The 57,671-nt window shown below is 34.4% G+C and carries 49 protein-coding genes and 1 other annotated feature (1 of these 50 running past the window's edge); of the genes, 15 read left to right on the forward strand and 34 right to left on the reverse strand.

Features of this window, described 5'->3' with window-relative positions; all coding sequences use genetic code 11:
* Nucleotides 1-409 (reverse strand): hypothetical protein (locus HZF24_RS10940; protein ID WP_179238360.1); only part of this gene is annotated, 409 nt, incomplete at its 3' end.
* Between the two features lie 248 nt (nucleotides 410-657).
* Here HZF24_RS10940 and HZF24_RS10945 point away from each other — a divergent pair.
* From HZF24_RS10945 to HZF24_RS10955, 3 genes are read left to right on the forward strand one after another with little or no spacing between them, the layout of a single operon-like run.
* Complete coding sequence (locus tag HZF24_RS10945; protein WP_246346080.1) at nucleotides 658-945, forward strand: ArsR/SmtB family transcription factor; 288 nt, start codon at nucleotides 658-660, stop codon at nucleotides 943-945.
* A 27-nt stretch (nucleotides 946-972) separates the two neighbouring features.
* Nucleotides 973-1,977 (forward strand): permease, encoded by a 1,005-nt coding sequence (locus HZF24_RS10950; protein WP_179238361.1) that lies wholly within the window; start codon nucleotides 973-975, stop codon nucleotides 1,975-1,977.
* 30 nt (nucleotides 1,978-2,007) lie between these two features.
* A complete protein-coding gene (locus HZF24_RS10955) occupies nucleotides 2,008-2,241 on the forward strand; it encodes a thioredoxin family protein (protein WP_179238362.1) in 234 nt (77 codons plus the stop codon).
* A gap of 130 nt (nucleotides 2,242-2,371) precedes the next feature.
* Here HZF24_RS10955 and HZF24_RS10960 read toward each other — a convergent pair whose 3' ends face one another.
* On the reverse strand, nucleotides 2,372-2,905 hold the full coding sequence (locus tag HZF24_RS10960; protein WP_179238363.1) for a GNAT family N-acetyltransferase: 534 nt from the start codon (nucleotides 2,903-2,905) through the stop codon (nucleotides 2,372-2,374).
* 119 nt (nucleotides 2,906-3,024) lie between these two features.
* A complete protein-coding gene (fusA, locus tag HZF24_RS10965) occupies nucleotides 3,025-5,091 on the reverse strand; it encodes an elongation factor G (RefSeq protein ID WP_179238364.1) in 2,067 nt (688 codons plus the stop codon).
* Nucleotides 5,092-5,405: 314 nt separating this feature from the next.
* Here fusA and HZF24_RS10970 point away from each other — a divergent pair, with 314 nt between their 5' ends.
* The gene (locus HZF24_RS10970; protein ID WP_179238365.1) at nucleotides 5,406-9,431 is read left to right on the forward strand and encodes a DUF445 family protein; all 4,026 of its coding nucleotides are present in this window, start codon (nucleotides 5,406-5,408) and stop codon (nucleotides 9,429-9,431) included.
* 150 nt (nucleotides 9,432-9,581) lie between these two features.
* Here the strand turns inward: HZF24_RS10970 and HZF24_RS10975 are convergent, their stop codons facing one another.
* The 11 genes from HZF24_RS10975 to HZF24_RS11025 all read right to left on the reverse strand — a co-directional run bounded on the left by HZF24_RS10975 (nucleotide 9,582) and on the right by HZF24_RS11025 (nucleotide 22,734).
* Nucleotides 9,582-10,940 carry a sodium-dependent transporter gene (locus tag HZF24_RS10975; RefSeq protein WP_179238366.1) on the reverse strand — a complete coding sequence of 453 codons (1,359 nt, stop codon included), beginning with the start codon at nucleotides 10,938-10,940 and terminating at the stop codon, nucleotides 9,582-9,584.
* 370 nt (nucleotides 10,941-11,310) lie between these two features.
* Entirely contained in the window at nucleotides 11,311-12,501 is a 1,191-nt protein-coding gene (locus HZF24_RS10980; protein ID WP_179238367.1) for a TolC family protein, read from the reverse strand.
* A 16-nt stretch (nucleotides 12,502-12,517) separates the two neighbouring features.
* A complete protein-coding gene (locus HZF24_RS10985; RefSeq protein WP_179238368.1) occupies nucleotides 12,518-13,111 on the reverse strand; it encodes a TetR/AcrR family transcriptional regulator in 594 nt (197 codons plus the stop codon).
* Nucleotides 13,111-16,188: an efflux RND transporter permease subunit gene (locus HZF24_RS10990; RefSeq protein WP_179238369.1), complete on the reverse strand. Its 3,078-nt coding sequence runs from the start codon at nucleotides 16,186-16,188 to the stop codon at nucleotides 13,111-13,113. The genes HZF24_RS10985 and HZF24_RS10990 overlap by 1 nt, the downstream gene beginning before the upstream one ends.
* 2 nt (nucleotides 16,189-16,190) lie before the next feature.
* Nucleotides 16,191-17,291: an efflux RND transporter periplasmic adaptor subunit gene (locus HZF24_RS10995; RefSeq protein WP_179238370.1), complete on the reverse strand. Its 1,101-nt coding sequence runs from the start codon at nucleotides 17,289-17,291 to the stop codon at nucleotides 16,191-16,193.
* 164 nt (nucleotides 17,292-17,455) lie between these two features.
* A complete protein-coding gene (locus HZF24_RS11000; RefSeq protein ID WP_179238371.1) occupies nucleotides 17,456-18,001 on the reverse strand; it encodes a permease in 546 nt (181 codons plus the stop codon).
* Nucleotides 18,001-18,480 (reverse strand): permease, encoded by a 480-nt coding sequence (locus tag HZF24_RS11005; protein WP_179238372.1) that lies wholly within the window; start codon nucleotides 18,478-18,480, stop codon nucleotides 18,001-18,003. The genes HZF24_RS11000 and HZF24_RS11005 overlap by 1 nt, the downstream gene beginning before the upstream one ends.
* A gap of 12 nt (nucleotides 18,481-18,492) precedes the next feature.
* Nucleotides 18,493-19,611 (reverse strand): ABC transporter permease, encoded by a 1,119-nt coding sequence (locus HZF24_RS11010; RefSeq protein WP_179238373.1) that lies wholly within the window; start codon nucleotides 19,609-19,611, stop codon nucleotides 18,493-18,495.
* 20 nt (nucleotides 19,612-19,631) lie between these two features.
* Complete coding sequence (locus HZF24_RS11015; RefSeq protein ID WP_179238374.1) at nucleotides 19,632-20,561, reverse strand: ABC transporter ATP-binding protein; 930 nt, start codon at nucleotides 20,559-20,561, stop codon at nucleotides 19,632-19,634.
* A 7-nt stretch (nucleotides 20,562-20,568) separates the two neighbouring features.
* Entirely contained in the window at nucleotides 20,569-21,495 is a 927-nt protein-coding gene (locus HZF24_RS11020) for an ABC transporter ATP-binding protein (RefSeq protein WP_179238375.1), read from the reverse strand.
* A 12-nt stretch (nucleotides 21,496-21,507) separates the two neighbouring features.
* Nucleotides 21,508-22,734 carry an HlyD family secretion protein gene (locus tag HZF24_RS11025; RefSeq protein ID WP_179238376.1) on the reverse strand — a complete coding sequence of 409 codons (1,227 nt, stop codon included), beginning with the start codon at nucleotides 22,732-22,734 and terminating at the stop codon, nucleotides 21,508-21,510.
* A 236-nt stretch (nucleotides 22,735-22,970) separates the two neighbouring features.
* Here HZF24_RS11025 and HZF24_RS11030 point away from each other — a divergent pair, with 236 nt between their 5' ends.
* From HZF24_RS11030 to HZF24_RS11040, 3 genes are all read left to right on the forward strand, one after another.
* A complete protein-coding gene (locus HZF24_RS11030; protein WP_179238377.1) occupies nucleotides 22,971-23,651 on the forward strand; it encodes a Crp/Fnr family transcriptional regulator in 681 nt (226 codons plus the stop codon).
* 247 nt (nucleotides 23,652-23,898) lie between these two features.
* Nucleotides 23,899-24,351 carry a winged helix-turn-helix domain-containing protein gene (locus tag HZF24_RS19365; RefSeq protein ID WP_179238378.1) on the forward strand — a complete coding sequence of 151 codons (453 nt, stop codon included), beginning with the start codon at nucleotides 23,899-23,901 and terminating at the stop codon, nucleotides 24,349-24,351.
* A 29-nt stretch (nucleotides 24,352-24,380) separates the two neighbouring features.
* Nucleotides 24,381-24,962 carry a TetR/AcrR family transcriptional regulator C-terminal domain-containing protein gene (locus tag HZF24_RS11040; RefSeq protein ID WP_179238379.1) on the forward strand — a complete coding sequence of 194 codons (582 nt, stop codon included), beginning with the start codon at nucleotides 24,381-24,383 and terminating at the stop codon, nucleotides 24,960-24,962.
* A 59-nt stretch (nucleotides 24,963-25,021) separates the two neighbouring features.
* Here the strand turns inward: HZF24_RS11040 and HZF24_RS11045 are convergent, their stop codons facing one another.
* Nucleotides 25,022-26,128, reverse strand: coding sequence for a TolC family protein (locus tag HZF24_RS11045; protein WP_179238380.1), 1,107 nt, complete (start codon nucleotides 26,126-26,128; stop codon nucleotides 25,022-25,024).
* An 83-nt stretch (nucleotides 26,129-26,211) separates the two neighbouring features.
* Nucleotides 26,212-29,163, reverse strand: coding sequence for an S-layer homology domain-containing protein (locus HZF24_RS11050; protein ID WP_179238381.1), 2,952 nt, complete (start codon nucleotides 29,161-29,163; stop codon nucleotides 26,212-26,214).
* A gap of 372 nt (nucleotides 29,164-29,535) precedes the next feature.
* On the opposite strand from HZF24_RS11050, the gene HZF24_RS11055 reads away from it, so the two are divergent.
* A complete protein-coding gene (locus tag HZF24_RS11055) occupies nucleotides 29,536-31,389 on the forward strand; it encodes a heavy metal translocating P-type ATPase (protein WP_179238382.1) in 1,854 nt (617 codons plus the stop codon).
* Nucleotides 31,390-31,470: 81 nt separating this feature from the next.
* On the opposite strand, the gene proS is transcribed toward HZF24_RS11055, so the two are convergent.
* The 16 genes from proS to HZF24_RS11135 form a co-directional block, all read right to left on the reverse strand.
* Nucleotides 31,471-32,916, reverse strand: a complete 1,446-nt coding sequence (gene proS, locus HZF24_RS11060) for a proline--tRNA ligase (protein ID WP_179238383.1) — start codon at nucleotides 32,914-32,916, stop codon at nucleotides 31,471-31,473.
* A 96-nt stretch (nucleotides 32,917-33,012) separates the two neighbouring features.
* Nucleotides 33,013-33,176, reverse strand: a binding site (T-box leader).
* Between the two features lie 144 nt (nucleotides 33,177-33,320).
* A complete protein-coding gene (locus HZF24_RS11065) occupies nucleotides 33,321-33,989 on the reverse strand; it encodes an AroM family protein (protein ID WP_179238384.1) in 669 nt (222 codons plus the stop codon).
* Nucleotides 33,990-34,012: 23 nt separating this feature from the next.
* The gene (locus HZF24_RS11070) at nucleotides 34,013-35,347 is read right to left on the reverse strand and encodes an APC family permease (RefSeq protein ID WP_179238385.1); all 1,335 of its coding nucleotides are present in this window, start codon (nucleotides 35,345-35,347) and stop codon (nucleotides 34,013-34,015) included.
* 56 nt (nucleotides 35,348-35,403) lie between these two features.
* Nucleotides 35,404-36,696: a TRAP transporter large permease gene (locus HZF24_RS11075; protein ID WP_179238386.1), complete on the reverse strand. Its 1,293-nt coding sequence runs from the start codon at nucleotides 36,694-36,696 to the stop codon at nucleotides 35,404-35,406.
* A 39-nt stretch (nucleotides 36,697-36,735) separates the two neighbouring features.
* Nucleotides 36,736-37,230: a TRAP transporter small permease gene (locus tag HZF24_RS11080; RefSeq protein ID WP_179238387.1), complete on the reverse strand. Its 495-nt coding sequence runs from the start codon at nucleotides 37,228-37,230 to the stop codon at nucleotides 36,736-36,738.
* A gap of 98 nt (nucleotides 37,231-37,328) precedes the next feature.
* Nucleotides 37,329-38,375: a TRAP transporter substrate-binding protein gene (locus HZF24_RS11085; protein ID WP_179238388.1), complete on the reverse strand. Its 1,047-nt coding sequence runs from the start codon at nucleotides 38,373-38,375 to the stop codon at nucleotides 37,329-37,331.
* 30 nt (nucleotides 38,376-38,405) lie between these two features.
* A complete protein-coding gene (locus HZF24_RS11090) occupies nucleotides 38,406-38,615 on the reverse strand; it encodes a 4Fe-4S dicluster domain-containing protein (RefSeq protein WP_179238389.1) in 210 nt (69 codons plus the stop codon).
* A gap of 18 nt (nucleotides 38,616-38,633) precedes the next feature.
* Entirely contained in the window at nucleotides 38,634-39,185 is a 552-nt protein-coding gene (locus HZF24_RS11095) for a 2-oxoacid:acceptor oxidoreductase family protein (RefSeq protein ID WP_179238390.1), read from the reverse strand.
* A 25-nt stretch (nucleotides 39,186-39,210) separates the two neighbouring features.
* Nucleotides 39,211-40,281 carry a butyrate kinase gene (buk, locus tag HZF24_RS11100; RefSeq protein ID WP_179238391.1) on the reverse strand — a complete coding sequence of 357 codons (1,071 nt, stop codon included), beginning with the start codon at nucleotides 40,279-40,281 and terminating at the stop codon, nucleotides 39,211-39,213.
* The gene (locus HZF24_RS11105) at nucleotides 40,271-41,317 is read right to left on the reverse strand and encodes an acetate and sugar kinases/Hsc70/actin family protein (RefSeq protein ID WP_179238392.1); all 1,047 of its coding nucleotides are present in this window, start codon (nucleotides 41,315-41,317) and stop codon (nucleotides 40,271-40,273) included. The genes buk and HZF24_RS11105 overlap by 11 nt, the downstream gene beginning before the upstream one ends.
* Before the next feature lie 10 nt (nucleotides 41,318-41,327).
* The gene (locus HZF24_RS11110) at nucleotides 41,328-42,254 is read right to left on the reverse strand and encodes a phosphate acyltransferase (protein WP_179238393.1); all 927 of its coding nucleotides are present in this window, start codon (nucleotides 42,252-42,254) and stop codon (nucleotides 41,328-41,330) included.
* A gap of 12 nt (nucleotides 42,255-42,266) precedes the next feature.
* Entirely contained in the window at nucleotides 42,267-43,262 is a 996-nt protein-coding gene (locus HZF24_RS11115) for a C-terminal binding protein (RefSeq protein ID WP_179238394.1), read from the reverse strand.
* A 14-nt stretch (nucleotides 43,263-43,276) separates the two neighbouring features.
* Nucleotides 43,277-44,023, reverse strand: coding sequence for a thiamine pyrophosphate-dependent enzyme (locus HZF24_RS11120; protein ID WP_179238395.1), 747 nt, complete (start codon nucleotides 44,021-44,023; stop codon nucleotides 43,277-43,279).
* On the reverse strand, nucleotides 43,992-45,089 hold the full coding sequence (gene vorB / locus HZF24_RS11125; RefSeq protein WP_407695752.1) for a 3-methyl-2-oxobutanoate dehydrogenase subunit VorB: 1,098 nt from the start codon (nucleotides 45,087-45,089) through the stop codon (nucleotides 43,992-43,994). The genes HZF24_RS11120 and vorB overlap by 32 nt, the downstream gene beginning before the upstream one ends.
* Before the next feature lie 52 nt (nucleotides 45,090-45,141).
* Entirely contained in the window at nucleotides 45,142-46,173 is a 1,032-nt protein-coding gene (locus HZF24_RS11130; protein WP_179238397.1) for a DUF6282 family protein, read from the reverse strand.
* 167 nt (nucleotides 46,174-46,340) lie between these two features.
* Complete coding sequence (locus HZF24_RS11135) at nucleotides 46,341-47,003, reverse strand: GntR family transcriptional regulator (RefSeq protein WP_179238398.1); 663 nt, start codon at nucleotides 47,001-47,003, stop codon at nucleotides 46,341-46,343.
* Between the two features lie 550 nt (nucleotides 47,004-47,553).
* On the opposite strand from HZF24_RS11135, the gene HZF24_RS11140 reads away from it, so the two are divergent.
* The 4 genes from HZF24_RS11140 to HZF24_RS11155 all read left to right on the forward strand — a co-directional run bounded on the left by HZF24_RS11140 (nucleotide 47,554) and on the right by HZF24_RS11155 (nucleotide 53,342).
* Nucleotides 47,554-48,354 (forward strand): MerR family transcriptional regulator, encoded by an 801-nt coding sequence (locus tag HZF24_RS11140; protein WP_179238399.1) that lies wholly within the window; start codon nucleotides 47,554-47,556, stop codon nucleotides 48,352-48,354.
* A 93-nt stretch (nucleotides 48,355-48,447) separates the two neighbouring features.
* A complete protein-coding gene (locus HZF24_RS11145; RefSeq protein ID WP_179238400.1) occupies nucleotides 48,448-50,271 on the forward strand; it encodes an FAD-dependent oxidoreductase in 1,824 nt (607 codons plus the stop codon).
* Between the two features lie 170 nt (nucleotides 50,272-50,441).
* On the forward strand, nucleotides 50,442-51,503 hold the full coding sequence (locus HZF24_RS11150; protein ID WP_179238401.1) for an HD-GYP domain-containing protein: 1,062 nt from the start codon (nucleotides 50,442-50,444) through the stop codon (nucleotides 51,501-51,503).
* A 102-nt stretch (nucleotides 51,504-51,605) separates the two neighbouring features.
* Nucleotides 51,606-53,342 carry a 5'-nucleotidase C-terminal domain-containing protein gene (locus HZF24_RS11155; RefSeq protein WP_179238402.1) on the forward strand — a complete coding sequence of 579 codons (1,737 nt, stop codon included), beginning with the start codon at nucleotides 51,606-51,608 and terminating at the stop codon, nucleotides 53,340-53,342.
* 112 nt (nucleotides 53,343-53,454) lie between these two features.
* On the opposite strand, the gene HZF24_RS11160 is transcribed toward HZF24_RS11155, so the two are convergent.
* A complete protein-coding gene (locus HZF24_RS11160) occupies nucleotides 53,455-54,291 on the reverse strand; it encodes a metallophosphoesterase (protein WP_179238403.1) in 837 nt (278 codons plus the stop codon).
* Nucleotides 54,292-54,408: 117 nt separating this feature from the next.
* On the reverse strand, nucleotides 54,409-54,666 hold the full coding sequence (locus HZF24_RS11165) for a Veg family protein (protein WP_179238404.1): 258 nt from the start codon (nucleotides 54,664-54,666) through the stop codon (nucleotides 54,409-54,411).
* Between the two features lie 297 nt (nucleotides 54,667-54,963).
* Here HZF24_RS11165 and HZF24_RS11170 point away from each other — a divergent pair, with 297 nt between their 5' ends.
* The 3 genes from HZF24_RS11170 to HZF24_RS11180 all read left to right on the forward strand — a co-directional run.
* Nucleotides 54,964-55,899: a magnesium transporter CorA family protein gene (locus HZF24_RS11170; RefSeq protein WP_179238405.1), complete on the forward strand. Its 936-nt coding sequence runs from the start codon at nucleotides 54,964-54,966 to the stop codon at nucleotides 55,897-55,899.
* 354 nt (nucleotides 55,900-56,253) lie between these two features.
* Nucleotides 56,254-57,123 (forward strand): 4-(cytidine 5'-diphospho)-2-C-methyl-D-erythritol kinase, encoded by an 870-nt coding sequence (ispE, locus tag HZF24_RS11175; RefSeq protein WP_179238406.1) that lies wholly within the window; start codon nucleotides 56,254-56,256, stop codon nucleotides 57,121-57,123.
* Between the two features lie 53 nt (nucleotides 57,124-57,176).
* Nucleotides 57,177-57,671, forward strand: the 5' portion of a protein-coding gene (locus HZF24_RS11180; RefSeq protein WP_179238407.1) for a TlpA family protein disulfide reductase. 45 nt of this gene lie beyond the right edge of the window; 495 of the gene's 540 nt are visible here — the first part of the coding sequence; the start codon lies at nucleotides 57,177-57,179; its stop codon lies beyond the right edge, outside the window.

Genomic DNA, 57,671 nt, shown 5'->3' on the forward strand with positions numbered 1-57,671 from the left:
AACCTTTATCATATACATTTTTAGAATTACTGCTTTTAGAACCATCGCGAACAATACCGATATCTTCAAACTTATGAGCATAAGGTTTAACGACATCACTGTCATCAATATGAACTACAGGGTCATCAGGAATCCATTTGCGAATGTTACTAAGGTACGATACTAAAGCTTTTTTAGGAATACCGTTATTAAGATGTCTAGTAAGTCTTTCAACAATATTGACCTTTTTCGAGTCCTCGTGAAGTTGATCTGCGATATCGGTTAGAAGGCAACTATTAGAGGCTAACATGCCATAAGTAATATCGGCAATGAACTTTCTATCCGGTTTTGGAAGTTCTTTAGAAATTTTATTTGAAAAACTTAAAATTTCTCGTTTCAAAATGTAAGTATTTGTAGTAAAATTAGACATAAGGAATCCTTTCTTTTTTGTTTAGTGAGTTATTTCTGGATAATCTAATTTTACTACAAAACGGACAGAGATTCCTTATATTTTTCGCGTTTTTTTAAATCTTGTGATAAGTAATGACGGGTTTTTACCATCCTGTGGATTGTTTTGCGGAAACTCAAGATTAAAACCATATTGACAGTTATCTATGTATTGCGTATAATAAATTAAACATATAGATAATTCTCTATGTAGATAGGAGGTAATTTATTTTGGCAAATTATATTGACTTTGCACTATATATGAAGGCTCTTTCTGATGAAACAAGGGTAAAGATATTGGAAATGATTTCTTATGAGGAATTATGCGCGTGCAAAATTTTGGAGGAATTTAATATAACGCAACCAACACTTTCATATCATATGAGGATATTATGCGAAAGTGGTTTGGTAAACGGCAGAAAAGACGGTATATGGACTAAGTATTCTATAGATAAAATTAATTTTAAAAATCTTCAAAACTTTATTGATAACATAACACGAAATATGAAATCAGAATAATGATTTAATGATTTGAAGGAGAATAAAATGAATATTTTTCAGTGGATAAACAGCCAGTTGCTTAAAATGGATTGGCTTCACAATTTAATTGAGCTTTTAGTAGAAAATGTATTTGGGTTAAGCATTCAGGAACGAATAGGCGGAAGCATTCATTTTTTTATATATGATGTTATAAAAATATTTATACTTTTATCCGTTCTGATTTTTATAATTTCTTACATACAAAGTTACTTTCCTCCTGAAAGAACTAAAAAAATATTAGGAAGATTCAGTGGAATTACAGGAAATATATTAGGTGCATTACTTGGAACTGTTACACCTTTTTGTTCATGTTCATCAATTCCGTTGTTTATCGGTTTTACTAGCGCAGGATTACCTTTAGGTGTAACCTTTTCATTCTTGATATCATCTCCCCTCGTTGATTTGGCTTCGGTTTTATTGCTTGCAAGCATATTCAACTGGAAGATTGCAATTGGTTATGTTGTTGTAGGCCTTATACTTGCGGTAGTCGGCGGAACAATGATTAGCAAGCTTAAGCTTGAAAAATATGTTGAACCATTTGTTTATGGGAACAAATCACTTGACATAGAACAAGAAAGCATGACAAGAAAGGATAGAATTGATTACTCTGCAGAACAAGTTCTGACAATCATAAAAAGAGTATGGCTGTATATATTGATAGGGGTTGGTATTGGAGCTGCAATACATAATTGGATACCGGAAAATGCAATTACTGCAATATTAGGAAAAGATAAATGGTATTCTGTTTTAATAGCCACTGTAGTCGGTATTCCGATGTATGCTGATATATTTGGTACATTGCCTATTGCAGAAGCATTGGTTGCAAAAGGAGTGGGACTCGGAACTTCTCTTTCATTCATGATGGGAGTAACAGCATTATCACTGCCTTCAATTATTATGTTGAAACAGGTTGTTAAATCTAAATTATTAATAACCTTTGTAGGACTAGTAACTGTAGGTATTATTATTATTGGATATGTATTTAATTCATTCAGTTACTTGTTCATATAATATAAATATTTTTATACAAGGAGACAAGCCATGATAATTAAAATTTTAGGTTCGGGGTGTAAAAATTGTACTGCTTTAAAGGAAAATACTGAAGCAGCACTAAAGGAAGCAGGTATTGAAGCTGAAGTAATAAAGGTTCAGGATATGAAAGATATTGTATCTTATGGTGTGATGCAAACACCTGCACTTGTGATTGATGAAAAAGTGGTATCATTCGGAAAAGTATTGAAATCAAAAGATATAATGAAATTTTTGAAAAGGTAAAAAATAATTTCACAATGTAGATTCCTGTAGTAGCTGTACCCCAAAACACCTCTTGATATCATAACCAAGAGGTGTTTTAAGTCAATTTTCGATCTTTAATTCAAAAAATCAGCTTGCTAAGAAACATGTCTCATATAAACTTGACCATTGTATATTCATCAACATAAGTGCCATCAGAATAACGTAATGCATTGGGAATATTACCTACAATTTCAAATCCAAAATTTTGATACATTTTCAAAGCCCTTTCATTATTTTTAATAACATCCAATTCAACTTGTGTTACATTATTATCTTTACACCATTTTAGACATTCTTCCATCATCTTCCCACCGATACCCATATTACAGTATCTTTCTAACAATACAAAAGCAACTCCTGCCCTATGTCTATAACGCTGATATCCTCTTATAAGTCCTGCAGAACATTGACCTACAATTTTACCTTCAACTTCTGCGACAAGCCACATACTATCTGTGCTATTTAAAACTCCCTCAATAATATTTCGTTCTTCTTCAAATGTTGGTTGAAATTCACCAGGGTTTCTTGCTAAAAATAAGGTCTCTTCATCAGCAGTTGATATAACAGAAATAATTTCTTCAGCATCATCAACTTCAGGTCTTCTTATTGTTACTGACTTGCCATTTCTTAAAATATACTCCATAAAAACCTCCAATATCAAATTTTCCTTAGAAATTAATAATATGTCATTAATCTTTATTTATTTTATTATAGAAAAACGCCTCTCAGCGTTATATAACCAAGAGGCGTATACTACAATTATTAATTTTCGTTCTTTGTTTTGTAGTCAGCTATAACCTTTTCGGCCATGTTGAAAGGCATTTCATCGTATCTCAGGAATTCCATTTCAAAACTTCCTCTTGCCTGAGTCATTGATTTTAAATCAATTGCATAGGTATACATTTCAGCCATTGGTGCTTCAGCCAATACTTTTTGAGTACCGTCCTCCTGCTGCTCCATACCGAGGATTTTTCCTCTTCTCTTGTTCATGTCACCCATTATATCTCCCATATATTCGTCAGGAATATATATTTCAACCTTCGCAACAGGCTCCAATATAACCGGTTTAGCTTCCTGCATACCTTTTTTGAAGGCTATGGATGCAGCCATCTTGAAAGATGTTTCGTTAGAGTCAACGTCATGATATGATCCGTCATACAGAGTTGCTTTTATGTTAACAACCTTACAGCCTGCAAGCACTCCCTTGTCTAAGCATTCTTTCAGTCCCTTTTCAACGGCAGGTATGTAGTTTCTCGGAACTGCTCCTCCGACAACCTCATCCACAAACTCAAAGTCCGAATCTGAAGGCTCAAAACGTATGCGAACATCACCGTATTGCCCTGCTCCTCCTGATTGTTTTTTATGTTTACCCTGTACGTCTGACCTGCCTCTGATAGTTTCTCTGTAAGCAACCTTTGGATTTGTCAAATCAACTTCAACCTTGAAGTTATTTTTCAATTTATTTGCAAGAACAGCAAGCTGAATATTTCCGTGACCGCCTATAACCAGCTCCTTTGTTTCCACATTTCTTTCTATTGTAAATGTAGGATCCTCTTCGTTTAGTCTATGCAGACCAACTCCCACTTTTTCATCACTATCCTTTGTTTTGGCGCTTACAGCCATAAAGTAGGACGGTTTCGGGAAATCTATTCCCTTGTATATAATCGGGCTTGCTTTTACTGAAATTGTGTCTCCTGTTTTAAAGTTCATTAATTTAGCTGTGGCTCCTATGTCTCCTGCCACAATCTCCGCAGTCTCTATCTGATCTTTTCCTCTAAGGTAGAATATATTTCCGATTCTTTCAGTCTCTCTGTTAGCATCATTATAAACTTCGGTATCCTTTTTCATAACTCCGGACATTACCTTAAACAGAGTAATCTTGCCGACAAACGGGTCCACAATTGTTTTGAAAACGAAAGCAGACAGCGGCTGAGTGGAGGTTACTTTTCTCTGTGTTGTTTTTCCGTCCACCATCCCCGTTACCTCTCCCGTATCTGCTGAGTTAGGAAGGTATTCGTTGATCATGTGCATCATGCACTTGATTCCCATTGCTTTTGTGGCGCACATTACTATAACAGGAACTACTTCTCCTGCCAATACAGCATTTTTCAGACCTGTACTTACTTCTTCATATGTAAATTCTTCTCCGTTGAAAAATTTGTCCAAAAGCAATTCATCTGTTTCCGCAACGGACTCCATCAGAACGCCTCTCAATTCTTCAACCTTATCAGCAAGCTCTTCCGGTACTTCTATCTTAACATTATCTAATTCTTCTATTAAACGTCCCTGACGGTCAACTATATCCACGTATCCTTTGAAGTTTTCTCCTTCTCCGATAGGCAGCGCGAAAGGAACGACCTTTTTTCCGAATCTTTCTCTTAATTCTTCAAGCAGTACATCAAACTTAACATTTTCTTTATCCATCTTGTTAAGTACGATAATTCTTGGCAGGTTTCTTTGCTCCAGATATCTCCAAACTTTTTCTGTTCCGACTTCAATTCCTGAGCTTGCGTCTACAACTACAACCGCTCCGCTTGCAACTCTCAGTCCTCCGTAAACCTCACCTACGAAATCAAAATAACCAGGAGTGTCAAGAAAATTTATTTTAGTGTTTTCATATTCTATAGGTATAATTGATGTACCGATTGAAACTTGTCTATCTTTTTCTTCTTTATCGAAGTCTGATACTGTATTTCCATCTTCAACTTTTCCCATACGGTTTGTAACTTTTGTAACATATAAAAGCGCTTCTGTTAATGTGGTTTTACCGCAATTGCTATGGCCTACTAATGCAACGTTTCTAATTTTGTCAATGTTATACGTTTTCATTTACTTTATTCCTCCTACTAAATTCAGCTAATTAATAATATTTTACATTAAACATATGTATAAATCAATATAATTTTAATTATGTGACTTTTTTGTCTAATTTATGCAAACAATATGTTTGCATCAGGTTGATGACAAAGTCATCAATCTCAAGTATGCATTATTTGCATTTTATTCTGCAAAGTGATATAACTAAATTAAGATGTCCCTAAGCTATATGTGGCGGGTAAATAGAAAGTGGGGCATACCTCTAAAGATGGAAACTCATTGGAGATAGGCTTTATAGGAATGTCCCCGTCAGAAAGGTAAACATCATGAATAATATTGTGTTAAATTACATAATTCAGGCAGTATTAGGCGGAGCTTCCGGTTACATTACAAACGACTATGCAATCAATATGCTCTTTAAGGAATATACTCCGTTAAAAATAGGCGGCGTCATAAAGAAAACACGAGGAGAATTTATAGAAAGACTAAGCTCCATGGTGGAAAATGACATAATAAACAAGGATAAGCTTCAGGAAATATTGAGTGATGAAAATTTTAAGATCAAATTTGAAAACCTGACAGCTGATTTTTATAATAACTGTATGGACGATGCTGTAGGCAGTGATACTTGGGACAAAATAATAACTGATGATACCGATAAGTTTGTCCGTAATTTAATAATTGAGCACTCTCCCAAAATATTTGAATTGTTAATTAAAAATTTCGATATAAAAGAATTTCTAAATGATAATCAGCTAAACTCCATCAGCGGATTTTTTTATAATGCACTGCTTGAAATATTTGAAAGCAGCGAAAATATTATGGGAAATGTGTTGTTATCCATATATAACGACAATTTAAAATTAACACCTGACAATATAACGGATAAAAAATTATCACAACAAATAGTTTTAAATATTGTAAATTCATTAAAAGATAATATTGTAAAATGTGATGATCTTGAAATTAAAAAATTACTTTATTTAACAGGCATCGAAAAAGCTGTTAAAGAATCTGTGCATATATTGCTTGATAAGCAGGTACATGAAGTTATAAATATAAGCAATGAACTTATAGTTAAAATTGAGGATATGTCTTTATCATATATAAATTCTGATAAGGGATACCGTTTTATATTCAATTTATGCACTTCTCTGTTTGACTACGGAAAATCAATCAACAAAACAACATCTGAACTGTTAGACAGTAACTTTGAAGAAAATTTAAAACATTATTTAATAGAAGCAATACCCGGTATCACCGAAAAAATAGTTGATTGGATCAAAGAAAACAGCAGCTCAATTGATAAATTGTTGGAGGATTCCATTGATGAGGTTATAAAGGAATCTGACGGACTAAAAGCTAAGCTTCTTTCAACTATTAAAAATGCCTATTTGAGTAATTTGAGTAAAAAGTATTCAATAGTAGACAAAATAGTTGCTTATGTAGAAAGCAACACTGAGCCGGAAAAGCTAAGTATTTATCTAAGTGCTAAAATAGTTGATGTAATGAATAATATCACTATCAGAGAATTTATCGAAGAGGCAGAAACTAACGGTTTAACTCCTCATAAATGCACTGAACTAATTATCGTTTATTTAAATAATAACTTTACCAAAATTTTAAACCAATCGGTTCTGTTCATCAAGGATATTAAAATAAGCAGCCTTTTTCCTTTTTCATCATCAAATGGTGAGCTTATTGATAAATCAATATTTGAATTTAAGGAGCTTTGCTCGTCGCAAAATGTACAGGATTTTTTCACAGAAAAATTTTCTTTATATACAGATAATTTTTTATCTGCGAAATTGGAGGATTTATTACCGGAAGAAAAAATTAATAATCTGTCTTTAAATTTAAATAGCTTTATTGTCCATGAGATAAAGCACAATAAGGATATTATAATAAAATGGATTTGCAGACAAATTAATAACATAGCCGATAATTTGGATATAAATCTAAGCAATGAAACAATCTCTTTTTTTAATGAAGAGCTGTATAAAAAATATGAAGTTTATTCAATGAACTTAAGAAATACCGAGCTGTATTTTGCAATAGACAAATTAAAGAGCATTGACAATATTGCTGATAACAGCTCTGACTATTTGCGTTCATACGCAACAAAAAACACTGACACTATTTTAAAGGACTCAATAAAGTTAGTTGTAACCGACAATCTGAACAAGTTAAATGATGACGAGCTTGTTGATTTAGCCAATGATTTTATTGGTAGAGAATTAAAGCCAATTATGTTTTTCGGTGGTGCTTTAGGCTTTATAGCAGGACTTATTTTGGCTGTTTTTCAGAATAAAGCCCTGAATCCGCAGGAAATAAGCTTTGCAAATATGATTTTATATGCCTTTGTAGGTTTTATAACCAATGTCATAGCTATCAATATGATTTTTAAGCCCTACAAGGAAAATAAGCTTATATCTAAAATACCGTTTTTTAGAAATTTTTCCTTAGGATACATTGTTAAAAATCAAAAAACATTTGCGGAAAAAATCTCTTACTTTATTGACAGCAGCCTGTTAAATAAGAAAAGCATCGGTAATCTGTTTGAAAAGCATGAAGAAAACATAAAGAGCAGCTTTATAAAAACTGCCGCAGACAACGATTATAAGGTGTTGAAAGATTTACTTTCTAACAACAAAATTAATATTGTCAGTAAAGTATTCTCGTTCTCCAAAAATAAAATAAGGAATAATTTAAATAGCTTATGCAACTTCCTATATAAAGTCAGCAAAATAAAATCATCTTCTGTAACTGACAATGTAAAATTATTTAAAAATTATTACCATAGCTTTTTAAATACTAAGTATATAAGCAAAGGTATTTATAGCTTTTTTAATTCTAAACGTTATATTAAGCTAAATTTCATCAATGATTTTACATCCGGCTTTATAGATAATTTCAGCGAGAATAATTTTAAAAATAATCTTTACAAATTTGAAGAAAAATATAAAAAATTTAACAATAAGAAAGTAAATGAAATTCTAAGCAGAAATCAGTTGAAATATAGCGAAGAATTTATATCAAAAAAAATTAGTTCCATTATATTATCACAAAATATAAGAGATAAGATGTTTCAAAATGCTTCCTTATTGTTAAATAAATCTATTGACAAAGACAATAATATTGGGGAAATCTTCGACGGAAAGATTAAAAATTATATTGATTCACACCTTCCCGATTTAACAGAAGGTATAATCAATATGTTAAATAAGAGTATACAAAGCAATAAGGCAAGGGTAACCTTAATGGTTCAATCAGAAATCAAAAATCATCTTGGATTCATTGAAAAAGGAATGTATTCGCTCATGGGTGGAGATGAAATAATAGATGAGTTGTTAAAAAAAATAATTACTTCAAAGATTCCGGTATACTTAGAACTTAAAAAACATGAAATAAATAATATTATTTCAATTACAGTGGATGAAAAGCTATATAAAACAAAATTGGAAATATTATTTTCAATAGTAAATAAGCTTAAGATTAAGGAGTTAGTTGATAGCTACGTACTTGATAAATCCGAAAAAATTGAAAATATAATAAAAACCAAGACAAGCAATTTAGTTAATATTTCAGAGAATATAGAGATTGGAAGTATATTGGGTTTGCTTCGTTTTAATAATATACAAACTGCCTATGATGTATACGGAACTGAATTAGATGCTTTCGCATCCATAATCTCTGAAAATATTAAAGAAAACAAGAACGATATAATTAGTTTTTTGACAGAGCTTGTTAAAATTTCACACAATGATATTTTCAAAAATATAAAATATGAAAACATTGAAAATTCAGTAGACAAATTAGTTAATCAACTGAACAAAAATAATAGTATTGAAAAAATTATGGATGAGTTCATTAACTGTTATACAAATAACAATAAAGATAAAATCATTGGGCAAATTTTAAATGAGGATGAGTTTATAGCTTCGTTAAAAAATTATATCATCAGATTTGTTGAAAGCAATGAAAACGAGAAAATATTAAAGAATATATTCATTGAAACGATGGATACCGCTGTTTCAAATAATCTTGATTTTATAAGCCGCAATTCAAAAGATTATTTATTTAATATTTTTATTGACAGTACAATTAACAGTTTAAAACGTAACTTAGATGAAATATTAAAATCTGTTGAATTTGATAAAATTGCCAAAGAAGAAATCGAAAAAATGGAACCGGAAAAAATACATAAAATGTTTAATTCATTCAGTGAAAAATATTTTAGAAGGTTAATGATTTACGGCTTTGGTGGATTTGTTTTTGGTATAAATGTGTATATTGGAATGTCATTGACCGCACTTAAAATAGTGTCGCAATTGATAAGTAAAGATCGTTAGAATATATCGCAATAAAAATACATTAATCAAAAAGCTGCTTCTATCTGCACAGAAACAGCTTTTTGTTGTATTCACAGTATAAGCAACCGACATCAAATCAGAGATTTGGGTCGTCTGCTTATATTTAAAATGCTATGCAATAAATTATTCTTAGGCGAATAAACCCATTATACTTTGAATTAATATATATCCTATTGCAATAGGTGACAAATATTTTATTGAAATTGCCCAAATTTTAGCCATTCCAAATTTTACTGTTCCATTATTAGTTGCTTCTTCAAGGGCTTTATCTACCCCCCATACCCATCCTATAAATATACTTAGTACGAAAGCACTCAGTGGAAGTAATAAATTTTCTGCAATGTATCCAACTGAGTCAAAGAAATTCATTCCATTTATAAAAGTTATTGCTCCAAAAGCACCGTTAGCTAATGAAGAAGGTATACCTATCAGGAAAGCTAATAAGCCTAATCCGATTGTAGCATTTTTTCTTTTGATTTTAAACTCATCACAAACATATGTTACTGCTGCCTCCAATAAAGAAATCGAAGATGATACTGCTGCAAAAAGTACGAATATGAAGAACAATACTCCAAAGAATGAACCCATAGGCATTTTAGCAAAAACACCAGGCAATGTTATAAACAATAAACCAGGTCCTGCTGACGGATTGTATCCAAGAGCGAAAACAGCCGGCAATACTGCAAACGCTGATAATAATGCTGCCGCTGCATCTAATAGCGGAATTTGAACCGCAGATGTAGCTAGGTTTTCATTCTTACCTAAATAACTACCATAAGTTATAATAACTCCCATACCTAGACTCAATGAGAAGAATACCTGAACAAGAGCAGCAACTACTACATCTATACCAAATTTAGACCAGTCCGGTTTTAACATGTATTCAAGCCCTGCCATAGCACCGGGAAGTGTAACGGCTCTGATAACTACTGCTATTAAAATAATAAACAATGCAGGCATCAATATTTTACTTGCCTTTTCAATACCGCCTTGAATTCCCCCCATAACAATACCTAGGGTGATTATAATAAATATAGCATGGTAAATAAGCGGTTCAAAAGGCTGACCTATAAAATTTGAAAATATTCCGCCAAGCGCATCCATGTCTGATGTATTAAAGTTACCCAAAAGACCTGATACAATGTATTTAATAATCCAACCACCTATTACACTATAATAAGTTAGTATTAAATAAGATGCTAATATTCCGAAAAATCCCGCAAATGCCCAATTTTTCCTTATTGCTCTATATGCTCCTACCGGACCTTGCTGAGAATGTCTACCCAAAACAAGCTCTGCAAGCATAATTGTAAATCCTACTAAAACAAGTAAAACAATATAGGTAACAATAAATACAGCACCACCGTATTCACCGGTTAAGTACGGAAATTTCCAAACATTACCCAATCCGACTGCCGATCCTGCGGCAGCCAATATAAATCCTATTCTTGACCCCCATGACCCTCTTTCATTTTTTAATTCTGACATTTTAACCTCCATAATAAATAATCAAGTGAATTATAATAAATTTCACTGTGAATGTCAGTTGCGTAGGCAGATGACCCAAATCTGTAATTTGGTGTCAGTCGCTTATACTAAAAAGTATAAAAACGTTTTTTTATTAACAATAAAAAAATGCAGATAAACTGACATGCACATATATAATTAGCAAGATTCATTCCAACTATTATTATTTATAAAAACATTGACATTTATTAATAAATTTGTGGATTTAATGTTTATTATGCAATTAATTGCATGCAATAGGTTTCATTTTAGAACAATTTTGCAAAAAAACATACAAAAAAAGAAGCCCTAAGGCTTCTCAGGCTATTGACAACTCCTCTTGTGTTATCAGCTATTTAAACGTTCCGATATCTGAGTAATCGAACATCAGCTTATTTATATTGTATGCAGCAAGCATCTGATATCTTCCTATTTCTACCTCCGCTAACTTTGTATCAGCATCTAATACCTCTAATGATGTTGCCATTCCGTTATCATAAAGCAGTTTGTTTATTCTTGCGGCTTCTTTAGCTAATTCAACTGTTTTATCCATATTAGCTAAGCTTCTTTCCGCTTTTATAAGGTTTAAATATGTCTTTCTTACATCAAGCTCAACATCTTTGTATGCCTGCGGTAAATTAAGTTCAGCATCCTTTAATTTTTCCTTGGCCCACTTGTTCTCTCTTAAGTTGGAAGTGTAATACGCTGTGTAAGCATGAGTTTCTATTTTTTGAATTTCTAAATCATTTTCAGCCGTTAGAATTTCAATCCTGTCCTGCTTTGCCTTTTCGATTTTTTCATCTAAGTTTATTTTGTTTGTAGGAACATATGGTAATTCGGTATCCGTCAACACAAATTCCGTATCAAACGGTAACTCTAACATATTCAATAAATTTAATTTAGCAATATTCAAATCATCTATTGCAGAATCCAAATCTGTCTTTGCTTGTTGTATCGCCATTTCCGCACTTAATACTTCAGCTTTTGTTGAAGAACCGTTATTGAATTTCAAATTGACAACTCTTAACTGCTCGTTTGCTTTGTTAAGCTTAGCCTGATTAATTTCAATTGTTTTTTCGGCAACAAGTACATTGTAATACATAGATTTCGTTCCTATTTCAATGCCTTTGATTAATACCTCTCTGCTTTTTTCCAGTTGTGTTATTTGCGTTTCTGCAAATTTTATGTAGTAACCGTTTTTAGCTAATAATGCTTCAACCTGGTTGTTTAATGGGTCCATTCCTGTTATTGATCTTATAGCAGCAATCTCGCTCAATGACATACTCATCAGTTCTTCTGCCTGCTCTTTCGCACTTCTTCCACTTATCCTGGCATCTCGCATCTGCTTGATTCCATCATCTATCTTCCACATTTCCCTGCTGTTTTCAGTTGCTATTCTAACAGCTTCATCCATCGATAATTCTAAAATTTTATTTTCGGCTGAAACATTACCGATTTGTGCTGTATCCTCTGCCGCAACAACATTCGTTAATGTACTAAGCACTAAAATCATAATCAATAATAATGATACTTTTCTTTTCATACGTTCTCCTTTTAATTTATATTTCTTTTTTTACACTGAATCCATTATATAACAAGTTAAATATAATGTCATCATCCTTTAGAGCATAATCCTTTTTTTGCATTTTAAGCTTAAAATATTCGCCCATAGTTCCTACTATGGAACAGGCAATTATGTCAGAGGGTATTTCTTTTATTACAATCCCCTCCTCCTTACCTTGTTCAACTATATTTATGATAATCTTATTCATGTCAGAAACATATTCAAACAAAGTTTTAACAAACTTCTCTGATATAATATTTTTATAAGACATTATATAGTCAACCGGATTTTTTTCAAATTCTTCTTCAAGTCCATTTTGATTTCCTTTAAACAGAGATACTAACTTGTCTTTAAATGAAACATCCAATTCGCTTATTTCTTTTACGTAGTTATGAATCGACTTAACATATTCTACGCAGGCTTCATCAAAAATCTCTTGTTTACTTCTGAAATATTCGTATAGGGTTCCTTTTCCTACGCCCGCCCTTAAAGCTATGTCTTCCATCTTAGTTTTATGGAATCCATTTTCCTTAAACAAAAATCTTGCTGAATCTAACATCTCATTTCGTTTAATATTTTTTTCATCCATTATATTTTCTCCGGCATAACCTTATTTTGTTTTGTAAATTTTCTTTTAAAGAAATCTGCAATATCATCAAATATAGTATACATAACTGGAACTACAACAAGTGTCAGAACAGTCGAAAGTGCCAGCCCGCCTATTACAACCACTCCCATTGACTGAGTCAATTCGGCACCTTCCCCTATACCTAATGCCATCGGCACCAATCCCAATATAGTGGTCAAAGCCGTCATCATAATAGGTCGTATCCTTATAGGTCCTGCCTTCATAATTGCAGATGTCCTGTCTTCTCCTCTGTTCCTTCTGTTGTTAATGTAGTCAACCAATACAATTGCATTATTAACAACTATACCAACCAATATTATTAATCCGATTATGCCTATTACATTTAAATGCAGCCCTGTTATAAACAATCCAATAAATCCTCCCGATAATGCAAGGGGTACAGAAAACATTATTGACAGCGGCTGAAGGAGTGATTCAAACTGAGCAGCTATTATCATATAAACCAATACTATGGCAACCAACAGAACCATTGCTAAATCAGTAAAAGTTTCTACAATTTGTTCTGTTTCTCCGCCAAATGTATAACTGTAACCATAAGGCATTGTATAATCCCTTAGAAGCTTTTCTATCTCTGTAGAAACTGTCTGAACATCTCTTCCTGCCACACTGCCTGTAACCGTAAGAACTCTTGTTTGATTTTCTCTCATTATACTGACAGGCCCTTCTTCAACCTTTATATCAGCTATTTCAGATAATGGAATATTACTGCCCATAGGTGTAGGTATCGGCAGCATTTCCAGCAATGACATGCTTTGTCCGTACATGTTGTCACCTTTAAGCACTACATCTACTTCATTGCCGTCAACCTTAAATTTAGTCACATTAGAGCCGGATAAAGTGTTTTTTACCGCAGCACCTACCTGTGCTGTTGAAAGGCCATATTGAGATGCAATACCCCTGTCTAAAACAATCTGTACCTGAGGAATACCGTCTTCATAGCTTGTAGATACCTCTCTTGTACCTTCAACCTTTTCTATTAAAGCCTTAAAATCACTCCCAATACTCTTAAGCGTTTCTATATCGTCACCTTTAATACTGATGCTTATGGCTCCCCCACTCATACCCATCATCATCATGGATGATTCGGATACACTTATTTCCGCACCGGGTATATCCTTTGCAATTTTTCTTATTTCATCGCTTACCTCTTTAACGTTTCTGTCCCTTTCACTCAGATCACTTAATATTACACTCATAGAGCCGGTGCTTCCGCCTCCTATGCTCATAATTCCCCCGCTGCCGGCAGACGTAAATACAGAAGTAACTTCAGGTATTTCCTGAATTGCTTCATGAACCTCTTTTAATACATTGTCAACCTCTTTCGTTTCGGAACCCGCGGGCAGACTTACGCTTACATTAATCACACCTTCATCTGTTGCAGGGAAAAATTCAGCCCCGACAGACGCAACCATTACTATGCTCACCACGAATAACGCAATACTTATGGCCAAAGTTATAAACCTGTGATTCAAACTGAATTTAAGTACTTTTTTGTAAAAAGCAACCAAAAATCCATGCTTTTGTTCCTGCAGCTCTTCCGACTCTAAATTTTTTACGGAGATAAGCTTTGAAGATAACATGGGAACTAATGTCAAGGCGATAAGCAAGGAGCTGAACAGTGCAATAACTATCGATAAAGCAAAATCCTTAAAAATAGTTGCTGCTAAGCCGCCTGTAAACACTATAGGTATAAAGACCGCAACCGTTGTTAAGGTAGAAGCCGTAACTGCCATTGCCACTTCATTCGTACCATCTACAGAAGCCGTAATTCTATCTATTCCCAGGCTTCTGTTTCTGTATATATTTTCAAGAACAACAATGGAATTATCAACCAGCATGCCTATGCCAAGAGCCAGTCCGCCTATTGTCATCATATTTAACGTTATATCAGCAAAATACAAAATAACGAACGTTGTAATTATTGATGTGGGAATTGACAGTGCTATAACCAATGTGGTTTTAAAACTTCTCAGGAATATCAAAAGTATAACTATAGCTAATATACCACCCTGCAATGCTGTCTTTGTCAAGTTGTTTATAGCAAAATTTATGAATTCCGCTTGATCAAATACATTAATAATACTTATATCGGGATATTCTCTCTTGATTTTTTCTATTTCCTTATTAACCAGCTTTGAAACATTTACCGTATTGCCGTCCGATTGCTTCATGACAGAAACCTGAACAACCTCTTTGCCATCCAATTTAGTTATGGATGATTGCTCCTTATCAGCTATCTTCACATCTGCTATATCCATTAAACGTACAGTTCCGCCCTTGGTTAAAGGTATACTAAGATTTTTTATTTCGTCTAATGATTTAAATTCTCCGACAGTTCTTACTGTAAGCTCATTGCTTCCTTTGCTTACGGTGCCGCCTGGAAGATTTATATTTGCTGCCTGAAGCATTTGAGTTATATATGATGAGCTTAGATTATATCCCTTAAGGACCTCTTCTTTCAGCATTATTTCAACTTCCTGAGTCAATCCGCCCGATACATTAGCTGAAGCAGTTCCTTCTATACGTTCAAGACGAGGTGAGATAACATCTTCTGCAATTTTCTGAGTTGTATGTATATCCCCTTTACTTGAAACAGCCATCTGAATTATCGGCATTGCATTCGGATCAAGCTTCATAACCAGCGGAGCTGATGTGCCTTCAGGCAGAAATCCCTCAATCATATCTATATTTTCCCGCAATTGAAGCATTACATCATCCATATCGGTGCCAAATGCAAACTGCATAAGCACTATTGAACTTCCTTCATTGGAATACGACATTATACCTTCTATATTTTCAACCGTTGCCACCGTCTGCTCCATGGGCTTTGTAATCATATTTTCAATTTCTTCAGGTCCCGCACCTGAATAAGATGTCTGAACCATTACATAAGGCAGTTCCATTTGAGGAAGTAAGTCAATCTGCAGCTTGCTTAATGACACTGCGCCCAATACAATAACGATTAAAATCATCATTGTAATTGTAACGGGTTTTTTAACCGAGAATTTTGCAAACATGCTTATTCACCCCTTACAACCTTTATTTTGCTGCCATCTGTTATGTAATCCTGACCTTTCACAATAACCTTATCACCTTCTGTTAAGCCGGATTTAATTTCTATGTACATTCCGGTATCAAGTCCTGTTGTTACCACTTTTTCTACTGCTGCATCGACCTCTGCCACAAACACGTATTTAATATCATCCTTTTCCTTAACCGCTTCTGTTTTAACAGCAAGAGTTTTTTCTGTTCTGTCCGTATTTAAGTAAACCTTGGCAAACATACCCGGCTTGATTAAACCGTCATTTTCTAAAACTATACTTACATTGTATAAGTTAGTCATCAAATCCGCAGATGAACTGACACTGTTTATAATCGCTTCCTTCTTATATTCAGCTGCTCCTATCTCAACAGTTACAGTATCACTCTGATTTATTTTGTTAACTAAATTGCCGGGTACACCAAATTCTATGGTTATACTGTCCGAATCAACAATGGTTATTGGTGGATTACTTGACGTTGCATATTCACCCTCTACAATATTAACGCTTGAAATCACACCCGATATTGGTGCCTTAACCTGCGCGTTATCCAACATGGATGCAGCATTTTCATAAGCAACTCTTGCCTGTTCCACGCCCATCTTTGCCGCTTCGAGAGCTTCATCAGAAGCAGCAAGCTTTGCCTGCTCGTATTGAGTTTCAGGAATTGCTCCTTCCTCATATAGCTTTTTAACCTTTTCAAAGTTATCCTTTGCACTTTGGATTTGAGATTCATTTACATCATATCCGGCTTTTGCTGCTTCATATGCAGTATATGCCTGTTTAACCTGCTTACTTATATCATCCTTATCCATAACGAACAATACATCATCTTTTTGTACCTTATCGCCCACTTTTACATTTATCTTTTCAACCTTTCCAGCCATTAAGGGAATTACAAACACGTCCTTATCTGCAAAAACCTTAGCCGTCATTATGTTTTCGATAAATAATTCCATTGATTTTAAAGTTTCCACCTCTACCGCAGTGTATGCCTCTTCTTCGATTATAGCTGCATTTTGACTGCATCCTGTTAATACAATTGCAATAATTAATAATAATGTCAAAAATTTCTTCAAAGTTTCCTCCTCTTTTTTCCGACCGACCGGTCAGTGTTGAACTAATTTTATCACTATTATTTTACATAGTCAATTAAACTCTATTATATTTTAGGTAAATTTAAGATTAGATTAAGATTAAATTTAGATTAATAATTTAAGGAGAAAACGATTTAATTATTGAATTACTCCATCAGGGAAGCTCCTTTATAAATTTTATCCTTGTCATCTTTAGACAATAGTTTTTCCGTTGTATAGGCAATTGCACCTATACCTATCAGATTGAGAGCAAATCTTAAAGCTGTAAATTTTATTCCCATTGACGATGCCTCAAACAACAGGAGTGGGATTTTTGTTGTAGACCAGGCTCCAATCATTATCAATACATAAGACAGCTTGCTGCCTTTCTTAAGCAACACCATTGCTACGGGAAATGCGGCATATAAAGGACCGGCTGCTGCAGATCCCAATAAAAATGCTATAAGTACTCCTATAAATCCGGATTTTTCACCCATATATTTCATCATAGTTTCTTTTTTTACCCAAACATCCAATAATCCTAAAAGAATAAATATCGGAGGTAATATTGACAGCATTTCCAAAGTACTGCTCTTTGTAATTTCAATTGATTTCATTCCGGTTTCAGGATATAAAATAACAATAAAAACATTTACTACTGAAAGTAAAATAAATACTTTATATCTTTTAATAACAGCTACTAATTTTTCCATTATAAAAACACCCCCATAACAAAAGCTACAATTAAAGAAAATATAAAAGCCTCAGCATTCCTGATTAATGCTGCTTTTTTTCCGAAAAACTTCATTTCCAAAGAGATTGTAACAATTCCCACCATCATCAAAGTAGAAATGAATGCAGCTATCTGCATGTAACCGGCACCACTTTTTAACAAAGCTGCCGCTAACGGAAATGCTATGAAGCCCGGTATCAGCGTTATAGCGCCCACCATTGAGGCAAGAATTACTCCCATCCATCCTGATTCCTGTCCTATAATGTTTGATATTTGTTCCGGAGTCATTATTGCCAATATTATTCCAATCAAGATCAATATAGAAAGGAACTGAGGCAAAATATTTTCAAATGACTTCCATGCCTTTTTCAGTGCCATTTTTGTATTATTATTATCTTTTACAAAAGATACGATTAAAGCGATCGATGCTAATAAATAAAATATTATTGTTGATGACATAAAACCCTCCCATTATTCTATTTTCTTTTTAAATTTGACAGTTGCAATCATTAAAAATCCTAAACCAAATGAGGTTAGTATTATAAATTCTTGGTATAGTTGTCCAAATCCGTTTCCTTTTAATATAATACCTCTTAAAACTTTAATAAAATATGTCAGCGGCAATACTGTGCTTATTTTACCTACAATATCAGGCATTGCCTCTATGGGGAACATGTATCCCGAAAGCAGTATGTTTGGCATTATCATAAACATTGACAGCTGCATTGCTTGAAGCTGGCTTTTTGATACCGTAGATATAACAAGACCTACGCCAAGTGACCCAAATAAAAATATAACCGAAAATAATAATAGTAAAGTTATGCTTCCGGCTATAGGTACCCTGAACCAGAACACACTTAACGCAAGCGCCAAAACTATATCCACAAATCCTATTATTACATAAGGCACAATTTTCCCAACCATTAACTCCATTTTTGTTATAGGTGTTACAATAAGCTGCTCCATTGTACCTCTTTCTCTTTCTCTTACTATTGAAAATGATGTAAGCATAAGAGTTACTGTTTGCAGTATTACTCCTATCAGCCCGGGAATATTAAAGTTAATACTGCTCATATTCGGATTATACCAAACCCTGCTTCTTAAGTCCAATACCTGCGGCATTTCTATACCTCTTGTTTCTTTGATTATTTCAACAGACATTGATTGAACCACTCCGCCGGCACTTGATAAAATAGTCTGTGCAGTTGTCGGATCTGAACCATCAACTATAAGCTGTATTTGTGCCGTCTTGCCATTTTTTAAATCTTTCGAATATTCAGGAGGAATTACAATGCCCGCTTTGGCATTTCCGTTATCAATATATTCTTCAATCTCCTGCATACTTGTTGCATTATAATCCAAATCAAAATACTGCGAATTAACAAAGCTGTCAAGCAGATCCCTGCTTTCAATGCCTATATCATTGTTATACACTGCCGTTGGTATGTGATCAACGCTTGTAGATGCTGCATAACCAAACAACAGCAATTCCATAATCGGCATCATAATTATTATTGCTATGGTTCTTTTATCTCTTTTTATTTGAAAAAATTCTTTTCTTATTATGGAAAAAATTCTTTTTAAATTCATATTCTCACTTCCACATTAAATTATTTGCTGTTTTCCTTTTCCACAAGAAAAACAAATACATCTTCTAATGTCGGCTTTACTTTTTTTATATTGTAAATCTCAACATTATTTTTAAGCAAAAAAACTTTCAATTCATTTAAATCCATATTGGGTTCAGTCAAAACATGAATTCCTGCTCCATAGACCGAGGCATCTCTGACCTTTTCCATTGTCTTTAATAATTCTATTGATTTTAATGTATCATCAACCTTAATTTCTACTATTTCTCCATCAATTACTTTCTCTTTCATGGCATTGGGAGTATCCAATGACAGTATGTTTCCATAGTATAAAAAACCTATAAAATTGCAGTGCCCCGCTTCGTCCATATAATGAGTGGTAACTAATATGGTTACCCCCTTTTTAGACAAATCATAAATTATGTCCCAGAACTGTCTTCTGGCTATGGGATCAACCCCACCTGTGGGCTCATCTAATAACAAAATATCCGGGTCATGGATGATAGAACATCCAAGCGCAAGTCTTTGCTTCCATCCTCCTGATAGATTTGATGTAATCATATGTTCTTTTCCTACCAAATCAGCCATTTCCAAAATTTCCTTTTTCTTATTTTTTATTTTATTTTTAGGCACATTGTATACTCCGGCATAAAAATCAAGGTTTTCCTCCACGGTTAAATCTTCGTAGAGACTGAACTTTTGGGACATATAGCCGATATGCGACCTGATTTTTTCATTTTCTGTTGAAATATCAAAGCCTAAAACCTTCCCCGTTCCCGAAGTAGGCGTTATTAATCCCATAATCATTCTTATTACAGTTGTTTTTCCGGAGCCGTTAGGTCCTAAAAATCCATACACATCTCCCTTTTTTACATTGAAGCTCACATTGTTGACAGCTGTAAAATCACAAAATCTTTTAGTTAAATTATTTATTTCAATAGCATTTTCCATAATGTCCTCATCTCTTTTCACTTTTAATAATATTGACAAAAACATCTTCCAAAGATGGAGCTGTTTCCTTTATAGAACTTACTATAATTTTGTTGTTGAACTTTTCTCTTAATTTTTCAGAAGCATAATCAAGGTCATCCACCACAATATGAAGCCCTTCTCCCAACATGTACGCATCCATTACATATTTTTCTTCCAGAGCTAAATTTCTTGCAATGTGATTTTCATCAGAGTAAACACATAAAATATGCTTATCAAAATTATTAATAATGTTGGAAGGAATATCCTTCTTCACTATTCTTCCCTTATTCATAAGACCTACTTCATCACATCTTTCAGCTTCATCCATGTAAGGAGTGCTGACAAATATGGTTGTGCCTTGTTCTCTCAATTCAAAAAGTATTTTCCAAAATTCCCTTCTCGCCACAGGGTCAACTCCAATAGTCGGTTCATCAAGAAGCAAGTACTTGGGAGTGTGAATCAAGTTGCATGACAATGCCAATTTTTGTTTCATTCCTCCTGAAAGTTGATCTGCTAATTTATACGAATGTTTAGTTAGATTGCTGAATTCCAATAACGATTCAATTTTCTCTTTTCTTTCCTTCTTTGATATTTGATAAACTTCTGAGTAAAATTCCAGGTTTTCTAAAACTGTAAGATCACCGTACAAACTAAATCTTTGAGGCATATACCCAATATCCTGTTTTATTTTTTCATTTTCCTTCAGAATATTATAGCTGCCTATTTGAGCTGTTCCACTGTCAGGAACCAAAAGAGAACAAAGCATCCTCATTGTTGTTGTCTTTCCGGCTCCGTCAGGACCAACCAATCCGAAAATCGTGTTTTTCTTAACCTGTATTTCTAAATTATCTACAGCAGTAATATTTCCAAATTTTTTTGTGAGAGAAAATATTTGAATATCATATTCCATCATTTCACTCCTCTGTTAATTGATCTTTATGTTTATATCAACAGGCATGCCCGGTTTTATAGCTCCTTCAGAATCTGAGGCTTCAACTGTAACCTCAAACACTGTATTTACTCTTTCTTCTTTAGTTTGAATGTTCTTTGGAGTAAATTCTGCATTATTGTTTATTCTTGTTACCTTTCCTGTATAAACCTTGTCATTACAGGAGTCAATAAATATACTTGCTTCTTGTCCCACCACTATATATCCAATGTTTGCTTCGGATACATATGCCTTTATTTCAGCATTTTCTGGATTGTATATTTCAGCAATCAGCTTACCCATTGAAACAAATTCACCGTTTTTTATTAACAAGGAATTAACAATTCCGTCAGCAGGTGATTTTATAGTCAATTTATCTAATTCCTTTTTCGTTTGATCAATAATATTTTTTGATTGTTCCAATTGTACCTTTGCTACCTCAAGTTGACCTTGCAGCTGGCTGAGTTGAGTATTGCCGTTGGAAATAGCAAGCTCATATCCGGCTTTTGCCTGCAGCATTTTGTTTTCTGCAGCTTTGACAGCATTTTCTGTTGGACCGGATTTGACTAAATTCAATTGTGCAACAGCGGCATTATGTTGTGCTTCGCTGATATTGTAGCTTTTTAATGCCTCTTCGTACTTGCTTTGAGAAATTATCTGCTGCTCAAACAGTTCAGTGTTTCTGTCTAAATTAGTCTTCATAAAGTCTAAATTTGTTTTCGATTGATTTACTGCCTCTTCAGCTTGTTTGATTTCATCTGCACTTGCCCCATCCATTACTTTTTTAAATTCTGCCTCTGATGCCAAGTAAGCATTTTGAGCTTGCTGCGCAACATCAGTATTTTGTAAAGATAAGCTGCTGATACTGTTTTCAAGTGCTTCTATATTTTTTTCTGTTATACGGAAATTTATCAGGGCTTGATCATATTGATTTTTTAAGGTTGTGTTTTCTATAACTGCTATAACGTCACCTTTTTTAAGGCTTTCGCCTTCCTTTGCCATATTTTCCGATACTATTCCGGTAACTTCGCTGCTTAAAGCGACAGAGCTGCTCTTTACAACCCCTGAAGCTTCAATATAAGTTCTGCCGTCAGCATAAACAATCGCAGAGTCGTTTTTCTGTGTGCTGTTAAAAATATATATTGCTATAAGAACAAAAAAGATAACAGCCGGTATAATAATAATTTTGCCTTTACTGTTTAATAAATTTAATACTTTTTTCATAAATTCCTCCATAATGTATTGATGAAAAGTCACTTAACCACTATAATATAAAATAATATTCCAAGCAGTTACCTTGGTAACTAATCTTAAATATAATTTATAATATAATCTAAATTTATATTATGGTGTGTTCTTATACAATAGACAATAAAGTGAGATTGTCAGAAAGTTTTGCACTTTTAACAATTTGTAACATTCCACTATTCTACTTAAAATAAATACATTAGGAGTATAAAATGGAAAACATTATTTATTTACTTAAAAGCATAGATATGTTTAAATGTTTAACTACAGAAAATTTTAAAAATATTTTTATAAGCAACTACAGTATAAAAGATTATCCAAAAAATTATATAATTTATATGCAAAATGAAAAGTGTAAAAGTTTAGATGTAATTTTAGAAGGAACAATCACTATACAAAAAATAGATGCTGATGGTAATATACTATCTATTAATGATTTCACTAATGGAGATGTTATAGGAGAAAATTTACTTTTTTCTACAGACAATAAATATCCAATGACTATATCAACAAAAAGTGATGTTAAAATTTTGCATTTAGATAAAAAACTCATACTTCAATTATGCCGAACCAATGAATGTTTTTTAATCAATTTTTTACAATCCTTATCAAGCAAAGCTTTATTTTTATCAAATAAAATTACATCTTTGACAATGAAAACATTAAGACAATGCATTATTGAATTTCTATTGTACGAACATTATGCACAGAAAACAAATATCATAAAACTAAACATGACCAAAAAGGAATTAGCTAATAAAATTGGCGTTCAAAGAACTTCCCTTTCCAGAGAATTAAATAAAATGCGGAAAGATAATCTTATTGATTTCAACAATAAATATATAATCATAAATGATGTAGAATTATTGAATGAGCTGCATATAGAAAGTTAATTGATTTACAAAATATCGAATTTGTAAGAATTATTGTCAATGCCACTATATTGTCTATTGTGTTAATACGATAAAAATATATAATTTAGATTAATAATACTTGTAGTATTTTAAATTCTTTATTCCCCCAAACTCCTATGAAATTGTTTAAGGGGATGTAATAGCGAGCGTATTTAAAAGCTTAGCTTAGAACATACGCTCGCTATTGTAATTTAAAGGACTTACATTTGATTGTGAGGAGATTTATGTGGAAAGTGCAATTTTTGAAAATATACAGAATATAGATGAAAAGCTTGATAATTTTGTGATTTTACAAATTAACAGCAATGATAATTCATATAAACAAATTTCCATTGAAGATTTCTTAGAAAAATTAAATATTATCGAATTAAAATCTCGAAAAAACAAGAATATAATTAATTTTGGATTATTAACTATAAATACTGACAATTCAGAAGTATACAGAGATAAAGTAAAAATCGAATTGTCGCCAAGAGAATATAAAATGTTTCATCTTTTTATTGATAATAAAGGAAAGATTTTAACAAATGAACAAATAATTAATTGTGTGTGGGGTATAGCCTACGCTAATGCAGGAATGTTAAGGGTTGCTATTAAAAGATTGCGTAATAAAGTAGACCCTGACAATAAATATTTAAAGACTGTAAGAGGCAAAGGGTATATATTGACAGACATTTAATAATCTTGCATTTGTAAGGAGGATAAAACGTGGCACATTCAATAATGACAGAAATGACTAAATTAATACTCTCTAAATCTTTAAAAAAATTATTAAGCAAGAAACCATTAAATAAAATAACTGTTAAAGATATTGTCAGTGACTGCAAATTAACAAGGCAAACTTTTTATTATCACTTCCAGGATATTTTTGAATTGCTTGATTGGACTTATAAAAATGAAATAGGTCATATTTTAGAAGAAGCAAGTAATAGTAGTTGGGACGTAGTTATTAAAGGTATATTAAGTTATATTAAAGACAATAAATCAATGTTCGCATATACTATTCAATCCGTTGGACGTGAACATTTTGAACAAGCTGTTTATCCGAACTTATATGAATTCAGCCAAAATAAAATTTATAAGGCTTCCTCAGAATTGGAAATCCCTTCAGATAAAATACGCTTTTTAGCAAATCTTCAAACCATCACATTATTATCTGTTATAATTCAATGGGCAAATAACGGCATGAAAGAGAATATTGACGAAATTGTTCAAATGCTGGACATGACTTTAAATTCAGCAATGTCAAATGTTCTACAAGAATACGAATCAGAATCCTCTAATTATTAAACCCCCTAAAATTAATATTAGAGGGTTTTTTGTTCTTTTTCCATTGACATCTTCATATTTTAGTAACCGATTCCATAGGATGCTTCAAATTTAAGCTTAGCAAGGTTATAGTTGTGTAAAGACTGAACATACGATAATTCTGCGTTGTAAAGCATATTTTGTGCATTTAGCACATCCATTTGAATTCCAACTCCTGCTTCGTAGGATAGTTGTGACAATCTGTGTGCCTCCTCTAAGCTTGTAATGTTTTTCTCATAAACACTTACCGCTCTTGCAGCTTTCTGCATATTTAAATAAGCATTATTTACACTTAGCTCCACATTCTGCATTGTATCATTCAATTCGTTATTAGCTTTTTCTTTTTCGTAATTAGCTTCTCTATAATCATAGGTGTTTACTGCGCTGTAACTTGAAACAATATCAAAATAAAGTTTGGAAACATCCATATTTTCTTGAGCTTGGATAACCTCTATTCTATTTCTTTGCGCCTCAGTAACTTTAACGTGTAAATCTATACTTTCCGGTGTTTGTAAGCTTATATTGCTTATAACATCATCAGTTAAATTTACTATTACGTCGAAGGGAAGACCTAAAAGCTTGTTAAATTCCATTTCCTTGTATTTCAAGTCATCCTTTGCATTTGCTAATAATAATTTAGCTTCTTCTACAGCTGCCTGTGCCGTTAAAACTTCCTGTTTTATACCTGTGCCAATCTTAAGCTTTGATTCTGCAATTCTTTGCTGTTCTAAAATACGTGAGACATTTTCTTCTTTTACTCCAATGTCTTTTATACTTCGACTGATTTCATAATAACTGTTTTTAATTCCTAACCCTATTTTTTGTTCTATTAATTCCTTGCTTTTTCTTGAAAGTTTAACTGCCATCTCAGTTTGTCTTTTATAATATCCATCTGACAGAAGTTTAGTTTCAATCATGGAATTTTCAGGAGCCTTTGACCATAATGATACAGCTTTTTTTGAAATAACCTGATTTTTTTCTATATCGAATTGAGCAATTTTCACAGCCTCATTATTTTTCAAACCAAATTCAACAGCGTCCTCCATAGAAAGATTATATATTTTATTTTGAGACTGTTCTTCAGCATAAGTTATACCAAATGTTAATACAATCATAGCGGTTAACAATAACATAATTTTTTTTAACAATTTATTCACCTCATATGATGCTTGTAAGCACTTGCTTACATATATTTTAAAAAATCTGCCGATTTTTAATCGGCAGATTTTGTTTATCTGTCGTAAATTGCGATGTATTCAGCAACTGCGCTGTCTGAAACATCATAGATGTGTATCATATCTCCATCTGCTAAATCTCCAAGAGAAAGTATCTTGTTTTCAAGGTTTCTGTGAGATGTATCTACATCATAGAAGAATGAATCATTGCCATATTTATCAATATGAACAAACCAAGTCATATCTTCATCTTCATCGGTACCTGCAGCCATTACTTCGATGATACCATTTCTTGTATCAATTCCACCGCTTACAATTTCGAACTTATCAAATGCGAAACTGAAATCCGAAGCACTATATCCTGTTGCTATACTATCGAGTTTTTCATCTGTTGTATTCCATTTAGCTATTACAACATCATCTAACTTAATATCATTCTTAGAAACTGTTGCAGCTTTAATGCTTGTGCCAGATGTAACTTCAATTCCTGCAACAACCTTAAACATGTTGTTTGTCATTTCATTTGCATCAGCAAAGAATTTTGTTCTTGGTACCAGTCTTACGGTATCAAGAGTAGTTACTGATACAGTGAAGTCAACTAATACTTTTTCTTGTAATGAATTCTGAGCAGCTCTTGATAAATCACCGGCATAGTATTCAACTATTTCACCCTCTACTGCCATAAATACCCACAATCCGTCTTTTCTGATTTCACGTTTTAGTACATAACCGTAATCATCTTCGCCAATTTGAACTGAACCGTCATGATAGAATACAATTACTTCTATTTCACTGTCGTCAACTTTGGAAATTACTTTACTGAAATCATCTCCAGAATCAAGATCAGATACTGCGCCCCAAGTATATGCTTCTGCTTCACCAGTAGTAGTATTAACTCCAAAGTAAACTGTCTCATCACTCACATAATATACCTTATTGTTTATTTTTATTCTGTCATAATCATCATCCACAATACCGCCGTTAGTATTGTTTTGAGCTATTACATTTTTATTTCCTGCTTCAATAACATTGATTGATGATATTGTTCCATCACCGTTGAAGTCTACCTCAACTAATGTTCCAATTTTAAATAAGTTAGTTACATCAACATCACTGCCGCTTTCGGGTCTTCCTTTTACATCGCCATTAATTGACTTGCTTATAGATAAATCTAATAATTTACCGTTAAATTCTGTATCATCTTCTGTGAATTCATAAGTTGTTTCATCATCAAATTGATTCAGCAATTCTACATAATATTTATAACCCGCTGTTCTCGATGCCCATGGATCTTCAGTTACTATAAAGTAATCGTCACTGCTTGTATTAACATCTGTAGTAATGTGTCTTCCATAGTTCCATCCTTCTGTTTCTTCATAGTATTTACCGATATAAACTACTACATATTCACCAACCATATCTTCTATATCAGATAATCTGTCGTCATCCGCTGTCCATTCATAAGCACTTGGGTTAGTTGCCAATGAATTGATTGTATCATTTTCATCTGTGCTTATTGTAAATGCAGGTCCAACAGATATACTCTTACCATCAACTACGAGAGTGTAATCCCAGTACATGTTGTTGTCTGAATCTACAGAATCCAATATACCTTCAATTTTATAGTCATAAGCTTCAAGTACATATGTTCCTCCTACTTCCCAGAAGTAAAGAACGTCATCGGTAGCTAAGTCCTCTAACTCTGCAATCTCGCCATTTTTCATTACAGTGTATTTTTCACCATCGAGTTTCAATGTGCTTTCACTATCAGTATAAGTAAAATACTTAACTTTTTCATCTTTCAAATTAACATCTGTAATAACTCTTGGTAAATCATAGTTAATCATGTTCATGTATATGATTTCCTCATCATCATTTAATATAATTTTACCTGCTACTTCACCTAATTCGCCATAGCCCTCTCCAACTTTATTAGAAGCCATTTTAGCAAGGTCTGTAACTCTTTCATAATTGTAGAATACAATTGCATCTTCTGCCAATTCAAATTCATCATCTGTTTCATCTAAAGCAATTTCAATTCCACCATCTTTAATTTTGTAATTATCCTCATCACTTTTAGTAATATCAACAATGTAATCATAAGCTATAACATCTCTTGGATCTGTAGTATCCTGAATAGATATTACCAATTCATCGTCTTCAATTTTTCCATCAGTATCTGTATCTCTGATAAATACAGTGACTTCATGTCCAAGTAGCGAATCTGCATCGATTGATTCAATCATTTTGAATGTGTATGTCTTACCTTCTTCAGTTCTGATTTTCACTTCGTCAGCATCTAATTTAGTTAATGAATGTGATGCTGTTTCAACTACATATGCATCTTCCAACTCAAATACATTTAAATATTTTGTTAGAAGTGTATAGTCAGTAATTTTCCATGTTTGATCACCTGATGTTACTTCAGCTAAATCCATTAAATCAATGTCTAAAGCTTTATTTACCAATGTTGAAACAACGCCTCTTTTAGCAGGATCATTGTAATTGAATTTAATGCCTAATGTTAAGCCGATTTCAGAAGCCTTTGTTAAATAATTTGATGGCCATTCATTACTATTTAAAGCAGGTTCATAACCCAATAAACGTACTAGCATTGTAACTGCTTCAGAATATGTTACTTGCTCCTCAGGTTTAAAGGTTCCGTCAGAATAACCAACAATTATTCCTCGCGCAGATGCTAAATTAATATATCCGCTTGCCCAGTGAGTCACTCTTACGTCCGGAAATTTAGTGTTGGCAACTGAGCCGTTGGCAATATCCTCCATACCTAACATACGTATTGCAATAGCTGCAAATTCCGCTCTTGTAATTGAATTTCCGGGTCTGAAGGTTCCGTCTTCATACCCTACAATTATGTCTAATGCTGCGAGTCTTGCTACTGCATTTTCATATTCAGTATCTTCTACATCAGACGGTAAAGCAAAGGCAAAACTAAAGCTTGAAAGTATCATTGCCATTGCTAAAATTAATGATAAAATTTTTTTCATCTTATCCTCCTATATAATTATTTAAGTTCAGTGATAAACCATAGGTCATTGTTCACCGTGTATTAAATTTAGCTTTTTTGTATAACTAATTCAATAGTCAATGAATATATGTTTGTAAGGTGTTCTTACAAATCAGAGCAAATGTAAAATAATTTTTCCTTAACTTTGTAATATAAATGTAATATTCTAAAATCTAATATTAACGTTAATGAAACTGTTTTTCTTATTCTTTAAAAACTTGATTTTAATCAATGAATGAATAAAAAAACAATTTATCTTTTTTATAATATCTTTTTAATTTTGATTTCAATCAATGTTTTAATTATTTTTATAATATAAAATTAAGGCATAATATTATATGAGGAGATTGATATGATAAAAGGAATAAACAGACATAAAAATCATATTACCGCAATTTCAGGTATATTAATTGTGTCAGGATATATTATGAAAATGGCCGGTATGTCAAATTTGAGAGATATATTATTGATAATAGCGTCAATTGCAGCAGGTATTCCCATAGCAATAAAAGCGTGGCAGGCACTTCGCATGAAAGCTTTCAGCATTGAGCTTTTGGTAACTATTGCTGTAGTAGGTGCTCTGTATCTTAAAGAATACACCGAATCATCCATAGTTACGTTTTTATTCCTCTTTGGTGCTTACCTGGAAGCACGCACCTTGGAAAAAACCCGCTCATCATTAAAAAACTTAATAGAAATGGCTCCGCAAGAGGCAACAGTTCTGAGATATGACAAGGAAGTCAATGTTCCTGTAGATGAAGTGGAAGTCGGTGACAGAATCATTGTTCGTTCAGGCGGTAAAATTGCTGTTGACGGTATCATAGTATCAGGCAAGGCAACAATTAATGAAGCAGCCATAACAGGCGAATCAGTTCCGGCTTCAAAAAAAGAAAACGACAGGGTGTTCAGCGGAACGATTGTAGATAACGGATATATTGAGATGATAGCTGAAAAGGTTGGTGATGACACTACTTTCGCTAAAATAATCGAATTGGTTGAAGAAGCTCAGGAAGCAAAATCTAAAGCACAAAGGTTTTTAGACAAATTTGCCAACATTTATACACCTGCAATAGTTGTAATGTCAATAATAGTTTATCTGCTTACAAGAAATCTTCATTTGTCTATCACATTCCTTGTAATAGCATGTCCGGGAGCATTGGTTATAGGTGCTCCGGTATCTAATGTTGCAGGCATAGGAAACGGTGCAAGAAATGGTGTATTGGTAAAAGGCGGGGATGTAATGGACAGATTTTCTAAGGTTGATACTTTAGTATTTGACAAGACAGGTACATTGACAAAGGGAAAACCTGAGGTTACCGATATAAAGATATTTAATAATATAGAAAAAAATGACCTGTTAAAATTAGTTGCCGAGGCAGAAACAATTTCAGAACATCATTTAGGTCAAACAATAGTTAAGGAAGCAATCTTAAGAAAAATTGATTTAAGCAATGAACCGGGAAACAGCCAGATTATTAAAGGCAGTGGAATAATTGCTGTTGTCGAAGGTAAGACATTGGTTGTCGGCAATAGAAAATTAATGGATGCAGAAAATATAGCGATATCAAGAGAAATATCAGAATATGCAACAGAACGTGAAAAGAAAGGGAACACGGCAATATTTGCGGCAGTTAACGGTGAAATAATTGGGATTTTCTCTATAGCAGACCAAGTAAGAGAGGATGCTGAAACAGCTCTTTCTCAAATGAGGAGAAACGGAATTAAAAAGATTGTAATGCTTACCGGAGATAATAAGCATACTGCTGAGATTGTAGCCAAGGATTTAGAGCTTGATGAATTTTATGCCGAACTTCTTCCTCAAAACAAGGTAGAACATGTTAAAAAATTAAAGGGCGAAGGCAGAATGGTTGCAATGGCAGGAGACGGCATAAACGATGCGCCGGCAATAGCTGCGGCAGATATCGGTTTAGCAATGGGAGAAAGCGGAACGGATGTTTCAATGGAAACGGCAGATGTTGTTTTGATGGCAGATAAGCTTCTGCAATTCTCACATGCTTATTCACTCTCAAAGGCAACTATAAAAAATATGAAACAAAATATTTTTATAGCAGTTGCGATTGTGTTTGTATTGTTGGCAGGTGTTCTGACCGGAGGTGTTCACCTGGCATCAGGAATGTTTATCCACGAAGCAAGCATCCTTTTAGTAATACTGAACGCAATGAGATTAATAAAATTTAAAGTGTAAAGTATAAAAATAAGGATTTGTGCGAAAACACAAATCCTTTCCTTAACTGTTCATTATTCATTATTCAATGCTCAATGTCTTTTAGTATGCTCTTGCCGCGTAAATCATATGCTTTGACGGCCTACCGCAAATGTGGCACTTGTCACCTAAGTTTTCCTGTTCAAAAGGAATGCATCTGATTGTAGCTCCTGTTTCTTCTTTCAATTTATCTTCACATTCTCTTTCTCCGCACCACATCATCTTTGCAAATCCCGGACGATTGGAAATTTCTTTTTTATATTGTTCATAATCTTCAACAACGTATGTGTTTGCTTCCCTGTGAGCTTTTGCTTTTTCAAACATATCATTTTGCATAGTATCAAGCATTTGTGCAATTGTATCGTCAATATTGTCAAGTGATATAACTTCTTTTTCCAATTTATCTCTTCTTACTGCAAGCGCCTGATTATTTTCTATATCTCTCGGTCCTATTTCAATACGTATAGGATAGCCTTTCATTTCATATTGGTTGAATTTCCACCCCGGTGAATTTTCCGTACTGTCATCAAGCTCAACTCTAATACCTTTAGCTTTTAATAAATCAAACAGCTCATTTGCTTTTTCCAAAACCCCGGCTTTATTTTGGGCTATAGGTATAATAACTACCTGAACAGGCGCCATTTTTGGCGGAAGTACAAGACCTCTGTTATCTGAATGGACCATTATAAGGCCACCTATTAATCTGGTAGAAATTCCCCATGAAGTATGATATGGATACTGCTCTTGACCGTTTCTTCCCTGGAATTTAATTTCAAACGCCTTCGTAAAATGCTGACCTAGATTATGGGATGTACCTGCCTGCAATGCCTGACCATCGTGCATCAACGCTTCCATCGTATAAGTCGAATAAGCTCCGGCAAATTTCTCCTTTTCACTTTTTTGCCCTGTAACAACAGGTATTGCCATTAAGTCCTCAGCTACCTGTCTGTAAATATCAAGCATCTGAAGTGTTTCCTGCTGTGCTTCTTCTTCAGTTTCATGAAGCGTATGACCTTCCTGCCACAAAAATTCCGAAGTTCTTAAAAACGGTCTCGTTGATTTTTCCCATCTCACCACACTGCACCATTGATTATACAAATATGGTAAATCTCTGTATGAGTTCAACCATTTAGCGTACATATGACATATAATTGTTTCGGAAGTAGGTCTTACAACTAATCTTTCAGAAAGTTCCTGATTGCCTCCGTGTGTAACCCATGCAACCTCAGGAGCAAAGCCCTCCACGTGTTCCTTTTCCTTAGTTAATAAACTTTCCGGAATCAAAAGCGGAAAATACATGTTCTTGTGTCCGGTCGCCTTGAATTTTTCATCTGCAAATTCCTGTATTTTTTCCCATAATGCATAACCGTAAGGTCTTATAACCATAAAACCTTTTACAGGTGAATAATCAACCAATTCATTTTTTAATATTACATCTGTATACCATCTGCTAAAGTCTTCTTCCATAGGTGTTATTTCTTTTACGAAATCTTTTTCTTTTTTAGCCATAATATCCTCCCTTATATAAACAGATGACCCAAATTTTAATTTGGTGTCAGTCGCTTATGCTGTAAGTAAAAAACAAACCGCCTCTATATCATATATTATAGAGGCGGATTTCCGCGGTACCACTCTATTTGCTGCAATGCAGCATCTCATTTCGGTAAAAACTCAAAGACGGGTTCTTTATACAGAGGGACAAAAGCTCTCACCTGTCGCTTTCTCTCTTTGGACCATGCATAAATACTATTTCTTATCACAGTTTATATTAAATTTATTATATATTATATTATTAATTTTATTTTTGTCAACTCTTATCTAAAAAAAGTCAAATAAGCGTCAAATAAGAAATAAGCAAATTGAAATATTTTATTTTTTAGCAATAAGACATGTTATTTTCTTACAACCATTAACTATAAAATATTATTTAATAAACCTGCAATAAGTGTTCTTGGATGTACGATAGGTATATTTAATCCCTCAGAAATTGTTTCTCGCCATTCATTAGTATATCCAAGACAATCTAAAATCAATAAATCCGGTTTGTCATGCTGAAAGTGACTGATAATATTGCTGCACCCAAGACTATCAGACGGGTTTATGCAAATGCTGTCATTTAATTTAATATCTTGTTCCCAACTCTCCTTCATACTTATGAAATGAGATTCGAACGGAAATACTGCTGAAATCTTCATTCCTGAGTCAATTGATTTAACAGTGTTATGCAGCAATTTATACGGCTCGATAAGCGGTACACTGCATTTAATATTATCAAATTTACTCGTACACAAAAGTACTATTGCTGCAGTATCTTGCTGACAATATAAGTCTATCTTATTTTGAAGCAAATCCATCGCAGCATTTCGTGAAAATGCATGCATCCTACCATCTTTTAATTTTGAAACAAACGGCTCTTCATCTGTTGCAGGAATAAATTCTTTACGAATATATTCACAAGAAAATTCATCCATAACACCCGCATGAACAATATTGATATGATTGTTCAAGAGTGCACTTATATCAGGTATTATATCTGTACGGGGCGAATGTCCCATAGTTATCATTGCAGCTTTCTTATTCAATGCATCCCTCCATATAGCACAAATTAAGCATCCTTGCAGAATTTTTTCAGACCGGTAAACCTGAATAACAAGTATAATACAAAACCAAAAATGATCCATGCACAACCTATCATTATAGCTTGAGACGACAATCTTGATATCATAAATAATGATAAAACTACGGCAACAGCAGGGGTTATCGGATAAAGCGGTGTCTTAAATAATGGATTTACATCCTTTCGGTTTTTTCGCAATCCATAAACACAAATACATGATACTATCCAGGAAACCGCTGTTACGAAAGCTACCATTTGAAGAATCACGTATATCATTCCTGTAGCCGCAAGAACAAGCATTCCTATACCTGTAACAGCAAGAGCAACAGCCGGAACACCGTTTTTCTTGCGAACTTCTCCAAGCTTAGCAGGCAATGAACCTTCACGTCCCATAGAATAAATCATTCGTGAGCCGGTCATCATAAGACCATTCAATGTGCTTGTTGCTGCAAAAATTCCACCAAATGCTATGATAAGCGCACCGTACTTATTTACGGTTGCCGCAGCTGCTGCGAGTGGAGCTGCTTCGATGCCCAACTGTGTATAATGAAGCAATCCGTTCATAACAATGACAATAAACCCAAATGATATACCGCAGGTGATAAGTGAAAGCAACATGCTTAATGGAACATCCCTTGCAGGGTTTTTGAATTCACTTGACATATTTGGAATTACAGACCATCCTCCAAATGATGACCATCCTATTGCAGCAGCGGTAATAACTGCCGGGAACCCATTAGGCATAAAAGGAGTCAGCAGCTCACCTTTAATATTAAATGAACCCATTGCAACAAAGACTGCTAAGGCACCAACCACAGCAAATGTAGATACAAGCTGAATGGCATTACCGAGACGGGTATCTATTATGTTGCTAATCGTAAATAAAATAATAAGTGTAATAGCAAAATAAGTCGGTATAAAAGTAAATCCTGCTCCTGAAAGCTCTAGAACGGCATTGACATAGTTGGCACAAGTCAATGCAAGAACAGCGGCTCCCAAGCCTTGTCCACCGTAAAGTGCCCAACCGGTTAGAAATGAAATCGAATCTCCCGCTTTACCCATTGTTTCCTTAGGGTAAATATATGCTCCCCCGGACCGCGGAAATGCCGAACTCATTTCACAATAACACAAAGCAATTATTAATGTAACCGCTGCACAAATAATAAAAGATATAGACGTTGCAGGTCCGGCAATTGATGACATAAGCCCACTTGCAACAAATATTGTTGCCCCTATCATGCTGCCGGTCCCCAATGACCAGCCATCAAGCAAAGTTAATTTTTTTATTTCAGATTCTTTTTTATTTGCAATAGAATTATTCAATATTTTCACCTTCTTGTAAGTATTTATCAGCCTTCATAAAATTATCTCATATAAATTTAACCGCTGAATGTTTTTAAAAATTCCGGCAGCCAAAGTGTAAGTTGAGGAAACATAATAATTACTATCAGCCCGAATATGAAAGTAATAATAAACGGTAAAGCATTTACTGCTATCCTGTTTACAGGTACCCCTGATATTCCAGAGGCAACGAAAAGATTCATTGCAACCGGTGGTGTTACAAACCCTATTGCTAAATCAATTGTCATGATAATACCAAAATGAATGGGATTCCATCCTAACGGTATCAAAACCTGCACCAATATTGGAGCAAGTATAAGTATAGCTGCAGCAACATCCATTATCATTCCAACAAATAATAAGAATACAGCAACTATAGACATTACAACATATTTATTTGTGGATACCATTGCAATGGCGTTAGCAATTTGTGTAGGAACCTGCATGAAAGAAAAGGCTGTTCCTAATGCGGTTGCAGTTGCCGCAGTAATAATTACTGCTCCTACCAAAATACCGTTATCTACAAAAACTTTGGACAAATCTTTCCATTTTAGTTCCTTGTATACAAATATTCCCACAAATAATCCATATACTACACTTACGACAGCAGCTTCCGTAGGTGTAAAAGCACCTCCGTATATACCGCCTAATATGATTACAGGAACCAACATAGCCCATTTGGCATCCCAAAGTGCATTAAAAAACTTCTTAAAGCTGAATTTTTCTCCAGTTCCGAAATATCCCCGTTTCTTACTTGTAATATGTGAAACTATCATCAGTAATCCGCCAATTATACATCCGGGGATAACTCCTCCCACAAATAATTCTCCAATAGATGTCCCTGTTGATACTCCATACAAAACAAAAGGTATACTTGGAGGTATAATTACGCCTAATCCTCCTGAAACCGCGGAAACTCCCGCAGCATAATCTATGGAATACCTTTCCTTAACCATCATAGGTATCATGATTCCACCTATAGCCGCAACCGTAGCCGGAGCTGATCCTGATATTGCTCCAAAGAACAAACAGGTGATAACAGTAACTTTTGCAAGTCCGCCTGTGCCGCCTCCGACTATTGTATTAGCAACAGCAACCAATCTTCTTGATAATCCCCCTGTTTCCATTATAGAACCGGTAAGCATAAAAAACGGTACTGCCAGCAAAGGAAAGTTCATTAAACTTGTTACCATCGTTTGACCAAGATATGAATAAGATGTAAATGGATTAATTAACAATACTCCAATAATTGACAACCCGATGGAAACTCCAATAGGTACACCGATGCATAAAAAAGCAAAGAATCCTATTAATAATAATATCGCTAACATTTTTACCCTCCTACTTAATTTTAAGATGTCTCACCGATGTCATTTTAATTCTTTGTTCATATCATTTATTTCCTTAATTGATTTGATAATATTTTGAATCAACCTGATTATCATTAATAAAAAGGCAACAGGTACACCAAGATACGGAATCCATTTAGGTGTATGCAATACTGCACTTACAGCTCCCCTCTGTCCCACATCAATCGTAAGCTTAGTAACATAAAACATAATAAATGCTGCAAAAATGAAAAACAGAATATCAGATAAAATATCAAATACCTTTTTCCACTTTTTATTTAAATATGTTGTAATTATCTCCATTTTCAGATGGGAATTATTTTTAATTGCAAGGCTTGCTCCAAAATAACATAACCATACTAACCCATATAATGATATTTCTTCAGTCCATGCTAACGGAAGGTGCAGCAAAAACCGAAAAACAATTGATAAAAACAGTAAAATCGTCATAGCTGATGTAATAATAATTATTATATATTTTTCAATATTGTCATCTAACCATTTTAAGACCTTCATACTTTTATCAGCAACCTCATGCAAGGATACATCATCACAATTTTACGACATATCCTTGCAGTTACCATACCTCCTATTTTAGATTTATCAGCAGTACTTTAATTCCCTTCAATTTTCTTTATTTCATTAATAACCTTATTCATATAGTCCTCACCGACTATACCTGAAGCCATGTCTATAACCGGTGCCATCATATCGCGCAATTCAAGCATTGTTTTTTCGCTTACTTCATTTACTGTGGTTCCATCATCTTTAATTTTCTGCAAAGCTTCATCATTTATTTTCTTGCATATTTCTCGTTCTTTTTCAATTGCAATAGCTGCTGATTCATCAATCGCTTTTTTAACTTCATCAGATTGAGAGTTATAAAGGTCTGCACTCATGTGCATACCTAAAAATCCATAAACATGATTCGTCAATGAGAGATATTTCTGTACTTCATGGAATTTAGAGTCATAAATTGTTCCAAGCGGATTTTCTTGCCCGTCAATTGTCCCCTGCTGCAACCCTGTAAATACTTCGCTATACGGCATTGTAGTCGGAACCGCTCCAAAGATCTCAAATGCTTTCAAATGTAAATTATTGCTTAGTGTTCTGATTTTTAACCCTTTAAAATCTGCAGATTCTTTAATAGGGCGAACATTATTGGTTATAACACGATATCCGAAATCCCACACGCCTAAAAGTTTTACTTTAGTGTCTTCTTCATATTTTGCAGCCATCTCTTTTCCAACCTCGCTATCAACCAAAGCCAATGCAGTATCTCGGTTTAATAACAAATACGGAACATCCAACGGAATAAACGCTTTTGAATACTCTACGACATTGCCTAATGCTATATCCGAAAAGTGTATAATTTTGTTTTGCATCCCGCCTATTGTCTGGTCAGGACTCGTTCCTAACTGTCCGTTATAGTAAAGCTGGACTTCTACCTGATCACCTACTCTGCTTTCCAATTCCTCTTTGAAAATTTTGAAGCCTTGAGAAACCGGATGAGTTTCGCTTCCCATAAGAGATACTTTCCATATCTGTTTTTCCACTGATTTTACGGGTTCGCCTGTTTTAGATGCCGAACCGGAACTGCATCCTGCCAGTGAAACAACAACAAACACTAAAACTAATAATAAACTTAAGCCCTTTTTCATAACTTTACTTCCTTTCTAATATTTTTAATATTATTTTTCTTTATGTACAGTTATTGCTACATCAGGACATACCATATAGCATAAAGCGCAACCTATACAGGGAGAACCTTCTTTAAATTCAACGTAATCATATCCACCATCATTTGTACGGCCGGATAAACCCAAGCATTCTTTCGGGCAAACACTGATACATCTTAAACATCCTTTGCAATAATTTTTATCAACTACCGAATATGACACTCTATCACCTCCATAACACTATTTAGCTATCTCATATCCTTCGGACATTGCTTTTAAGTTTATATCAAGTGCTTCAGGCTTAGATTTAAACTTATTCTTGATACTCTCCTTCATAAGATCAATACTGATTGATGTACAGTACTTTGCATATGCGCCCAAGACTACCATATTTGCACATTGTACAAAGCCGATTTCCAACGCTATATCTGTTGCGGGAACCTTGACTATTTTTAAATTTTTTAACTTCTCCTCAGCTTCTCCCGATATTTTTACCAGGCTTGTGTTCACAACAATCATTTTGCTTTTGTCCAACTTGTCCAAGAATTTATCGAAGGATGCCTGATTCATTATCACTGCATGCGTAGGCCTTGTAAACATAGGACTCAGAATCTTTCCATCTGAAATAACAACCTGACAGTTACACGTACCGCCACGCATTTCCGGTCCGTACGAAGGCATCCATGATGCATTTAAGTTGTTTTCTATACAGGCTTCGGCAAATATTTTTCCGGCCGCAAGAATTCCTTGTCCTCCAAAACCTGCAAATAAAATTTTTTCTTTTATTGCCATGTTTCTTCTCCCTTCCTTATCAATATCAATATACCTTTATTTTTTCTTCCCCGTTCAACGCTCTGACAGCTCCCTGGGCAAGGGCCTCCATTTCATATTCACCCGGGAATATAAAAACAGGGGCAATGAAATCGAGATGTCTTGATAATTCGTTCACAATGTATTCGCTGTTTGCAATAGCACCCGTTATACCTATGGCATCTGCATCCCAATTTATTATCGTACAGTATGCGGCCACTTCCTTAGCGATTGCGTAAATCATAGAATCAAGAACATCTTTCACTTCCGCATCATCTATGCTTTTCTCTTCAATGGCAATTACATCATTTGTACCTAAATACGATACTAATCCGCTTTTTTTGGAGAATTCCTTTTTCCAATCCCCGGCTGTTTTTATTTCACTGAATTTTTGCATTGAACTTAATAATTCATCCGCGGGCAATCTGCCGCATCTTTCAGGAGAAAATGGTCCGTCGCCTCCCGAACCGAATGTATTATCCACACACCGCCCTTTTAAGTGAGCCGTGACCGAAATTCCGCTTCCCAGATGAGCTGTAACCATATTAATATCTTCAACTCTTTTACCTAATTTTTCAGCGATAAAACGTGCAACGGCCTTTTCGTTTAAAGCATGAAAAGCACTGTTCCTCTTAATCGGAGCAAATCCTGAAATTCTTGAAACCTCATGAAACTCATCTATAAGCGGAGGATCGATTACAAACGATGGTTTGCCGTGTTTATTCGCAAAAAGTATTGCCAGCTGGCATCCTAAGTTTGAAGGATGGTCCGAATACTTTCCCGTTTTACAGTCGTCTATCATTTGTTCACTGATGGAAAATACACCGCCTTCCATTGGCCGCAAAGCACCTCCGCGTCCCACAAAAGCGTCAATTTCCGCCATATCAATTCCTTCCGACTCAACCGTTTTTTTAATAAGCTCATACCTGTAATTAAGCTGATCCTGAATTTTACCCATAGCCTCAAGCTCTTCATTTGAATGCTTAATATTTTTTGAAAATTCAGCTTCATTGTCATTGAAAACGGCAATTCTTGTAGAAGTAGATCCGGGATTAATGCAAAGCAATCTATAACCCATTATTTTCTCCCCCAATACTCATGATTTTATTTGGAGTTGATTCCGCAATACCTGCAGCATTCAGCAGGTACTCCGACATATCCGGCTCAAAGCATTCTACCTCGGCAATCTTCTGTATTCTCGGAAGAAGCGAATTAATTATAAGCTTGCTTCGTATTCCTTTACCTGTCAGAATAATTAAATCGATTTTTCCCTTAAGACACATGGCACCGCTTCCTATCCACTTTGCGGTTTGGTATGCAACAGCATCAGCAATCAGCACGGCATATTGATTTCCTGATTCCGCCAACACATCTATCTCTTCAGGCTCATCTGTTCCAATATATCCTTTAACTCCCGATTCATACCTTAAATCGTCCCGTAAATTGTTGATGTCGTGCTTCTCCGTATAGATTGCAAGCTGTGCTACGGGAACATCTCCGGATGATTTAAAACCCATGGGACCCTCAAGGCCGATAGCATCATTAACATCTATACATACTCCGCACATATGTGCTCCAACCGAAACTTCATCATCAATATCAGCTACGATAATATTTAAGCTTTCAGGCGACTTTCCTAATTTTTTAGAAGCAAAGTATATTGCGGCCTGATGCCTGCAGGAATTATATCTGCTGAATTTTTTAACCTGTGAGTGACCGGTAATCCTGTTAAGTTTAAACAATCCGTCAGATGACATGGAATCGCACATGAGAGCAGCAGCCGATAATAATCTTGCAATTTCCAGACAAATTAATGCAACCTCATTATTTGCGTGAACTCCCCACATTTGCTCCCGTAACTCTCTTTCGGCAACGGCATCAATAAGATACACGCCTTGCTTCAAAGGTCGGACTATACCTCCGGGACAGATTATATATTTAATATTTGCACCCTGTATTTCTTCCGACAGCTCTCTTGCTGCCTGAAACGCTGTTTGTTCAATCTTACCCTTTTCAAAACGGTGCTTTTTTGATACGGTTTTATTTCCCGACAGCCAACAAATGTTTAACATACCTTCTTTCAAATACAAAGCAACATTAATATTATTTTTCATACATCCACCTTTATTGCATTGCTTCCGACTGACTTACCAATGCCGAAAGTACAATTGAAAAATATTTTGTATCATGATCGTCTCCCCGGGACGTTAAAATAAGCGGTACCTTTGCACCCATTCCTACGCCTGCAACTCGTACATCATTACTCAGATACATCAATCCTTTAATCAAGATATTTCCTGCTTCAAGATCGGGAACTATAAGGACATTTGCATCTCCCTGTATTTTACCTTTGAAATTTTTTGTTTCTGCAGCATGTACGCTTACGGCAATATCCATTGAAATTGGTCCTTCAACGATTGCTCCGCCCTTTATCTGACCCCTTTCACTCATCTTAGAAAGAAGTGCAGCTTCAGTCGTAGCAGGCATTGCTTCAATTTGTACTTTTTCATGTGCACACAACACGGCTACCTTCGGAACCTCTACGCCGACAGCCTTTGCAACCTGAGTGCAGCATTCTATTATACCGATTTTAGCATCCACATCCGGAGCAATGTTCGTACCAACATCCGCCAAAACTATCAATTTATTCTGAGCTTCCAGAAGCACAACGGAGCAGAGGCGGTTATTCGTCTTTAGCCCTTTGTCCTTATTAAGCACTGCTCTTAAGAAATCACTAGTTTCTACCAGGCCTTTCATAAGGAGATGGGCCTTTCCCTCTTGTATAAGCTCAACAGCTATTGCCGCAGCTTCGACAGGCTCCTTGACATCTATCACTTGGTAATTTTCCGGATTAATATCATTTTTCCTGCATATTTCGTTTATCAAATTTAAATCGCCCACCAGTACCGCATCTATTATTTTCTTTTGGCGGGCATATTCTATAGCTAGCATTGCCTCTTCACTTTGTGCCGCAGCAACTGCAACCGTTTGCTTAGACCCCCTGAGAACCAGTTTTTCCAAGCTATCGAATGAATTAAGATTATTAGTCAAAGCTTATCCTCCTCAATCCAAAAATTGTACTTTTTCTTTTATTGCCGGATTTCCGATTGCTTCAGGACACTTTCCTGTAAGAACGTCTGCCACTCCCTGAGCAACCTTTTGTCTAAGCCTTACAAGTGCTTCATTTGTTGCGGCTCCTATATGGCCTGTGGTTATTACATTGTTTAATTTAAATATCTCATCCTCAGGGTCAGGCGGCTCAAATTCAAGAACATCTAAGCCTGCGGCAGCTATAACTCCCTGATTAAGAGCATCACACAAAGCCTTTTGATTAATGAGTGCACCTCTTCCGGTGTTGATCAATATTGCATCCTTTTTCATCATCTTAAGCTGCTCTGCATCTATCATATGATGTGTTGAAGCCATAAGCGGAACATGCAGAGATACATAGTCAGAATTCTTTAAAAGGTATTCCAAATCAACTGACTCAACATTTAAATCCTTACAGAAATCAAGGTTTATATATGGATCATACGCTATTACCTTCACCTGCAGCGGTTGAACAAGAGGAACAACCTCACGGGCAATCGCTCCGAAGCCTATCAGTCCGAATGTTTTCCCTTTTGTACTTCGGGCTCCCGCAGAAGCCTTAAGTGCACTTTTCCATTCTCCCGATTTAACAATTTCGTTAGCGGGGATTATTCTTCTTTCACATGCGAGCATCAATGTTAGAGCAAGAGTTGCAACCTCCTCCTGACAATAAACAGGTACGTATGTAACTACAATTCCCGCTTCTGTCGCTGCCTCTGCATCAACATTATCAATTCCGACACCATACCTGCCAATAACCTTACATTTTTTTAATTTTGATATTGCTTCTCTAGTAATTTTAGCACCGACGGTTATTATTGCATCCGCATCTGCTGCAACCTTTTCTATTTCTTCCGGTGTGACACAATTATATTGTTCAACGGTAGCACCTATAGCTTCCAAGATATCCGTTTCATAATGAGTCAACGGAAGAAGTTTATCTACCGAAACTACTTTAAATTTTCCCATTACATCGTTCTCCTTTATTCAGAAATTGTGTCTTTAAACACAACAGGTTTATAAAATTCAAGGATTTCGTCAGTGATTCTCTTATATGCATCGTTCGGAGAAAGATTCCATCCAATCGGACAAGGACTTACTATTTCAACGAGCGAGAATCCCTTTCCGTCTATTTGATTCTGAAAAGCTTTTTTTATAGCCTTCTTTGCAGCACTTATATTTTTTGCAGAATCAACAGAAACACGCTCAACGTAGCACGCTCCGTCACATTGGGCAATCATCTCAGACATACGTATCGGCAATCCGTGATAAGAAGGATCTCGTCCGTCAATACAAGTAGATGCCTTTTGACCTATTAATGTTGTAGGAGCCATCTGACCGCCTGTCATGCCATAGATTCCATTATTTATAAATAATGATGTAAGATTCTCTCCCCGGGTAGCAGCATGTATAATCTCAGCCGTTCCAATTGCAGCCAAGTCTCCGTCACCCTGATATGAAAAAACAATTTTGTCAGGCCGTACACGTTTAATTCCTGTAGCTGTAGCCGGAGCCCGCCCGTGCAGCGGAAAGGCAAAATCAATATTGTAAAAATCATAGAGCATTCCTCCGCATCCAACATATGAAACACCTATTGTGTTTCCTGCTATACCCAATTCGTCTATAACTTCCGCTAACAGTCTGTTGCAAACACCATGACCGCAGCCGGGGCAATACGTAAACTGTTTTTCATTTAAACTAATAGGTCTTCCATAAACCTTGTTGGCCATCCAACTCCCTCCAATCCTTACCGTTATTGTCTATTATTGATTTTATTTTTTCACTGACAACATCCATATCAATAATGCTTCCGCCCATACGACCGTGATAATATACTGGACATATTTCATTAACGTACATTCTGATATCTCTTGTCAACATTCCTGCATTGTGCTCAAGAACCACAACTGCTTTAGCATTATGAATAATTTTCTTAAAAGCCCCTTCAGCAAACGGCCATAATGTTATAGGCCTGAACAGTCCAAGCTTATATCCTTCTTCTCTTGCTTCGGCAATAATTTCATGAGCCATACGGGATACTGAGCCGAAAGCCACTAATATTACCTCGGCATCTTCCGTCATTATTTCTTCAAATCTCTGTTCGTTAGCAGTGCAAATATCATATTTACGCTGTAAAGCAATATTGTGCTCTTCAAGTTCCTGTGCAGAATTTTTCGGTTCAGCTTTTCTCGGTGCTCTACCCTCGCAGCCTGTTAAGGCATAACTTGGCGTAGGTAAATCTTCAGGTGCAATAGGCTTCATAAACTCAACATTTTCTATCATTTGACCTATTGTTCCGTCTGCCAATATCATTGCAGGGTTTCTGTATTTGTCGGCAAGCTCAAACGCCAATCTCGTCAGATCAGATGCTTCCTGAACTGAATTAGGAGCAAGAACTATTACATGGTAATCACCTGTTCCTCCACCCTTTGTTGCCATGTTATAATCGCCCTGCGTTGCAAGTATATTTCCTAATCCCGGTCCTCCACGCATCATATCTACGATGACAGCAGGTATCTCCAGATATGCAAGGTGAGAAATTCCTTCTTGTTTCAAAGCCATTGCAGTTCCGGCAGAAGAAGTCATCGCTCTGAAACCGGCAACAGCACTTCCGAAAACCGCATTAATTGCTGTAATCTCACTTTCAGTTTGAATAAAAACTCTTCCTAGCTTCTTCATGTTTTTGGCCATGTAAGCTGTCAATTCATTCTGAGGAGTAATAGGATATCCGTAATATGCTTTGCAGCCTGATCGGATAGCCGATTCAGCAATCGCTTCATTTCCTTTCATAAACATTTTCTTGCTCAAAATAAATTCTCCTTTCATATGTGAAAAATTTTGAATACATTTAATTAATTCCCGTTACTTTTTTCGGAACATGCGTCCCCATTTCTCTTATATGTTCTGCACTTATACCCTGTCCAAGCAAGGTCCTGATAAAGCTTTTCCACCCTGGGATAAATTCATGCTGAGGCTGACCGCTGTCAGATGCAAGCATAAGATGGTCTGTTCCCTTTTCCTTAATAAGCTCTTTTAAAAGAGAAAATGAGTAGTCAAAATTAATTATCCAATTCTGCATTCCAGGCCATGGAACACAGCTTGTCTCGGCAAACTGCAGGTATGCCCCCAAGTCAATCATCTCCTTGCACTCTTCATGTGTGGCAATTGTTAACTCCTGTGTAACATGGTCAATAATAACATCAACATCCATTCCTGCTTTTTTAACATATTTCAATATGTCAAATTTCTCCTCATTTGAAACGTGACAGGTTGCCAAAGCACAGCGTAATCCTTTTGAATTATTATTGTAATCAGCTAATACATCAAGCAGTTCTTTCATTTCTGAAGTAAGAACACCGCTTTCCGATACCTTAATTCCGCCTTCTTTTCCCATTGCCGCACGCTGATATGCCGAATCAAGTGACGGCAGCCATACTTCTACACACTGACCATACCCTAACGCCGTACGAACAGCATTTATATTCATACCGCCTACCGCATCATTAAGCACAATCCCCCCGTAAATTTTTGTAGGAATAAATCGCTCCCCGGACAACGATTTCTCGACAGATAAAATATGCAGCATTTCATTTGTGATCTGTGCAAAATTGTTAGTCATAGTATAGTGGTCCTTGAAAACAATTGCTCCGACCTTATTTTTACTTGCTTCAATTGATGTTTGTACAATTGTCGGTCTTCCTGACAGCCATGCTCCTGCGGGAGCTCCATGCGTATGAATATCAACAATGCCTTCAAGCAGCTCTGTAACCTCTTCCGGTTCTACCGGTCTTCCCGGTTCAAAAATCTGATAAGGCCAAACTGCACTTGTCCGCCTTTTTATCTCCTCATCAGTTAATACAGTGCCATATTTCTGGTTCATAAAAAATCCTCCTTTTATATGTTTAGTAAATATTTAAATATAGCTACTCAAATAACAAACCTACAGTTAAGTAGACAGAATGAATACATTCTTGTATTCTGTATTCTGTATACACTTTGTATTAAAAAAAAATAAATTTGTAAATATCATAAATTAAAAGCGAAAAATTAATAACTGTTTGGCACAACCTCTTTAATTATATAATCTATATGTTTTCTCGAATACTGCATAGCCATTTCACTGTCATTCGCAATTACTGCATTAAGTATATCTTTATGCTGATCACTGCATATTTGAACCGCATTTTCTACTGCAGCCAAACTTACATGACTTCTGAATAATCTGTCTCTGAGTGAATTGCTTATCAAAAGCATTCGCGAATTTCCTGATATTTCAATTATTTTTCTGTGAAAGTTTGTATCAATTTTAACAAATTCAAGCCCTATTAATTCCTTATCCATATTTTCTAATTTATTAATCTCATTATAGGTATTAATTAACTCCATTTTTTGTTCATCAGTAATTACTGCGGCGGCCATTCCAGCGGCTTCACATTCCAATGCACGTCTGACCTGCAGAACTTCGATAGCATCTTTTTCGTCAAATTCATTAATCAGAACTCTTGAGTTAGGCATGAGCTTAACATATCCCTCATTATTTAATAATCGAAGAGCTTCACGCACAGGCGTCCTGCTGACACCAAGCATTTTTGCAAGTTCAGTTTCAGAAACCTTCTCCCCTCCTACTAATGTGCCTTCACATATTGCCTTTTTTATTGCTTCACATACATGATTACTAAGCAATTCATAATTCTTTATTTTTTCTATCATCATAAACCCCCATCTTTTTTATAGTATACTGTATACAATCAATGTTTACAAGAATAAAATTGTTAACATTATTTAACAAATATACATTATAATATTAATTTATTTTTGTCAACTCTTATCTTTTAGAAAAAACGAATACTCTAACTTTGCAAAAACAAAAACTTATAAGTAAATTCGTAAATTGAAAAAAGCTTTAATATGCTTTATCCTCTACTTTAAGTTTCTCGAATAATTATTTTGACAACATATAAATCCTATAAAGATTATATGAGATTGCAATTGAAAAAGGGATATGATAAGATCCTATTAGAAAGCACAAACAATTGGGTATAATGCGAAAAGTTTTATGTTGGATAATTTCTTCATAAAAGAAAAAGAATACGATAAAAATATTCATTTATTCAAAGTTCTAATCTGAATTTAAAGAGTAGTCGCTGTGCTTCTCTTGATAATTATGTAGTAACCATAAATTTTTATATAATTTTATATAGTTTATAGTTAATTAATTAACAAACCATTAACCTGGTTGATACTTTTGGGAGGTCTAACAATGAAATATAAGATTAATGATGTATCTAAATTAATTGGAATATCCAAAGAAGCGATTAGATCATACGAGAAAGTTGGAATCATTTCTCCGAAAAGGGATGATAGTAATGGATATAGAACTTATGATATCGAAGATGTAGGCATATTTATTAGGAGTAGAATATATAAAAATTGGGGTTTTTCGCAACTGGAAATTAAAAAATTGATAAATGAAACAAACTTAGAAGAAACCATAGATGTTTTAACTGATAAGGAACAGGTTCTTCAAGATAAGATATTAGAAGAGATAAGAATCTTGAACAATTTGAAAAAGTGGAAAAAGAGATATTCAGAAATTGAAAAACTAATGGGAAATTTTGAAATAGCAAATTCACCTAAACTTTATAAGTTTGATTGTTCAGGAGATTCGGGTTTTTATGAAAATGAAGATGTAATTAAGACTACCGCAGATTATATTCTTGATGCGCCATATTTTTATTCGGGTGGGTATTTTAAGAAGTGTGATAATGAACAGAATTGGGAAAATGTTATATTTATGTGCATTGATGCAGAAGACAAGGACATTGTAAAACAAACAATATCAGAAAATGCTAAAATAATGGAGAGTCAAAACTGTGTTTGTACTGTAGTTGAAACTAATGGAAGAAATATAAAAATACAAGATTTAGATTCTCTTTTTGAATTTATAAAATTAAATAAGTTATCTATAGAGGGCAAAATAATGTATATACGTATACTGTCAATCCACAAAGATAGAGCCCATAAAGTATATACAAAAGTTTTTGTGCCGATTAATATTTAATAAATATTTTTAAAAACTATTGACTCTTAACCTATTTAACACCTTACCATAACATTGTTAAGGTATTAACAATATTAACGGAGGAAATAGTCTATGAAAAATTTAAAATGTAAGAGATTAATAGCATTTTTATTATCAGTATCGATGATGCTGTCAATGCTAGGGTGTTCTAAATCAGAAACAGGGGTTCAATCACCACAAGAAGAAGGACAATCATTAGGAAAAGAAGGTACACAATCATTAAAAGATGGTACTTATGTTGTGAAAGCAAAAGGTCACAATGGTGAAATGGAAGTGGAAGTAATTTTTGAAAATGGCAATATTAAAGATATTTCTTTAATAAACCATGTTGAAACTACTGTTATAGGAGAAGGCGCATTTAATGCAATAAAGCCGGTAATAATTGAAAATCAGACGTTAAATGTTGATTTAGTTGCAGGTGCTACCGTTTCATCAGCTGCGATTCTTAATGCTGTTTCGCTTGCAATTGAAGAAGCAGGTGGAATACCATCTGATTTTAAAGTAAATGCTGTTGAAAAAAGGACAGCAAAATCAGAAGAAATTACAACAGATGTTGTTGCAATCGGAGCTGGTGTTGCTGGATTAGCCACTGCTATAGAAGCAGTTGATGGTGGTCTGAATGTAATAGTACTTGAAAAAAATGGCGTAATAGGTGGAACAACAGCAAGGTCAGAAGGTATTATTCAAGCAGCAGGAACACAGCTTCAGCTAGATATGGGGATTGAAGACACCGCTGAATCCATGTTTGAGGGAATGAAAGAAGTAATAGGAGATACAGCTGAAGTTGATTTTGATTTTGTAAAAATGACTACTGATCAATCTGCCGGACATATTCAATGGCTTATCGATAAAGGTGTTCCCTTTCAAAAAGAGGTTAAGGCAGTGCATATATATGAACCAAGAAGTATACCACGAGAGCACTTTGCAGAAGAAAAGGGAAGCGGCTTAATTGAGAATATGGCAAAATACGCTGAAGAAAACGGTGCTAAAATATTACTCGACACTGCTGCAACAGAAATTATAAAAGACGGCAATAAAGTAGTAGGAGTTAAAGCGACAAACAAGTATGGTGATGATATAACAATCTATGCTAAGGCAGTTGTTCTGGCTGCCGGAGGATATACAGGTAATAAAGATCTGATGAAAAAATTAAATCCTAATGTTGTTGATTTTGTGTCTGGAGGAATGAATCAAGGTGATGGATATTTACTGGCAGAATCTATGGGTGGAGATATGATAGTAAGACCGGATGCATTATATCACTTTATGTATCTTCTGCCTACATCAATTGTTAATCCCGGAGCAATTGGATTTTTTACCCCTGAGTTGCTTTTAGTAGCTCCTGATGGAAACAGATATGCAGATGAAGCAAGCTACACATTTGATAGAACAAACACCATAATTGATAAAGGTTATGATCATGTTTATGCAGTTGTAAATCAAGAGTTCTATGAAAAGCATAAAGAAGCCGTTGATGAGGGAATTAAGTTTGAAAGGGCATTTAAGGGTGAGACTGTACAGGAATTGGCTGAAAATATGGGATTGGATTCAGTTGCATTAGCTAAAACAGTAGAGAGATATAATGAATTGTGCGACAAAAAAATTGATGAAGATTTTAATAAACCAGCGGAATACCTGCAAAAAATTGAAGGACCCTATTATGGATTAATGCTTACATCAAGCATTGCAGAAACCTTCAATGGTGTTAGAATTAACGAATATGCTCAAGTTATTGGAACTGACGGAAATGTTATTGAAGGTTTCTATGCAGCAGGAAGTTGTGCAATGGCTCAAATGACAAGCCAAAGATACTTTGGTAGTGGAACAGCAATATTAAATGCAATTACATTTGCAAGAGAAGCTTCAAATCATATTATATCAACATTGAATAGATAAAAAACATAATAGAGGAGGTGCTTTTACTTCCTCCTTTTTTATGTTGAATTGAATTATTTCAAAAAAACCAAATAATTTTGACCATTTTAAGATTTGTAAAATTAATCCAAATAACATCTTGAATTTTGCTGAAATAATGCTATTATATAAGTATACAAAGGAGAGCCGATATGTTTGTAGATAAAAACAATCTTAAACCAGGCATGATTTTGGCAGCAGACCTTATTGTAAACGACGGTGAAAATAATGATGTTCTTCTGGTTCAGGGACAAGCATTAAATAATTTTCATATTAAAAAAATTTCAACATATAATTTTGATGGAGCTTATGTTATAGGTGAAGCTTTTAATGATTTATGCCTTGATCCGGAATTAGATAAAGAATTAGAAGCAAAAGCATTGTCGGAAATTAAAAATTTTTATAATAAGCTGGAAAACGATAACAGCAAAGTAACAAATGAATCCATCTCCATATTTTCAGAAGTAGTAGATGAATTGATAGCAGAATTATTATATAAAAAAGAGCTTACAAATAATATTATGATTTTCAGAAATCATGATGAATATACGTATCAACATTGTCTAAGCGTGGCAAATCTAAGTATTTCTACCGGTATATCTTTGGGACTGAAAAATGAAATGCTTCATGATTTAGGTATGGCGGGATTCCTCCATGATATAGGTAAGGTTGTCATTCCAAAAGAAATTATTAACAAAACAGGCAAGCTTACAGAAAATGAATTTAAATTAATGAAAAAGCATCCATTCGCTGCGGTTAATATGTTGAAGGGACTCGTATCTAAAGAAATTCTTGAAGGAATTATATCTCATCATGAAAAATTTGACGGCACAGGTTACCCCTACGGTAAGAAAGGAGAAAACATCAACTTATATGGTAAGATATTGGCAATTTGCGATGTATACCATGCACTGACATCCAACCGTCCGTATAGAAGACCTTGTTTCCCGCCCGAAGTTATAGAGTACTTAATGGGTAATGCGGAAAAACACTTCGATTACGATATACTAAATATATTTTTGAAAAATGTAGTTGCTTTCCCAGTGGGAACATATATAAAACTAAGCAATAAAATGAATGGTGTCGTAATAAAAAATAATCTTGAAAATAATTTAAGACCTATTATCAGAATATTAAATCCCGACAATACTACAGGTGAAGAAATCGATTTATTTAACAATCATACATACATGAATGTTACAATAATTGCATAAATTAATAGATTCAAAAACTTGGACATGGGTATATTTTAAAGTGTGCTTCATATTAAAAATATAGAAGTAATGAGTTCAAAAATTAACCGGGAGGTAATAAGTATGAAGAAAAAAGTTTTAAGCTTAGTCTTAGTGGCATTATTAATTCTAAGCAGTTTCAGCTTCGCATTTGCAACTGACAACATCGAAACTACAAGAATCACTATTATCCACACTAATGACACGCACGCAAGATTGATGGGCACAGATAATGAAATAGGATTTGCTAAAATCGCCACTATCATCAAAGAGACAAAGGAAATAAATCCTAATACGCTGGTTCTTGATGCCGGAGATACCCTGCACGGTATGCCTATTGTTAACATAAGTAAAGGCGAAAATGCATTGAAGGTTTTGTCAGCAGCCGGGTATGATTATATGACAATTGGAAATCATGATTTTAATTATGGACAAGAAAGATTGTTAGAATTAAAGGGCATGTCGGAAGTTGAAATGTTAAGCGCCAATGTCCTTAACGAAAATGGAGAAAGCTTATTTACACCTTATGCTATCAAAGAGATAGGTGGAGTAAAGATTGGAATATTTGGATTGACCACTCCTGAAACAGCTTATAAAACAAGTCCAAGCAACGTTGTGGGTTTAACATTTGCCGATTCGATTGAAATATCTAAAAAAATGGTTGAAGAATTAAAAGACCAAACTGATATAATTATTGCACTTGTGCATATCGGCCTAGATGAAAGTTCAGTGGTAACGTCCAAACAAATTGCCGAACGCGTTGAAGGAATTGACATAATTATAGACGGACACAGCCATACAGTTTTAGATGAAGGTTTAGTTGTAAACAATACTCTTATTGCACAAGCAGGAGAGCACGGTAAAAGTTTAGGCTTTGTAAATATAGATTTGCAAAACGGTCAGATCGTAAGTAAAACAGCTGAATTGGTATCGGCTCAGGCAGTCAAAGAAACTGCAGAAGATCCTGGGATAGTTGAATTACTTGAAGAAATCAATGAATCAAACAAGGAAACTTTCAGCAAGGTTGTAGCTTCAACTGACATATTCTTAGACGGTGTAAGAGAAAATGTAAGAACCAAAGAAACAAACCTTGGTAACTTATCCGCCGATGCGGTAAGAGCTGCTGCGGGCTCAGACATTGGTTTTGTGAACGGTGGAAATATAAGGATTTCTCTTGAAATCGGAGATATAACCTTTGGACAATTAGCGGAATTGTTCCCGTTTGGGAATACTGTCCAGATTAAGAAAATTACAGGTGAAGATTTAATAAAGGTTTTGGAGCATTCTGTTAGCGGATATCCTGCTGCTCAGGGCGGTTTCTTGCACGTAAGCGGAATGTCTTTTGAGTTTGATCCTTCTATGGAAGCGGGCTCAAGAGTTATTGAAGTTACCGTAGGAGATATACTGTTAGATAAGGGCGCAGAATATACTGTAGCAATCAACGACTTCTTAGGTATTGGCGGAGATGGATTCACTATGTTTGAAAAGTATCCGATATACGGTGAAGTCGGTACTTACGAAGAAGTATTTGCAGAATACTTAAATACTAACGGAACAAAGGGAAGTGAAGTTTCGGGAAGAATTACGGTAAAGGAAGAAGTTGTTGAAGAACCGGCTCCTGTTGAGCCCGTTGAACCGACTCCTGTTGAACCCGTTGAACCAGTTCCTGCAGAGATAATTTACATAGTAGTTCCCGGTGATGTTTTATGGAAAATTGCCGAAAAATACAGCACTACATGGGAAGAATTAGCAAGCTATAACAACTTAGCTAATCCGCACTTAATCCTTCCTAGCCAGACTTTGAAAATACCCTCTAAATAGCGATTGAATGACAATTAATCTGCTGCAGGTTAGAAAATGAATATCAATTGGAAAAAGGCGCAAAAACGCCTTTTTCTTCTTTTTGCAACTTAATTACTGCATACGAGATTGCCTATTCTCCCTTGCTAAGTATAAGCACCGTTAGCTCAGGTGGCGCCATAAATCTCATCGGTATCTGGGATGTCCCGAGACCAATGTTTACATAAAGATTTGTCTGTCTGTAATTGTTAAAGCTGTAAAGTCCTCTTGTATATTTTTTTGCCAATAACGGCAATGAATCTACAAACGGCAAATTCACCTGTCCTCCGTGACTGTGTCCGGATAAAAATAAATCAATATCATATTCCAATAAAAAATCTATTACATCCGGCTCATGGCTCAAAACTATATTGTATCTGTCTTCATCAAGCATTCCTGTTATTGTTTCTCTGTCATAGTCTCCAAATATTGAATCATCCATGCCTATAATATTTATATTGAAATCTTCTAAATGTATTTTTTCATTTTTAAGAAGTATAAAACCGCTGTTTTTCATTATTTCCTCATAAACTCTTTCTGCACCTCCGCCATAATCATGATTGCCGTATACGGCATACTTTCCTAAAGGTGCTTCGATAGAATTCAGTATTTCCCATATTTCATTTATATTGTCCTTATTTTCATAATTGTTATATTCATCTATTAAATCGCCTGTAAAAACAACTATGTGCGGAGTTTCTTCATTTATCCTTTCAACAGCTCTCTTTAGGTCATTTTCGTTAAAGTGACTTGAAATATGCGTATCAGAAAACTGAAGTATTTTTAATTTGCCCGCATTTTTATTTAACAAATTACTGTTTATATTTTCATATCGTACTGTTAACAAATTCGGCTCTACAAGCCGAGCATATATAAAAGTTAAAAAAATTATGAATATAATTGTGAATATAAAGATGATTATTTTTTTCACTTAAACTGCTCCCTGATAAAATTCATTTTGAGTATATCAAAATTATAAAAAAAAATAAAGCTAAACTTGTTGTTTGATTTTTATAATTTCAAGTTTACTTTATTTTTTAGCTCATATTTACACGATTTGCCGTTCCTCTTCATCACATATGTAAAACTCAACGTAGTTGGTTAAAATGTCAATATAGTTAAATGATACTACTCTTCTTAATCCATTATTTTCAACATGTACAGTAAAAATGGACGGATAAGTGTCAGCGATTACACCTTCTCTGACAGGTGATCTGCTTTTCCCTTTTTTTACTTTAAATTTTACCTTTTTTCCGACACAACCTTCGACTAATCCCTTGACTCTCGTAACTGAACTAATTGTCAAAAAATCACCTTCTAATCAATATTAAATGAAAAGTGAGGAAATATTATTCATTTAGTAACAGCATTGCCAAAATAATAAAAAATATGTACTGTTTCTTAATTTTGCTCTATTTTTGTCTTGCAAATAATGCTCAAATAGAATATTATAAATAAGCCGATAAAAAATTCAAAAGGAGTGAAAGTAATGGACGAGGTCCCTACGGTCAAACGGAAACACTTAACAAAACTGAATACTTCTCTATTGCTATGTCTTTCAATTTGGTAATAGAGAAAATCTATTATTAAATTGAGGTGAGAAATGCTTGATATATTCAAAACTATCGATGACACTCTTTTCACACTGGAAGAAATTGAGGAAGGTGCATGGATTAATTTAGTTGATCCAACGCCCGACGAATTGGATTTTATTGAAGATAAGCTTTCAGTTGACAGAGATTTTTTAAGAGCAGCACTTGATGAAGAGGAGTCTGCTCGTTTAGACACGGAAAATGACCAGGTGTTAATATTGGTTGATACACCTTATGTAGAAAAAACTGACGAACATATTATTTATGAAACTCTGCCTTTAGGAATTATAATTACAAACAAAAATATTATTACAGTTTGCTTGAAAAATTCAATTGTATTGGACCAATTTGAAAAAAACAGTATCAGAACTTTTTACACATATAAAAAATATAGATTTTTATATCAAATACTTTACAAGAATGCTCAAAGATATCTCTTATATTTAAGACAAATAGACAGAATGAGCAATTATGTTGAAAAGCAGCTTCATGAATCCATGAAAAACAAAGAGCTTATACAGCTTATGGACTTAGAAAAATCCTTGGTTTATATAACAACCGCATTAAAAGCAAATCAGGTTGTGTTAGAGAAAATCCTGAGAATTAATATTATTAAAAAATATTCTGAAGATGAGGATTTGTTAGAGGACGTTATAATTGAAAACAAGCAGGCAATTGAAATGGCAACCATATACAGCGGAATCCTGAGCGGAACGATGGATGCATTTGCTTCTGTAATATCAAACAATTTAAACATAGTTATGAAGCTTTTGACTTCAATTACTATATTAATGGCAATACCAACTATGTTTTCAAGCTTCTATGGTATGAATGTAATGAATCTTCCATTTGCAGCTTCTCCCTATGGTTTTTGGATAGTATTGGGGATTTCAGTATTGACATCAGGAATTGTAGGATTTGTATTAGCTAAAAAGAATTTATTTTAGCGATAGCTAAGAATCACAAAAAATGAACAGCACCCGGTTTCATCAATTACACACCTGAAACCGGGTGCTATTCATTTTGAAATTCACATTCTGCTTTTGGGGGAATCACCTCTTCCGTATATGTAAAACATTCATTTTACTGAATATAGTAAGTTTCCTTTTAATAAAATTTAAAATTTTCTTTATTTTATCTGGTATATTCAATAAAACTTATGTTGTATTTATTATATACCCAATAAAAAATTTTTTAATCATAATTCTGTATATTTTTTTGTGTTTATTCATTTATATTTTGGCTTGTTAAAAAATGCTGATTGGTATATAATTAATCAAGGTCTGTAAAAGGGGTAAAAAATGATTAAGCTATATTCCTACGGAAAAATTAATTTATTCTTAGATGTTAAGGGTAAACTTGAAAACAGCTATCACTCAATACGCACTGTTATGCAGTCGATAGATTTGTATGATGAAATTCAGCTGATATCCACAGAAGATAACAAAATTTTGATCGAATGTAATTCCCCATCCATACCTCTAAATGAAGAAAATACATGCTATAAAGCTGCTTCTCATATTAAAGAAAAGTATCATATAAATTCCGGCGTCATCATAAAAATAAATAAGGTAATACCTTCTGAAGCAGGGCTTGCAGGAGGAAGCAGTAACTCCGCGGCAGTGATAAAAGGCCTAAACAAGCTTTGGAAATTAAATCTGTCAGTTGAAGAGCTTTTGTCAATAGGTGTTAACATAGGTGCAGATGTTCCTTTTTGCATAAACGGAGGAACGTATCTGGCAGAGGGCATTGGTGAAAAACTCACAAAATTAAACGACTTTAAATGGGACTATATACTATTGATTAAACCTGAGTTTTCAATGTCAACTGCTTTTGTGTACAATAATTTGACTACAGATAACTATAATTTACATACAAATAACAAAATAATTAATTATATAAAGCATGATGATTATCTTAGCACTGCAAAATCAACAGCAAATACTTTGGAAAGGGTAGTGGAAAAATTTCATCCTGAAATAAATGATATAAAAAACATTATGCTCCAAGAAGGTGCAATAAGTTCTTTGATGACAGGAAGCGGCTCGGCAATGTACGGATTGTTCCCTGATATTAAAAGCTTAAATTCTGCATATGATGCATTTAAGGGTATTTATCATCAAGTATACATGACTAGGACAAATACATTCGGTGTCAAAATATTTGATTAATGTTAAAAATATTTGGGTATCAACAATTTTATAAAATAAATGCGAGGGACACTATGAAAAAGATTTTAATATTAATAATGGCAATATTGCTGGTTGGATGTTCAAATCCAATTATTCCGGACAATGAAGATAACGAAAATCCTAATGAATCTGAAAACATCGAAAAGGAAGTCGAAAAGGAAGCAATAATGGCTCCTGACTTTCAGCTTGAATCACTTGATGGCAGCACTATAAAATTAAGTGAAGTAATAAAGGATAAGAATGTTATTTTAAATTTCTGGGCAACCTGGTGCGGTTTTTGTGTAGTTGAAATGCCTGATTTAGAAAAATTACAGGAAGCTCATGCCGATGATTTGTTGGTGCTTACCATAAATGTCGGTGAAACTAAGGAAAAAGTGCAAAAATTTGTAGAAGAAAATAATTTAAATCTTACGGTAGTTCTTGATGAGGAAATGAAAGTTAATAATAATTACGGTGTTCGTTCGTATCCTACTACCATAGCCATAAATAAAAAAGGTGAAGCAATAGGAGGCTATGTAGGTATGCTC

This window comes from Sedimentibacter hydroxybenzoicus DSM 7310 (assembly GCF_013403245.1).
Taxonomy (GTDB): domain Bacteria; phylum Bacillota; class Clostridia; order Tissierellales; family Sedimentibacteraceae; genus Sedimentibacter; species Sedimentibacter hydroxybenzoicus.

What these genes read in the sequence shown, in the direction of transcription:
- HZF24_RS10950 (WP_179238361.1), top strand. Translation starts at nt 973, where the DNA reads ATGAATATTTTTCAGTGGATAAACAGCCAGTTGCTTAAAATGGATTGG.
- HZF24_RS10955 (WP_179238362.1), top strand. Translation starts at nt 2,008, where the DNA reads ATGATAATTAAAATTTTAGGTTCGGGGTGTAAAAATTGTACTGCTTTA.
- HZF24_RS10960 (WP_179238363.1), bottom strand. Translation starts at nt 2,905, where the DNA reads ATGGAGTATATTTTAAGAAATGGCAAGTCAGTAACAATAAGAAGACCT.
- fusA (WP_179238364.1), bottom strand. Translation starts at nt 5,091, where the DNA reads ATGAAAACGTATAACATTGACAAAATTAGAAACGTTGCATTAGTAGGC.
- HZF24_RS10970 (WP_179238365.1), top strand. Translation starts at nt 5,406, where the DNA reads ATGAATAATATTGTGTTAAATTACATAATTCAGGCAGTATTAGGCGGA.
- HZF24_RS10975 (WP_179238366.1), bottom strand. Translation starts at nt 10,940, where the DNA reads ATGTCAGAATTAAAAAATGAAAGAGGGTCATGGGGGTCAAGAATAGGA.
- HZF24_RS10980 (WP_179238367.1), bottom strand. Translation starts at nt 12,501, where the DNA reads ATGAAAAGAAAAGTATCATTATTATTGATTATGATTTTAGTGCTTAGT.
- HZF24_RS10985 (WP_179238368.1), bottom strand. Translation starts at nt 13,111, where the DNA reads ATGGATGAAAAAAATATTAAACGAAATGAGATGTTAGATTCAGCAAGA.
- HZF24_RS10990 (WP_179238369.1), bottom strand. Translation starts at nt 16,188, where the DNA reads ATGTTTGCAAAATTCTCGGTTAAAAAACCCGTTACAATTACAATGATG.
- HZF24_RS11000 (WP_179238371.1), bottom strand. Translation starts at nt 18,001, where the DNA reads ATGGAAAAATTAGTAGCTGTTATTAAAAGATATAAAGTATTTATTTTA.
- HZF24_RS11005 (WP_179238372.1), bottom strand. Translation starts at nt 18,480, where the DNA reads ATGTCATCAACAATAATATTTTATTTATTAGCATCGATCGCTTTAATC.
- HZF24_RS11010 (WP_179238373.1), bottom strand. Translation starts at nt 19,611, where the DNA reads ATGAATTTAAAAAGAATTTTTTCCATAATAAGAAAAGAATTTTTTCAA.
- HZF24_RS11015 (WP_179238374.1), bottom strand. Translation starts at nt 20,561, where the DNA reads ATGGAAAATGCTATTGAAATAAATAATTTAACTAAAAGATTTTGTGAT.
- HZF24_RS11020 (WP_179238375.1), bottom strand. Translation starts at nt 21,495, where the DNA reads ATGATGGAATATGATATTCAAATATTTTCTCTCACAAAAAAATTTGGA.
- HZF24_RS11025 (WP_179238376.1), bottom strand. Translation starts at nt 22,734, where the DNA reads ATGAAAAAAGTATTAAATTTATTAAACAGTAAAGGCAAAATTATTATT.
- HZF24_RS11030 (WP_179238377.1), top strand. Translation starts at nt 22,971, where the DNA reads ATGGAAAACATTATTTATTTACTTAAAAGCATAGATATGTTTAAATGT.
- HZF24_RS11050 (WP_179238381.1), bottom strand. Translation starts at nt 29,163, where the DNA reads ATGAAAAAAATTTTATCATTAATTTTAGCAATGGCAATGATACTTTCA.
- HZF24_RS11055 (WP_179238382.1), top strand. Translation starts at nt 29,536, where the DNA reads ATGATAAAAGGAATAAACAGACATAAAAATCATATTACCGCAATTTCA.
- proS (WP_179238383.1), bottom strand. Translation starts at nt 32,916, where the DNA reads ATGGCTAAAAAAGAAAAAGATTTCGTAAAAGAAATAACACCTATGGAA.
- HZF24_RS11075 (WP_179238386.1), bottom strand. Translation starts at nt 36,696, where the DNA reads ATGTTAGCGATATTATTATTAATAGGATTCTTTGCTTTTTTATGCATC.
- HZF24_RS11080 (WP_179238387.1), bottom strand. Translation starts at nt 37,230, where the DNA reads ATGAAGGTCTTAAAATGGTTAGATGACAATATTGAAAAATATATAATA.
- HZF24_RS11085 (WP_179238388.1), bottom strand. Translation starts at nt 38,375, where the DNA reads ATGAAAAAGGGCTTAAGTTTATTATTAGTTTTAGTGTTTGTTGTTGTT.
- HZF24_RS11095 (WP_179238390.1), bottom strand. Translation starts at nt 39,185, where the DNA reads ATGGCAATAAAAGAAAAAATTTTATTTGCAGGTTTTGGAGGACAAGGA.
- buk (WP_179238391.1), bottom strand. Translation starts at nt 40,281, where the DNA reads ATGGGTTATAGATTGCTTTGCATTAATCCCGGATCTACTTCTACAAGA.
- HZF24_RS11105 (WP_179238392.1), bottom strand. Translation starts at nt 41,317, where the DNA reads ATGAAAAATAATATTAATGTTGCTTTGTATTTGAAAGAAGGTATGTTA.
- HZF24_RS11115 (WP_179238394.1), bottom strand. Translation starts at nt 43,262, where the DNA reads ATGGGAAAATTTAAAGTAGTTTCGGTAGATAAACTTCTTCCGTTGACT.
- HZF24_RS11120 (WP_179238395.1), bottom strand. Translation starts at nt 44,023, where the DNA reads ATGGCCAACAAGGTTTATGGAAGACCTATTAGTTTAAATGAAAAACAG.
- vorB (WP_407695752.1), bottom strand. Translation starts at nt 45,089, where the DNA reads ATGTTTATGAAAGGAAATGAAGCGATTGCTGAATCGGCTATCCGATCA.
- HZF24_RS11130 (WP_179238397.1), bottom strand. Translation starts at nt 46,173, where the DNA reads ATGAACCAGAAATATGGCACTGTATTAACTGATGAGGAGATAAAAAGG.
- HZF24_RS11135 (WP_179238398.1), bottom strand. Translation starts at nt 47,003, where the DNA reads ATGATAGAAAAAATAAAGAATTATGAATTGCTTAGTAATCATGTATGT.
- HZF24_RS11140 (WP_179238399.1), top strand. Translation starts at nt 47,554, where the DNA reads ATGAAATATAAGATTAATGATGTATCTAAATTAATTGGAATATCCAAA.
- HZF24_RS11145 (WP_179238400.1), top strand. Translation starts at nt 48,448, where the DNA reads ATGAAAAATTTAAAATGTAAGAGATTAATAGCATTTTTATTATCAGTA.
- HZF24_RS11150 (WP_179238401.1), top strand. Translation starts at nt 50,442, where the DNA reads ATGTTTGTAGATAAAAACAATCTTAAACCAGGCATGATTTTGGCAGCA.
- HZF24_RS11155 (WP_179238402.1), top strand. Translation starts at nt 51,606, where the DNA reads ATGAAGAAAAAAGTTTTAAGCTTAGTCTTAGTGGCATTATTAATTCTA.
- HZF24_RS11170 (WP_179238405.1), top strand. Translation starts at nt 54,964, where the DNA reads ATGCTTGATATATTCAAAACTATCGATGACACTCTTTTCACACTGGAA.
- ispE (WP_179238406.1), top strand. Translation starts at nt 56,254, where the DNA reads ATGATTAAGCTATATTCCTACGGAAAAATTAATTTATTCTTAGATGTT.